The following is a 43,397-nucleotide window of genomic DNA, read 5'->3' on the forward strand; positions in this document are numbered from 1 at the left end:
TGGTTAGCCTGCTTTCGCCGCGTGGTCGTTGATTACGAATTCACTCCCGCTAGCCATGTTGCTTGGCTATTACTAGCTAACATCACTATGTCGCTCAATCGGGTCTGAATTCCCAAACACGCTCTTAGTTGAACGACCCAAACGGAGCGATAGAGATGCTCGACAAGCCCAGCATGACGCTCTTTTGACTTTCTAAGAAGCTTTATAATCACAAAGTCACGCCCGATGGTGTTAAGCTCTGCGCTCTTCCAGCCATGTAGCTGGAAAAGCGTTTTTGTGTAGCCGTTCATTGGAGTTCTGACTGTTGGATCAGGATGTGGAACAACTGGGCCATACCCAACCGACGTACCGAGTTATAGTTGCAGAGCATGGACGCATCGGACGGCAATAAATAAACTGCCCGGCCCTGGTTACGATGCCCTGTACGCCACAGCAGTACAACAGCAGCAGTACAACAACATCCGGATAGTGTGCGGCACCAGCTATCCGATCCTCAGGCAAATTCTCCCTATCTTAGTTTGAACGTTTCAATCTGCTCATCACCTCTTTATAGATCCCTGTTTTCAGTGCCTAGTGCCCCGGTTGATTAGCCCCGACCGGGGTTTTTTGCGTTTAAGCCGAGTTGCTGAAAAAAACTTATTCAGCTTGGTAGCTGAGAATGATGCCTGTAGGTAAAAAGTAGGCTGTAATGCGAATAAAAGGTTTCTTGCGGCATAATCCCTACATTTCAATTCCGCGTAGAAGCGCGCACGCAACGATACTTTCCACTCTCTCCCAACATGAAGATTCTTGACCTTCGCACGATGCGCGGCCCCAGCTATTGGTCCGTGAAACATTACAAACTAATTGTAATGAAAGTGGACATGCAGGACCTGGCAGATGTATGGTCGAATAGTACCCCGGCTTTGGCAGAGCGGCTCCCCGGGCTGCTGCCGGAACTACTGGAACCCCAGCCGCACCAGGAAGCAGGTAAACACGGCCCCAAAAACCCGCCTCTTACCGAGGAGCAACTACAGGATGGCGAGCCGCTGGGCCACGTTATTCAGCAGGTAGCACTGGCCCTGCAGCGCACGGCCGGTATGCCCGTGTACTGGGGTAAATCGTACCCAACCCATCAGGAAGGCGTGGAGTTTGTGGTATTCAGCTACCAGGAGGAGCGGGCGGGGCGCATGGCCGCCGAGGCCGCCGTGCAGCTGGTAGACGACCTGTGCCACGGCCGGGAAGTAACAGTAAAGCCGATTGTGGATGAGCTGCACGAAATTCGGGAAGAAGAATTCTTCGGGCCCAGCACGTACAGCATCGTAGCTGAAGCGGCTTCGCGCAACATTCCCTATATCCAACTCAAAAACAGCAGCATCATTCAGCTGGGCTACGGGGTAAACCAGAAGCGCATTTGGGCTACCACTACCAGCTACACCTCCCACGCCGGGGTGGAGGTGGCTGGCAATAAGAACCGCACCAAGGCCATGCTGAAGGATGCCGGCGTGCCGGTGCCCCACGGCACTACCGTATACTCAGAAGATGGCCTGCGCGACGCAGTAGAGGAGTTGGGCTTCCCCATTGTGACCAAGCCCCTGGATGGCAACCACGGCAAGGGAGCCACTATCCGCATCATGAACTGGGATGACGCTGTGGAGGGCCTCAAGGCCGCCCAGAAATATTCCCGCGCCGTAATAGTGGAGCAGTTTATTGAGGGCGACGACTACCGGATGCTGGTGGTAAACGGCAAGCTCATTGCCGCCGCCAAGCGTACCCCGGCCGCCGTTACCGGCAATGGGCAGCATACTATTCAGCAACTGATTGAGGAAGTAAATAAGGACCCCCGCCGGGGCGTAGGCCACGAAAAAGTCCTCACCAGCATCAAAGCCGACCAGCACACCCTGGACATCCTCGCCAAGCAGGACCTGACGCTGGAATCGGTGCTGCCCGCCGGGCAAACGCTGTACCTGAAAAGCACCGCCAACATCAGTACCGGCGGTACTGCCACCGATGTAACCGACCTAGTCCACCCTTATAACCTGCTGCTGGCGGAGCGCGTGGCAGGTATTGTAGGGCTGGATATCTGCGGCATTGATTTGCTGACCTCCGACATTGCTATTCCGCTGAACGAGACGCGCGGAGCCGTAATTGAGGTAAATGCTGCGCCGGGTTTCCGCATGCACATTTCGCCCACCGAAGGCCTGCCGCGCAACGTGGCCGCGCCGGTGGTTGATATGCTGTTTCCGCAGGGCAGCACGGCCCGCATTCCGATTTTTGCAGTGACGGGCACCAACGGTAAAACCACTACCTCCCAGCTGCTGGCCCATATTGTGGCTTCCAAGGGCTATAAAGTAGGATTCACGACCACCAATGGCATCTACATTCAGGGCGTGCAGCTGCAAAGCGGCGACTGCACCGGGGGGCAAAGCGCCGAGTTTGTGCTGAAAGACCCCACTGTAAACTTCGCCGTGCTGGAAACCGCCCGGGGTGGTATGCTCCGCTCGGGTCTGGGATTCCATACCTGCGATGTGGCCATTGTAACCAACGTAGCCGCCGACCACCTGGGTATGCGCGACATTTATACGGTGGAAGAAATGGCGGCTGTAAAGGGTGTACTGCCCCGTACGGTACGCAAAAACGGCTGGGCCGTGCTGAATGCCGACGACGACCTAGTGTACGCCATGCGCGAAAAGCTGGAGTGCCGGGTGGCCCTGTTCAGTATGGACGAGCACAACCCCCGCATCCGGGAGCACGCCGAGCAGGGCGGCCTGGCAGCCGTGTACGAGGAGGGCTACATCACCATCTATAAAAACAGCTACAAGCTGCGCATTGATAGAGCCGCCGAGTTTCCGATTACGTTTGGAGGACGGGCTACTTTCAACATCGAAAACTCGCTGGCGGCGGCCCTGGCTTGCTACTGCTATGGTTTCGACAAGGACGATATTAAGCAGGCACTACGTACGTTCGTGCCCTCGGCCGCCAAAACGCCGGGCCGCATGAACGTGTACAAGTTCCCGCAGTTTGAGGTGATTGTGGATTATGCCCACAATACCCACGGCATCGAGAAGTTTGCCCAGTTCCTGAACGCCACCGAAGCCACCCACAAGGTCGGGGTAGTGTCGGGCCTGGGCGACCGGCGCGACGAGGATACGCTGGGCTTTTCCCGCATTGCTGGCCGCATTTTCGACGAGGTAGTGTTGCGCCAGGACCGGGACCTGCGGGGCAAAACCGCCGAGCAGCTGAAGGAAATTATGGAGCGGGGCCTGCGCCTCGATAACCCCGACCTGCCCATCACTTACATCGAAAACGAAATGGACGCCATTGACCACGTGCTGGCTACGGCCAAGCCTGGCTCAGTAATCGTCCTTTTTACCGAGAACATCAAGGCTACTCTCAAGAAGCTGGACGACTTCGAATCACGGATTTAGACGGATTCATCGGATTGCACGGATTCGTTCTGTCACCATTACTGCACAAAAAAGGCCTTCCGATTGGAAGGCCTTTTTAGCGGAGGCTGGTTTATCCGCAAGCACAACGGAACAGAACGAATCCGTGCAATTCGACGAATCCGTCTAAATCCGTGATTTATTTGAGCGTGAAGGTGGTTTTGCCAATCATGACGCCGCCTTCGTACAGCTCCACGGTGTGCAGGCCGGTTTTGTAAGCCGCGCCCTTGGCATACAGGAACTGCACGGGCTGGCGGGTGTTGTCGAACACGATATCCTGCTTGGCCGTGTAGAAAGCCTCAGCGCCATCAATCATGAAGGTGCCGCCGCCAGTACTCAGGTTGTAGAGGGCAGCGCCATCGGGCTCAATCAGGCGCATCATGATTTGCTTGGTTTCCTTCGGCGACACGTCGTTACGGCCCAGGTTGAAGGTTACCTTAATCTTTTCCACCCGCTTGGCTTTGAACTCGTTGTCCTCATCGGCCTTTTCCTTCTCGCGGCTGTTCACCACGCCCACCCGAATGTTTTCGGCTTGCAGGCGGGAGGCTACGGCTACTTTTTCGCTTAGCTCCTGATTGGAGCGCACTACCGTCGAAATGGTATCCGTAAGCTTGTTCTGACGCTCCTTCAGGGTCGTGGTTTCGGTGTAGAGGGCCTCGTTGTCGGCCTTGAGCTGAGCAATTTCCTCATCCTTTTTGCGCAGCTGAGTTTCAAAATTGGCCGCGCGTTGCTTGAAGCGCTGCTGCTCAGCAATGCTGAAGCTGCCGGCCCGGAAGGAGCGGAGCTTCAACAGGTCGGCGTTGATTTGGGCCAGTTTGGCTTCCAGAGAGTCGTTGGCCAGGCCCATGCCCTGCACTTCCTGACTCTGACGCTCATAATCGGCCTTCAGCGCCTCATATTGCTTAATTTGCTCCTCCAGCTTGGCATCCTTGGTCACCACATCGGCCTGGAGCTGTTCATTTTGCTTGCTTTTCTGCTGATTCATGTAGAAAAGCACGCCATTGATGCCCAGCAGCACCAGAATCAGGGCCACAATCAGCAGGACGCGGTTGTTGTTCTTTGGCTCGGGGCTCTGGTCTTGTTCCATTGCAAAAGGGGTTAAGTGAATGCCCGGAGAGTCCGGGCGCAGGTAGTACCTTTAGGGCAAAAATAACGGAGTTCCGTACCCAGGCAAGTGCCCAATATACAACCCTGCCGCAATATGCTTCCGGATTTGCTACTCGATGCCGCTTACTGGCAACAGCGCTACGTAACCGGTCAAACCGGCTGGGATACGGGGCGGATAACGCCGCCTCTGCAGGAATATTTTGCGCAGCTGGGCCCGCCCGATGGCCGCCGCATTCTGATTCCGGGTGCCGGTCGGGCTTATGAGGCTGAGTATCTGCATGGTGCCGGCTGGCCTAACGTGTGGGTGGCCGATGTTGCTCCGGAGCCGCTACAGCAGCTGCAGCAGCGCGTACCCGACTTTCCGGTGGAGCATTTGCTACTAGCCGATTTTTTTCAGCTGGAACCCACGCCCCCCTTTGACCTGCTGGTAGAGCAAACATTTTTCTGTGCCCTGGACCCCGTTCTGCGGCCGGCCTATGCCCGGCAGTGCGCCCATTTGCTGCGGCCCGGTGGCACGCTCATGGGCCTGCTCTTCGATACCGAGTTTAGCCAGCCCGGCCCGCCATTTGGGGGTTCACGCGAGGAGTACCGGGCGTATTTCGCGCCGTATTTCAACTTCGTGCACTTTGATACCGCTACCAACTCTCTGGCTCCACGGCAGGGGCGGGAGTTGTTTATGTGTTTACGAAAGAAATAGCACACGCTGTAGCTTGTGTCGCACCGGGGCTTAGCCTCACCTAGTCATTCTCTTTTCCATCTGCCTGTGTGGTTTCCTCACAAGCTAAAGCATGTGCTACATGATCAATCAACTCGCCAACGTGCTGCCCCACTTCCGCCATACCAATTCCGGCCAGTTTTTCCTGATGGCGGGGCCTTGTGTAATTGAGGGCGAGGACATGGCCCTGCGCATTGCTGAGCAGGTGCGTACCATCACCGACCGGCTCCAGATTCCTTACATCTTCAAGGGCTCCTACCGCAAGGCCAACCGCAGCCGCCTCGATTCCTACACCGGTATCGGCGACGAGAAGGCGCTGCGGATACTGCAGAAAGTAAGCCGGGAAATTGGGGTGCCCACCGTCACGGATATTCACGAGTCGGAGGAAGCGGCTATGGCCGCCGAATACGTGGATGTACTGCAGATTCCGGCTTTCCTGTGCCGGCAAACCGATTTGCTGATTGCCGCTGCCAAAACCGGCAAGGTGGTAAACGTGAAGAAGGGCCAGTTTTTAAGCGGCGAGTCCATGCAGTTTGCCGTGGACAAAGTGCGGCAGTCTGGCAACCCCCACGTTATCCTCACTGACCGGGGTAACTCTTTCGGATACTCCGATTTGGTGGTAGATTACCGCAACCTGCCCATAATGCGCGGGTTTGATGTGCCCGTGGTGATGGACGTAACCCATTCTCTGCAGCAGCCTAACCAGAGCAGCGGTGTAACCGGTGGTAAGCCCCAACTCATCGAAACCATTGCCAAAGCCGCCATTGCCGTGGGGGCCGACGGCCTGTTTATCGAAACGCACCCCACGCCCGCCACGGCCAAATCCGACGGCGCCAACATGCTGGCGCTGGATGGACTGGAGGCACTGCTGCGCAAACTAACCCGGGTGCGTGCGGCTATTCAGGAAGGTGGTGCCGCGGGCATTGCGCCCATGCCGGCGTAAGGTGCCGGTAGCCACGGAGAGTTCCTGAACACAGAAAGGCCGCCCTGTTCCGATAAACTCAGCAGGGCGGCCTTTCTGTGTTCAGGCTGATAACACGTTGGTACGCTCCAGCAGCTTGTCCAAGGCATTATTGAACCGCAGGGTGAAATGCTGCCTGGGCTGGCCGCGTCGGAAGAACACCACCCCAATGTAAAACAGGTCCACCGTCAGCGTCACATCGGGGTGCTGTTTGATATCCTCCCAGGCCCGCTCCATTTCTTTCGACCAATGAATATCATCCAGCACAAACACGCTGTCCTCAGTGCGGTGCTGATTCAGCAGCTCGAAGTACCGTAGAGTAGGCTCGTAACGGTGGTTGCCATCAAAAAAGGCAAAATCAACCGGTGCGGTCAGGGTAATGAGGGTAGGGGCCAGGGTATCATCGAGGTTGCCTTCCACGATTTGCGCATTGTGCGCTCCTACAGCCTCAAAGGTCTGGCGGGCTACTGCGGCCGTAGCCGGACAGCCCTCAAAGGTGAGCACCCGGGCCCGGGTGCTGGCCAGGGCCAAATAGGCGGTAGTCAGACCCAGGGAAGTGCCCAGCTCTACCACTGTACGCGGCTGTACATGGTTTACCAGCCGGAACAGCAGCTGCCCCAGCGCCGGCGGCTTAGCCGCCGTGCGGGCAATGTCGCGCAGGCGGCGGGTGCGGCCCGCACCCACGCGGGAGCCCGCCCCAAAATCCAGCACCTGAATGGTGGTAGCATCGTGGCGTAACTCCTCCCGCCGGTTTTCTACTGCATCGTAGGCCGCAAAATGCCCATCATGGTTGATAACGTGCGCATAGAGGTCAAACACGAAAGGAGAGTGTAAGCCGTGTGCATTGCCGGAACGCCAGAGAAAACGAAAGTAGCTGAAGACCTGAAACAGCACAGTGCGCAGAAACTAAAGTGAAGCTGCCTCCGGAGCCTGGAGGCCAGAATGCGGCCCGAAGATACAAGCAATACAAAAGCCGCCCCGAACGAATCGGGGCGGCTTTTGTATTCTACTTACGCAGCCTGCGCTTAGTTGAGGCGGTAGGGTACTACCAGGGTAAATTCCGGAATTTCAACGGCAAACTCACTGCCGTCCATCTGCCGCTCCATTTGGTAGGAGCCACGCATCTTGCCTAACCCCGACTTGAGGTTGCAGCCCGATACGTACTGGTGCGATTCGCCGGGCTCCAGCACGGGCTGCTGGCCTACCACGCCTTCGCCTTCCACTTCGCGCACCACGCCGTTGGCATCGTAAATGTACCAGTGCCGGCGCAGCAGCTTTACGGTAAACTCGCTGTTGTTGCGGATATCAATTTTATAGGCAAAGACGTAATGCTCCTGTCCCGGGCTGGAATAGTCCGGCAGGTAGTTCGTCGTAACGCTCACGGTCACGCCTTGGGTGGTGGTCGTATTCATAACGTCTGGAGTTCCGAAAGAGAAAAAAGCTAACAGCCGTATGCGGAATTTGGTTTATCTACGCAGCCGAGCTACCCGATGGCCTACTCAACCGAAAAAATAATCCTCTCTCCGTATGTCTGTAAAGATAGAAGAAAGCTGGCGCAAGGTGCTGGCTCCGGAATTCGAAAAACCCTATTTCCAACACCTCATTGCCTTTGTAAAAGGGGAGTACGCCACTACCACGGTGTACCCGGCCGGCCCCCAGATTTTTCACGCCTTTGAGGCCTGCCCCTTCGATAAAGTGAAAGTAGTCATTTTAGGTCAAGACCCCTACCACGGCAAGGGTCAGGCTCACGGGCTAAGTTTTTCCGTGGCCGAGGGCGTCCGTACACCACCTTCCCTGCAAAATATCTTCAAGGAGTTGCAGTCCGATTTGCCGGATACTGCTCCGGCCCCCAACGGCAACCTCGACCGGTGGGCCCAGCAAGGGGTGCTCCTCCTGAATGCCACACTTACCGTACGGGCCAGCGACCCAGGCAGCCACCAGAAAAAAGGCTGGGAGCAGTTCACCGACGCCGTTATTCAGCAGATTTCCGACCGCAAAGAACATGTAGTGTTCATTCTCTGGGGTGCTTACGCCCAGAAGAAAGGCGAAATCATCGACCAGAAAAAGCACCTCGTGCTGAAAGCGGCCCACCCCTCGCCCTACGCCGCCGACCGGGGGTTTTTCGGGTCCCGCCCCTTCAGCCAGACCAACGCCTACCTGATGCAGCACGGTGAAACGCCGATTCACTGGTAGCCCACGCATTACGCGGATTGCGGTGGACGATTGTAGCACACGCTGTAGCTTGTGCCGTGCCCGAACTGTTTGGTCGATACTGATTCTAAGAAAAAGAGGCTTGCCAATCGGCAAGCCTCTTTTGTAGTTAATACGACTGGTTATGCGGGCGGGATGAGAGGTAAGCTACAGCGTGTGCTACAATCGTCCACCGCAATCCGCGCAATGCGTGGTCCTTAGTTGACCAAGTCGAACAGGCGGTTCCAGCGAATTTTCTGGGAGAAGGAAGCATTTGGGTCCACCGACAGCCAGATGAGCACTGCCTTGCCCACGATGTGGTCGGCGGGAACAAAGCCCCAGAACCGGGAATCCAGAGAATTATGCCGGTTGTCGCCCATCATGAAGTAGTAATTCTGCTTGAAGGTGTAGCTCTTGAGCGGTTGCCCATTCTGCAGAATCTGTCCGCTGGCATCTACGCTTATTCCTTCGTTGTGCTCGTAGCGCAGAATAATTTTCTGGTAGATGGCTGAGTTTTGGGGCGTAAGCTGCACCGTCTGACCTTCCTTCGGAATTTGCAGAGGGCCGTAGTTGTCCTTATTCCAGGTTGGGAAGGGCAACGGGTTCAGCGGATTGTTGGGCTGAGAGGGAAGGTAATCGGGGTTGTTGGGGAATACTTGCTGGCCCCGCTCCGGCTGGCCGGGAGGAGTTTTTAGGTCGATGATGCCCTTCACGTACGGCTGCTGCTTGAAATAATCGTACGCAGCCTGGGTCATGTGCACCTCGTAGCCCCGGCCGTAGTCAGTATCCGCTTGGTAAGGCAGCCCCTCCGGAGTGTCATAATTTACCACCCCATACTGCTTGAATGCAGCCAGCAGGTCGTCGTTGGCCTGCGGAATCTGCAGAAAATAGCTGCTCTGCATTTCCGGAAAGTTCACGGCCGGCTTCCCGTTAATAAACACCTTCCCCTGCTTGATTTCCAGCGCGTCGCCGGCAATACCAATGCACCGCTTAATGTAGTTAGTGCGCAGGTCGGCGGGGTGCTGGTCCTCAAAGGGCACGTTGAACACCACCACGTCGTTGTTCTTCACTTCCGAAAAGCCCGGCAGCCGGTAGCTGGGTAGCTGAATCAGGTCGGAATAGCTTTTCAGGTTAGTGCCCCAGATAGTTTGATGCGTGAGCGGGACCTGCAGAGGTGTTTGGGGAGTGCGCGGCCCGTAGTGCAGCTTGCTCACAAACAGGTAGTCGCCTACCAGCAAGGAATGCTCCATGGAGGGCGTGGGGATGGTATAGGCCTCGAACGTAGCCCAGCGGATGAGCGTAGCCGCAACTACGGCAAACAGGATGGCATCACCCCACTCACGCGCGGCGCTTTTACGTTTTTTCGGTTCCTTGCCAGGAGTGGCGGGAGTTGGAGGATTTTTCTCGAGGTATTTCTCCCAGGATTGTACTGCCATAATGAGTCAGAAGCCAGAAAAGTGAGGGTTGCCGGCTCTGGCCGGCTCCGTTCCGGATGAACGCCGGAAGATGCGAAATAATGCTGGTTGATTGTTGGTTGCTGGTTGTTGATTGTTTCGCAATTCAAGTCCAGTCAGCAACCAACAACTAACAATCATAAGCCCAACAGGTCCTGCATACCAAACACGCCCCGGCGGCCCGGCAGCCACTCGGCGGCCAGCAGGGCGCCCTGCACGAATCCGTCGCGGGTGTGGGCTTCGTGTTTCAGCTCGATGGAGTCGGCGGCCGAGGAGTAGGTAACGATGTGGGTGCCCACCACCGTGCCTTCGCGCTCCGAGAGGATAGCCAGCTCCTGCGGGGCGCTGGCCGCCTCGTTGCGCCAGGTAGTTTTGCCCGGGAAGTTGCGCAGAATGCCTTCGGCAGCCGTAAGCGCTGTGCCGCTGGGCTGGTCGACTTTCTGGGTATGGTGAATTTCCCGTACCTGCACGTCGTAGCCGCCAAACTGGTGCATTTTGGCAGCTATGTACTCATTGAAGTGAAAGAACAGATTCACGCCCACGCTGTAGTTGGAGGCATAGAACAGGGGCGTGCCGGTCTGCTGGCTCAGGGCCTGGGCCTCGGCAAAGTGGTGCAGCCAGCCCGTGGAGCCGCATACCACCGGAATTCCCTGCTTCAGGCAGGCTGTTACATTTTGAAAGGCCGCATCGGGGTGGGTAAATTCGATGGCCGCATCGGCCTCGGCCGCCGTAAAGTCGGAAATCCGTACATCGGGCCGGGAGGGGTCCACGATACCGGCAATCTGGTGGCCGCGGGCTAGGGCCTGGGCTTCAATGGCCCGGCCCATTTTACCGTAGCCAATCAACAGGAGCTTCATGTAAGAGTAATTTCAGGTAAGCAAGTTCAGCAGGCCGCCGCCGGGCCACTCCGCCGAAACACGTTATTTCAGGCGAAGGGTCAGGGCCAGGCCAGCTCCTGGCGCGGTGGTCTGCGTAGGCAGCACCGCCGGGTCGAGGCGCAGGCTCAGGTCGTCGCCAATGTCAAAGTCGCGCAGGTGAGCGGCCACCAGCGCATCCAGAATTGTCACGCCGTACACCAGCGCGTTGTAGGCAATGAAGGAGTCCCGGTAGCGGCGGTAAAAGATTACGCCCCGCTGGATATTCTCAATGCTGGTTTCTTTGCTTACGCGCGCCCCGGACAGGTTGGGAATGGGCGTACCATTCAGGTAAGCTTTCTTGCCGTTCGAGTATTCCTTGTACCGGCTCTGATAGAGAAACAGCCCGTAGCCAGTAGCACCCAGTCCTCCGTACACCAGTGGCAGCTTCCAGTATTGGCGGTTGTAAATCTGGCCGGAACCCGGCAGCACCAGAGCCAGCAAGGTGGCTTTCTGGGGCCGCGTTACGCGCCTGCCAAACAGCTTCTCCGTACGCCGCAACGAATCCGAGACCGAATTGCTGGATACCCGGGAAGAGTCGGGGCCGGCAGTAACGGTTTGGGCGTACGCTGACTGGCCAAACAGCACAGCGAATACAGAAAGTAGTACAGCGGCGGTAATACGAACAGAAGCCATAGCAGTAGAAAGAAAGAGGCGGAACGAGGTTCCGCCCTTTAATAGTATCTAGGCTGGCTGCAGAATGTGCAGGATGCGCTGCATGTCCTCCACCGAGTCGAAGACAATTTTGATTTCGCCTCGGCCCTGGGGGCCAGGTTTCACGAGTACCCGGCTGCCAAAACGCTCCGAAAGGTGCCGTTCGGCCCGTTTCAGTTCGGCCGGCGGCACAGCGGGCGTGGCAGGTTGCGTGGGCTTCTTTTCAGTGTCGGCCGCGCCGCCGGTACGCACCAGCTGCTCCACGCGGCGCACCGACAGCTCCTCCGCCACGATGCGGCGGAACAGGGCCAGCTGCTGGTCCATGCTGTCGATGTTGATGAGGGCACGGGCGTGACCCATGCTAATCACACTGTCGCGCAGGCCAATCTGAATATCGGGCGGAAGCTTGAGCAGGCGCAGGTAGTTGGTTACCGTGGAGCGGTTCTTGCCCACCCGGTCGCCTAGCTCTTCCTGCTTCAGGTTACACTCGCTTACCAAACGCTGGTAGCTGAGGGCTATTTCGATGGCATTGAGGTTTTCGCGCTGAATGTTCTCAATCAGGGCCATTTCCAGCATCTGCTGGTCGTCGGCCTTGCGGATGTAGGCTGGAATGGCATCCAGCCCGGCCAGCTTGGAGGCCTGCAGGCGCCGCTCCCCGCTGATGAGCTGGTAGGAGTTGGTGCCGGTCTGGCGTACCGTAACGGGCTGAATAATACCCTGAATCTTAATGCTCTCGGCCAGTTCCTGCAGGGCGTCCTGGTCGAAGTGGGTACGGGGCTGGTAGGGGTTGGCCTGAATCTGGCCCACCGGAATCAGGCCCACGGAGTTGACGGGGTGGGGCACCAGGCCGAGCCGCTCGCTCTTTTTCTCGTAGCTGCCTTCAATCAGGGCATTCAGACCCCGCCCCAGGCCCCCAATCTTACGCTTAGGCGCTGCCGCAGCGGCGGCCGGAATATTCTTCTCTTCGTTTTTCTCAGACATACCTGCAAGCAACGCCCACCCAATAGCACGGAGTGGAAGCGGGAGTCAAAAATACACAAACGCCCGGGATGCTGGAGAATTTTGTTCCACGCCAAAGAAAAATCGTGGAACATGCTGGTAAAAAGCAGGCCGGCCAGCAACTTAAGTTACTGGCCGGCCTTATTAATCATATTCTCCCAACAACCACTTGGTGCCAAGGCGTGTCAAAACCAGTTAGCCTTCCACTGATTTCACTTCCCAAAGGGGGGTAGTCGTCCGGGAAAATCATGCCGCCCTCTGCTTTCCCAAAATCAGGAACATTCATGCGGACCGCAAAGCCAATATGGGCATCGAAAAAGATGCCGAAATGAGTGCGGGCAAAAATCTTTCCGGTCAGGACAGACGCAATAGGCAGCTTTTCCTGTAACATCTGCCAAGCAACCAGCTTTTCGCTAGAGGGAAGCAAATAGCTGAGTTGAAAGGGCGGATTCTCACCGAATTCCCATGTCATACCGGAACTACGCAGCCGTATCCTCGGTAGCTTGCTCCGGCTCACCAGCGGCCTCAATGTTCTTTTCCACGATTTCGCGGGCCAGGTTCAGGTAGCTGATGCTGCCTTTACTTTCGGCGTCGTGCAGGATAACGGGAATGCCGAAGCTCGGCGACTCCGACAGCTTCACGTTGCGCGGAATGATGGTATCGAACACCAACTGCTGGAAATGCAGCTTTACTTCCTCTACTACCTGGTTGCTCAGGCGCAGGCGCACATCGTACATCGTGAGCAGGATGCCCTCAATTTCCAGCTCCTCATTGAGGCGGCTCTGGATGATTTTGATGGTATTGAGCAGCTTGCCCAAGCCTTCAAGGGCAAAATACTCGCACTGCACCGGAATAATGACGGAATGCGCGGCGGTAAGGGCATTCACGGTAATCAAACCCAGGGAAGGGGAGCAGTCGATAATAATGAAATCGTACTGGTCGGCCAGGGGGCGCAGGGCCTCCTTCATCTTTTCCTCCCGGTTGGGCAGGTTTATCATTTCTACTTCCGCCCCTACCAGGTCAATGTGGGAGGGCATCAGGTCGAGGTGGGGGAGCAGGGTGGTTTGCAGGATGATATCCTGGGCGTTGATGCCGTCCACCATGCACTCGTAGATGCTGTTCTGAATATCCTTCGGGTCGAAGCCCACGCCGGAGGTGGCATTAGCCTGCGGATCGGCATCCACGAGCAGGGTCCGATATTCCAGCGCCGCCAGGGAGGCCGCGAGGTTAATCGAGGAGGTGGTTTTGCCGACCCCACCCTTTTGGTTGGCTACCGCAATGATTTTGCCCATTTCGCTTTAGTTGTCAGTTGTTAGTCGTCAGTTGTCAGGAAGGTTGCGGGCTGTCGATTGTCAGGGAATTGACAACCAACAACTGACAACTCACAACGAAATCGTTTCGCCAATGGCCAGCAGCCGCAACTCTTTGCCGGCCCGGGTTGCCTTGGCCTGCGCCTCGGCGTGGTTGATGGTAATAACCGGAAACGAATCGTAGTGCATGCCAATGATTGTGGGGGTGCCAACCCAGTCGGCTGCCACCAGCGCATCGTCGATACCCATGGTGTAATGGTCGCCGATGGGGAGGATGCTGAAATCCAGCGCGTACCGCTCCCCCAGTATTTTCATGTCGTAGGTGAGGGCCGTGTCGCCGGCGAAATAAAAGGTTTTGCCTTCTGCCTTCACCACAAACCCTGCCGCCAGACCGGCATAGGAGCCATCGGGGAAGGAGCTGGAGTGAGCGGCCGCCACCATGGTTACACTACCAAAAGGCAGCTGCAGCGTGCCGCCCAGGTTCATCCCCGTTGTGTTCAGGCCCCTCTGACCAAACCAGCCGGCTATTTCAGCAATGGCAACCAACTGAGCGCCGGTTCGCTTGCCAATCTCCTCCGCATCGGCAATATGGTCGCCGTGACCATGCGTGATAAGGATGTAGTCGGCGGCAATGGCATCAACATCAACCTCTTTAGCCAGCGGATTAGGCCGAATAAACGGATCGAAAAGCACTTTGGTGCCACCTGTCTCCAGCAGAAAGCAGGCGTGGCCGTAGTAGGTCAGATTCATAGAAAACAGAGCAGGACAAGCAGCCAGTGGGCTGCAAACCCCGGATGGGATACCTTTGCAAATATACATTGTTTCGCCGTTCCCATGTTTCCGTTTTCGCGCCGTGCTGTTGGTTTTGCTCTGTTACTGCCCGGGCTGCTGGCCGCCTGCTCCGAACCGACGGCTACCACCGATGCCCGGCGGGTTTTTCGCTACAACCAACCCGAAAGCCTCACGTCGCTGGATCCGGCCTTTGCCCGCAACCAGGCCAATACCTGGGCCGTGACCCAGCTCTACAACGGCCTGGTAGAGCTGGATGACAGCCTGAAGCCCGGCCCTGCTGTGGCCCGCCGCTACGAAATCAGCCCCAATGGCCGCCGCTATACCTTTACGTTGCGCCCCAACGTGCGCTTTCACGATAACGCCGTATTTCCCGGGGGCAAGGGGCGGCGCGTGACGGCCCAGGACTTTGTGTACTCGTTCCGGCGGCTGCTGGATGGGGCTACGGCCAGCCCCGGCGGCTGGATTTTCCGGGGCAAGGTGCTGGAGAAGGCCGATGGGGAGCCGTCGGATACCTGCTTTGTGGCCGTGAACGACTCCACGCTGCGCATTTACCTCAAGGAGCCTTTTATTCCGTTCCTCGGAATTCTGACCATGCCCTATGCCTACGTGGTGCCGCGGGAGGCGGTGCAGCGCTGGGGTAAAGACTTCCGGGAGCACCCGGTGGGCACGGGACCGTTTCGGTTTAAGGAGTGGGACGAGGGCAACGCCATCATTTACCACCGCAACCCTGCCTACTGGAAAAAGGATGCCGATGGAAAGCCGCTGCCCTACCTCGATGCCGTGCAAATCAGCTTTATCCAGGACCGCAAGACGGAGTTCCTGACCTTTATGCAGGGTAAGCTCGACTTTCTGAGCGGCATCCGCAGCGGCTCGCGGGACCTGATCATGTACCCCGACGGCACCGTACGAGAGGATTTCAAGGGCAAGTTCCGGCTACAGAAGGTACCTTACCTGAACACCGAGTACCTGGGCATGCAGCAGGACCTCACCAATCTGCGCGGCGACAATCTGACCACCGGCAAGGCGCTGCAGGACAAGCGCGTGCGCCAGGCCCTGAACTACGCCCTCAACAAGCCCGAGTTTCTGGCCTATTTCCTCAATAACGTGGGCAAGCCCGGCAACTCGGGCTTCGTACCGGCCTCACTGCCCTCGTTCAGCGCCGAAAAGGTGCCTGGCTACACCTACCAGCCCGAAAAGGCGCGGCAACTGCTGCGCGCCGCCGGCTACAGCCCCGGCAAGCCCCTGCGCCTGCGCCTGAACACGGTGGCCGAGAGCAAGGAGTTTTGCGAGTACTACCAGAAAAAGTGGGCCGACGTGGGCGTGCAGGTGGAAATTGACGTGAACCAGGGCGCAGCCCACGGCGAAATGATTGACAACGGCCGCGCCGCCTTCTTTACCCGCAGCTGGCTGGGCGACTACCCCGACGCCGAAAACTACCTGGCCCTGTTCTACAGCCCCAACTTCGCCCCGGCCGGCCCCAACAAAACCCACTTCAAGCGCCCCGCCTACGACCAGCTTTACCAGCAGGCCAAGCTGGAGCAGGACGCCGCCCGCCGCTATGCCCTCTATCAGCAAATGGACCGCCTGGTAACCGAGGAGTGCCCCGTCATTGCCGTGTACTACGACGAAGTGGTGCGCCTCACCCAGAACAACGTGCAAGGCCTCACCCCCAACCCCATGAACCAGCTGGTGCTGGAACGGGTGAAAAAGAATTAAAAATTGGGCTGGTCATCCTGAGCTTGCGAAGGACCTTGCTGCGTATGAACAAGTCGTTGTTACGATGGTCGTTCAATCGTTAAAAAGTCCTTCGCAAGCTCAGGATGACCAGCCCAATTTTTAATTCTTCATTCTTAATTTTTAATTGAATCAAGGGTTGGTGCTCCACATGCCGGCTTCTTTGATAAAGATGCGGCGGTTGAGCTTGAGCTGGCTGATGATGATTTCGGCAATGTCTTCGGGCTGCATCACCTTGTCGGGGTTGCCGTCGGTGAGGTTGTTGCTCACGGCCAGCTCGGTGGCCACGGTGCTGGGCGTGAGGGCCGAGACGCGGATGTTCTGCTTACGCACCTCCTGCATCAGGGACTCGGTGAAGCCCAGCAGGCCGAACTTGGAGGCGCTGTAGGCGCTGGTGGTGGCGGCGCCGCGCTGGCCGGCGGTGCTGGCCACGTTGATGATGTCGCCGGTCTGACGCTCCAGCATCTGGGGCAGCACGGCGCGCGTCACGTAGTACGCGCCCAGCAGGTTCACCCGGATGATGTTTTCCCACTCCTCGGGGTCCATATCCACCACCTTGGCGAAGGTGCCGATGCCGGCGTTGTTGATGAGGATATCGATGGTGCCGAGTTGGGCCAGGGCTTGGGCTACGGCCGCATCCACGGCGGCGCGGTCGGCCACGCTGGCGGCTACTACCACGGCTTGGCCGCCCAGGGCCTCAATTTCGCGAGCTACTTCCTGCAGCTGCGTTTCGGTGCGGGCCAGCAGGGCTACGCGCACACCTTCCTTGGCCAGAGCCACGGCCACGGCTCGGCCAATGCCTTTGCCGGCGCCCGTCACCAGGGCCGTTTTGCCAGTCAGATTTTCCATGCGTTGGGGTAAGTTGAATAGGAGAGAGGGTATAACCGGATTTCCCGGGAAAGGTTAGGGCTGGTGGATGGGGAAGCTGTTTTGCAAACAGCACGTCATGCAGAGCCGGAGGCGAAGCACCTCACGTGCTGACGTTGTAATGCTGTTCAGATGTTAGCACGCGAGATGCTTCACCTCCGGCTCTGCATGACGTTCGACCGGATTTGATGCCATCAGAACAGCCTCTGCGTCCTCTGCGCATGCCTCTGCGAACCTCTGCGGGAAATATCGTCCTCACGTAACCAAGTCCTTCGCAAGCTCAGGATGACAACGGGTTTTACCGCTGCGCCCAAAACCTGCTTATCTTTCTCCCCTTGGATATACTTCTCCTTCTCCCATGAAAAAACTTGCCCTCACCGGTCTGCTGGCCGGGGCACTGCTGGCCGGCTGCAACCAGCCGAAAAACACCGCCGAAACCGGCGCTGCCACCGAAACCAACCTGGCCGACGTGAAAGACCTGCCTACCCTGTTCGACGCCTACTGGGAAGAAAACGCCCGGCTGTTCCCGCTGGATGCCACCACCCAGGGCGACAACCGCTACAACGACCAGCTGCCCAACGACGGCACCAAGGAGTTCCGCAACAAGCTCCAGCGCTTCTACCAGCGCTACCTTGATGGCCTGCACAAGTTCAACCGGGAGGAGCTGACGGCCAACGATAAAATCAGCTACGACATCTTCGAGTACGACCTGCAAAGCAAGCTGGAAGGCCTGAAGCTGAACACCTGGATGATTCCGTTTCAGCAGTTCTGGGGCCTGCCCATCAGCATGGGCCAGTATGGCTCGGGCGAGGGAGTGCAGCCCTTCAAAACGGCCAAGGACTACGACAACTGGCTGGGCCGCGTAAAAGGCTTTTCAGTATGGGCCGATACAGCCATCAGCAACTTCCGCCAGGGCATGAAGGCCGGCGTGGTGCTGCCTAAGGCACTGGTGGTGAAAATGATTCCGCAGATGCGGGCCATGGAAACCCAGGATGCCACCAAGAGCCTATTCTACGGCCCCATCAATAAATTGCCCAAAGATCTGAGCGACGCCGAGAAGCAGCGCATCACGGCCGCCTACCAAAAGGCCATTCTGGAGGAGCTGGTGCCCACCTACAAAAAGCTCGGCGACTTCCTGGAGCAGGAATACCTGCCCAAAGCCCGCCCCAGCACCGGTATTGCCGCCATTCCCGGCGGGGCCGACATCTACAAGTACTACGTGAAAACGTGGACGACTACCGACAAAACGCCGGAGGAAATCTACCAGACCGGCCTGAAGGAAGTAGCCCGCATCCGGCAGGAAATGGAGAAGGTGAAAGCGCAGGTGGGTTTCAAGGGCGACCTGAAGGCCTTCTTCGCCTCGCTGAAAACCGACCCCAAGCTGATGCCCTACAAAACGCCCGAAGAAGTGCTGGGCGCGTTCCGGGCCATTCAGACCAAGATGCAGCCTAACCTGAAAAAGATGTTTGGCCGCACGCCTAAAACCCCGTTCGAGATTCGCCAGACGGAAGCCTTCCGGGCCGCTTCGGCCTCGGCCGAGTACAACCAGGGCAGCCCCGACGGCTCCCGCCCCGGTATCTTCTACATCCCGATTCTGGACGCCACCACGTTCAACGTCACGTCCGGTATGGAGTCGTTGTTTCTGCACGAGGCCATTCCGGGCCACCACTACCAGATTTCCTTGCAGCAGGAAAACACCGAGCTGCCCAAGTTCCGGCGCTTTGCCTGGTATGGGGCCATGGGCGAAGGCTGGGCCCTCTACACCGAGAGCCTGGGTAAGGAGCTGGGCCTCTACACCGACCCCTACCAGTACATGGGCGCGCTGGGCGACGAGATGCACCGCGCCGTGCGCCTGGTGGTGGACGTGGCCATGCACTCCAAAGACATGACCCGCGAGCAGGCCATTCAGTACATGCTGGCCAACGAGGCCATCAGCGAAGAAGGCGCCACCGCCGAAATTGAGCGCTATATGGCTATTCCGGGTCAGGCCCTGAGCTACAAAATCGGGGCCCTGAAAATCCGGGAGCTGCGCCAGAAATACGAGCAGCAGCTAGGGGCCCACTCCGATAAGCTACGCGAGAAGTATGCCGGCCAGAACCGCAGCCATTTCCGCATCAGTGCCTTTCATGATGAGCTGCTGAAAGATGGCGTAATGCCGCTAGCCGTGCTGGAGCGTAAAATGGATAACTGGGCCCGGAATCCGCAGTAGCAGGCTGCAGGCCACTGACTTTGAGCAGTGAGTGGCCTTTATAGTAGCGCAACCAGCAATTACAGACCAGTAAAAAGTCCCACAGCAACTTGCTGCGGGACTTTTTACTGGTCTGTAATTGCTGGTTGCGCCCGGGGCGCTAAACCACTAGTCGAGGATGTAGCGCAGGCCAATCTGGGCACGCCAGCGGCTGTTCAGGTCGGTGTTGTTCACGAAGGTCTGGCTCCCGCCCCGGAACTGGTAGGTGGGCACGTTGGTCGTGCCCTGGTAGCCCACAAACTCAATGGGCCGGTTGTTGGCCACCAGCTTGCGTACACCCCAGTCGGAGCTGATCAGGTTGCCCAGGTTCTGCAGGTCCAGGCTGAGCTGGAAGGTATGCTTCTTCTGGTTTTTGCCCAGAGCCACTGAGAAATCCTGCAGCAGCTTGGCATCGAGCTGGGTATACCAGGGGCTCAGGTTGCCGTTACGCTCGGCGTACTGGCCGCGGCGCTCATTCAGGTAGTCATCCTGCCGGATGTAGGCGTCCAACTGCTGCCACTGCTGCGCGGCCGATACCAGTACTGCGCCCTGGCCGTTGGTGATGTCCACCAGCCGGATCTGGTCCTGGGAAGCGGGTACAAAAATCAGGTCGTTGCCGGGAATCCCGTCCCGGTTCATGTCGCCGGCGTAGGTGTAGGTAAAGCGGTTGCCCTGCGCCGCCTCGAAGAAGAAGCTCAGCGTAGTAGCCAGCCGGTCGTTGGCGTAGGCGAACCGCTTGCCGGCCGCCCCGATGATGCGGTGCTGCAGGCCAAAGTCGCTGTAAGCCAGCTGGGGGTTGTTGGCGTTGCCCACCACCGGGTTGCGCTGGAAAGCATCGGCGGCAATTTCCCCGGGGTTCGAGGTGACGTCCTTAGCCCGCGAGTAGGTGTAAGCCGTGGTCAGGTACAGGCCGTTGGCGAAGTCTTTCTTCAGCTGGCCGGTAAGCGAGTACTGGTAGCCTTTCTTGGTGTTTTCGAGCACAATTACGCCCGCATCCAGGAAGCTGAACTGGCCGTCGGGGCCGGTAAAGCCGGGGTTGATGCGCGGACCGGAGGCAGGGTACAATTCGCGGCCATCGGCCCCGGCGGCACGCTCCGTGGGCGTTACCAGGTTGTAGTTGCGGTGAATGGCGGCATTGATATCCTTGGAGTAGATAGCCTCCAGGGTAGCCGTTACGCCGCCGGGCAGCTGCTGGTCCACGGCCAGGTTGGAGCGCCACACCTGCGGAAACTTGAAGTTGCGGGCCGTGGCGTTGATCTGGAAGGTATAGCCGGGGTCGAACTGTGAGTTGGAGGCTTGGTTACTAACCCACACAAACGGGATACGGCCGGTGAAAATGCCGGTACCGCCGCGCAGCTGCGTGGTGTACTCGCTACCATCTACCGAGTAGTTGAAGCCCAGGCGCGGCGACCACAGCGGCTTGCTGCTGGGAAACTTCGTCACGTCGACCTTCACCGGCTGGCCGCTGGCATCCCGGAATGAGGCGTTGGCAATCTGCTCGTTCTGAGCCACCTCGGTATTGTAGATGGGCATATCGGCGCGCACGCCCAGCGTCAGCTTGAAGGCCGGCGTCAGCGTCCACTCATCCTGGGCGTACAGCCCCAGCTGGGCCACGTTCACGTCCACCGACTTGATGCGCTTGGCTGCGCCTGCCGTGGCAATGGCGTTCAGGTCCACAAAGTTCGGGTTTGAGCGGTCCGTAACCTGGAAAAAACGGTCTACATCCAGCCCCCCGAAGAAGGGGTAGCCGTAGCGCTGCAGGTTAAAGGCATTCACGAAGGCAAACCGCTCGTAGGTGAGGCCACCCGTGAGCACGTGGGCCCCGGCAAAGTAGCTTAGGTTGTCCGTAAACTGGGTGATGTTCTGGTCGAGGCGGTTTTCGGCCGAAAATTGTTCCGTGCCCACGCTCACGTAGGTAGTGCCGTTTTTGGTGATGTCAATCTGCGGAAACAGCTTGGCGTCGGGCAGCTCGCGGAAGTCGCGGAAGGCCGAGAAGCTCAGCTGCGCCTTATTGCTGAATTTCTCCCCGAAGCGCGAGTTCAGCTCGCCCACCACCGAGTTCAGGTTGTTGTTGATGGTGTAGCCCGAGTTGGAGTACTGCAGCGTGTTCACGCCCTGTACCCGCGACGACGGCGCAATGGCAATGGGGTGGGGGCCCTGCTCGCGGAAGCTGCTCAGGTAGTTGTAGCGCAGCGAGAAAGTGTTCTTGGGGTTGATGTTCCAGTCCAGCTTCACCAGAAACTTGTCGCTGCTGGTGCGGTAGGTATAGTCACGGTAAGTGCCGGGGTCGTAGCCGTACACGTCCTGCAGGCGCTGGCGGATGGCCAGCAGGTCGCTTTCCAGTACCCGGCTCACGCCCGGGGCCTGGCCGTTGAGGGCCGCCTGGGCCTCGGCGGCGCTGGCAGCGGGCCGGAACGTGAGGGCCGGATCGTCGCGGCGGGTAATTTCGGCGTTGGTGAAGAAGAACAGCTTGTTCTGGATGATGGGGCCGCCCAGCGCAAAACCGGTCTGGTTGAACTTCAGGTCAGGATTCCTGATGGTAGCATCCCCCACCTTCTCGCCAATGAGCTTCTCATTGCGCAGGTACGTGTATACCGAGCCTTTGAAGGAGTTCGTGCCACTCTTGGTTACGGCATTAATGCCAGCCCCGGTAAAACCTCCCTGGCGCACATCGTAGGGAGCCAGGCTTACTTCCAGCTGCTCAATGGCATCCAGCGAAACCGGCTGGGAGTTGGTCTGGCCCCCCGGGGTGGGGGAGTCCAGCCCAAACGAGTTGTTGAAGATGGAGCCATCGAGGGAGAAGTTGTTGTAGAGCGTGTTGCGCCCCCCAAAGCTCAAGCCATTGCTTTGGGGCGTGAGGCGGGTGAAGTCCTCCTGGGAGCGGCTAATGGTAGGCAGCGTGCGGATGGCCGTGTTGTTCACGTTGGTGGAAGCCCCGGTGCGGTCCTTGTTTATCTGCCCGTCACGGTTGCCTTTTACTACCACTTCCCCCAGGGCCTGGGAGCCATCGGAAAGCTGGATGCGGCTCTCAAACGTTTTGCCCAATGCCAGCTGAATACCGGTAGCCGAGTACGTTTGGGCCCCCACAAACGACACTTTTAACTCATATGGGCCACCTACCCGCATGTTCAGCAGGTCATACTGGCCATTGTCGCGGGTGGCAGTGCCATACTGGGTTCCTGAGGGCAAGTGGGTGGCTACTACGGTAGCCCCCGGCAGGGGCTCGCCTTTACTGTCAAGCACCAGGCCCTTCATGGCGGAAGTGGTGACGCCTTGCGCCAGCACCGGATTTCTACTCGTGAAAAGCACAAAGCCGAGTAGCAAAAACAGTATAAATCTGTTCTTCATAGGAGAGCTTTTTTATTTATCCAGGACGTGTTCCTGGAATTTCGGTGCAAAAGTAGATGAAGTAATTGTGAATTATGCTTGCATAACAATTTGGTAACTATTTAGAAATATAAGGTGTTATTGTGCTGATAAAAAGATACTTAACAAGTATATGAAATTTATTTAATATTAAGTTTCGCGTGCCATGTTTCATACACAGTTGAGCATGTGTATATTCCGCGCCCCCGGCTTTCCGCAGGCAAAGCATACGAGCTGTTATTGGTTGATAAATAGGATTATACCGGGGCTGTATCAGTGTGTTGCGCGGCTTGGTAGGGGGCTGAGGTGTCCGGGAAAGGCTGAATTGCGTTAGATGCGCAGGAGCAATCCGCTTTTCCTTTCTTCTTTCTATCTATCATGACCAGACATCAATGGCAAACCCTGGGCCTGGGCGCCCTGGCTGGCTTCCGGAGCATGACGGCCCCGGCCCTGCTGAGTAGTAACCTGCTAACGTACCGTCCGCACGTGCTGCGCAATTCGCCCCTGCGCTACCTGCAGACGCCGGTGGTTGCCCACGGTCTGAAGCTGCTGGCGGCCGGCGAAATGACGGCCGATAAGCTCCCGCAAATGCCCGACCGGATTTCGCCCACCGCCTTGGCCGGCCGGGCCGCCGCCGGCGCGCTGGTAGGTGCCACGCTCTACAAAATCAACCACGACAACCAGTGGCAGGGCGCTCTGCTGGGTGGGGTAGCGGCCATTGCGGGCACGTACCTGAGCTTCTTTCTGCGCAAAAAAGCTACCCAGGAGTCGGGGCTGCCGGGCGGTCTGGTGGGCGGTTTCGAAGACATTCTCACGTTGACTTCCGGGCTGCTGCTCACAAAAGGTTCCCACGCCGGAGAGCCGGAATCCAGACGCTGGGCCTTATAAGCTTACGCTGCGGCCCCCAGCAAACAGGCCCCGCTACTACAGTAGCGGGGCCTGTTTGCTGGGGGCCGCAGCGTAGCCTGGAATTACTGCTCCCGGGCCGAGGCATTACCCTCCGAAGAGTTGGAAGGCATGGTGCTGGTTGGCGAGCTGGGGCTATTGGGAGCACCTTCCAAGGCCGCATCCGTCGAGGTTTTCTGGTCGGCGGCCGAGCCGGTGCCAACGGGCGTGTTCACTTCCTGCTGACTGCTGATGCTGTCCAGATCGGTTTCGGTGGCGCGGGCTTTGGGAGCTTCGGAGAAATCCTGGCTGGCTTGTGGGTCCTTACCGGGGGTGTTGTTGTAGTCGCAGGCAGTAAGGGCAGTGGCCAGGCCAGCTGCTAGGGTGAGGCTAAGGAGGCGTTTCATGGTGAGAGTGGGCGTGAAATATGAGGTGAATAGGTTGCTATCAGTGACCTGGCCCCGGACCGGGACCGGGCGCGGGGCCGGCTGGCACGGCATTCTGTACGCTCTGCTGCTGCACGGCTCCGGTAGTGCCCGTTGTGTCAGCGGTAGGGCCGGCGGCGTTCCGGGCTTCGGCAGGCCGGGCCTTCTCGCCACATCCGGCCAGCAGTGCTGCCAGGCCAATGGTACAAGCTAGGGTGGAAAAGAGGGACATGCTACGTAAGAGGGGCGTCAGGGGGCAAACGTGTGGCGCGGGTTTGCGGTTGCGTCCGGGCTTGCGGGGCGCGTTTCAGCCTCTACCTTTGGCCCATGTCTATTCCTGCTGTTATGAACTGGAGCGGCGGCAAAGATTCGGCCCTGGCCCTCTACCACGCCCTGCGTAACCCTACCCTGCACGTTACCGAGTTGCTTACCAGCGTGAATGCACACTACGGCCGGGTTTCCATGCACGGCGTGCGGGTAGCGTTGCTGCAGGAGCAGGCCCGTCGCATTGGGCTGCCATTAACCCGCCTGGAGCTGCCCGAAATGCCCGATATGGCTGAGTACGAGGCCCGGATGCGCGCCACCCTGGCCCCCTTGCTGGCAAAAGGTATCCGCCGGGCCGTATTTGGGGATATTTACCTGGAAGATTTGCGCCGCTACCGGGAGCAGCAGCTGGCCGGCATCGGGTTAACGGCGGAGTTTCCGCTCTGGCAGCGGCCGAATGCCGAGCTGCTGCACGAGTACCTGGAGCTGGGCTTCCGGGCCGTGGTGGTGTGCGTAAACGAAAAATACCTCGACCGAAGCTTCTGCGGACGGGAGCTGGATGCTGATTTCCTGCGCGACTTGCCGCCCGGCGTCGACAGCTGCGGCGAAAACGGCGAGTACCATAGCTTCGTGTTCGATGCGCCGTACTTCAGCAGCCCCATCCCGTTTGAGCGGGGCGACATTGTGCGCCGCACCTATGCCGCCCCCACCGCCAGCAGCGTGTGCGCCCCCATTGATGATAAAGCCGAAACCCAGTCCCCGCCCTTCGATACCGGCTTCTGGTACTGCGACCTGCTGCCCGTGCCCCAGGCTGCCGACTGAGCCCTCGAAACATTTGGTGCGGTCTGGCAGTCCCTATACCGTCGTCAACCTGCCCGCCTATGCCCGATATGTCGGCTATTATCCTCTTCGACGGCGTGTGTAACCTGTGCAATGGGTTTGTACAGTTTGTTATCCGCCACGATGCCGCTGGTCGGTTTCGGTTTGCGGCGCTGCAGTCGGTTGCCGGGCAGGCGCTACTGCAACGGCACCGGTTGCCCACGCCCCCCGAGCCCGACTCGGTAGTGCTGCTGATGGCGGGGCAGGCATACACCCACTCGGCGGCGGCCCTGGGTATTCTGCAGCACCTGCCTGGGTGGCGGTGGCTGGCACGGTTGGGCCAGATGTTTCCCCGGCCGCTGCGTGATGCCGTATACCGGCTCATTGCCCGGCACCGGTACCGTTGGTTTGGCCGGCAGGATGCCTGCTGGCTGCCCACGCCCGAGCTGCGTGCCCGGTTTCTGTAATCTGTATTTCCTTTTTTACTCTCCCCACCCATTATGCACGCTCTGGTTTTAGCTGGTATTAATCAGCCCGCTGTTGTTCAGGAAGTTCCTACACCCCAGCCCGGCCCCGGCCAGGTACAGGTGCAGCTGTACGCCGCTGCCCTCAACCACCGCGACGTCTGGATTCAGAAAGGCCAGTACGCTGGGTTGAAGTTTCCCATCATTCTGGGCTCCGATGGGGCTGGTGTGGTAACGGCCCTGGGGGCCGGGGTGGATGCCGGTTGGCTTGAGCAGGCCGTTATCATCAACCCTGGCAGCAACTGGGGCCCTAACCCCGCTGCCCAGAGTCGGGAATTCCAGATCCTGGGTCTGCCCCAGGATGGTACTTTCGCCGAGTATGTATGTGTGCCCGCGGAATGCGTACGCGCCAAACCATCTCACCTGAGCTTTGAGCAGACGGCGGCCTTGCCACTGGGTGGGCTTACGGCTTACCGGGCTGTATTCACCCGGGCCCGCCTGCAGCCCGGTGAGCGGGTTCTTATTAGTGGGGTAGGGGGCGGTGTGGCGCTGCTAGCCCTGCAAATGGCTGTGGCCGCCGGCGCAGAAGTGTGGGTTACCTCTGGGTCAGAAGAGAAAATTGCTCGGGCTATAGCCCTGGGAGCCAAGGGGGGCATTAGCTACACAGCCAATAACTGGGCGGCCACGCTTACCAAGCAGGCCGGGGGCGGGTTTGATGTGCTGGTGGACAGCGCCGCCGGACCAGGTTTTGGCGACCTGCTCGATGCCGCAGCGCCTGGTGGCCGCATTGTATTTTACGGCGCTACGCACGGAGATATTCCGGAGCTGGCCGCCCGAAAAGTATTCTGGAAGCAACTATCCTTGCTAGGCTCCTCTATGGGTACTGCCCAGGATTTTGCCGCCATGGTCGAGTTGGTTGAGCAACACCAGCTCCGGCCGGTTATCGACGAAACCTTTCCCCTGGCCCAGGGTCAGCAGGCGTTGCAGCGTATGGCGGACGGCTTGCAGTTTGGGAAGCTGGTGCTAAAAATACAGGAATAGGTTTTCGGTGTTTTCGGGGTATTCAGCAAAGAAAAAACTTAAAAAATATGGAATCTAACTCGTGCTAATATCGTTAGCTATTTAACTGATAAACGAGTAATTTTCTGCCCGTATGAAGACGCCCGCTGAATATCTTGCCTGCCCGGTTTTTGAGTTGACGTATCCCACCGGCGAAGCTGCCGAATCGGTACCTGTAGTGGCATACACCGATGCGCTACAGGCGGTAGAAGCAGCCCTGGCCGACGCTGAGAAATACAAGTATCTGCTGATGCGGGCCCTGCGCCGCGCCGCGCCGGTTCAGGCCTATCCGCCAGTGCCTACGGTAACTTTGCCTGTTCCCGAAACGCCGGTCTTGCCTCTCTATGTTCCCACTGAAATAGCCGCCTAGCACACTGATACTCTATTTCGTGTACAAGCAACGGGACGGGAAGCTGCTTAACAATGTTAGGCAGCTTCCCGTCCCGCTTTTTTTGCCAGCTACTAGCTAAGCTCCTACTGCCGGTGCCCGCAGGCGTTTGCCCAACTCTGTGGCCAGCGCTACGGCTTGCTCCCGCAATTCCGGTACGGCCGTCGATTCAAAAAAGTCCGGCCGTCGGCTGGGGCCCAGAGTGAACAGCACCGCCGAGGCCTGTCCCCGCGCATCCAGTAATGCCCCGTGAGCATCTGTCCGGATACCCAGGTGCAGTGTGTCGGGCTGCAGGTGGCCACTCTCCCGCAGGCTACCTACCACTGGCTCCTGAATGCGGCTGTAGTCGAGCAGGGGGCCAGTGCAGGTAATAACGTGCCGGGCCATTAGTTGCCGAGGTGGCTCCTGGCCTTTCTGAATGGTTACGCGCAGGTTATTGGTCATGGGTACTATATCCTTTACGCGGCCAATTTCCTGCTGTAGCTGGCCCGTTCGCATCATTTCCTGAACAGTCGCCGCATTCTGGGGCGGGCTCCGGTGCCGAAGCACCGACCAGATGCCGGCCAGGTGTCGCAGAAAACGAGCTTGCTCCAGCTGGGGCCAAGCCGCCCAAATGCTCCCTAGGTGCGGCCGGATTGCATCGAGTACCGTGCGCCAGTTAATTCCCTGAGCCTCGGCCGCCCGTATGTGCCGCCGGATGATGTGTAGCACCGCCAGCACAGTATCAGCCCCACGAAGCTCGTCGGCATAAAAATCCGGATATGCTGCCTCCTGAAACTTGTGCGCTGCCGGCCAGCGTCCGTGCCCCGATACGGCAGTTACTACACCCTGGTGCCCATCGGTGCGAAGGCCCAGCAGCACATCAATAGCTGTGAGACCCGTACCAATCAACAGCACAGTATCATGTGTGCCAATGTTGCGGAGGGCCCCTTGGGCCCAGGGGTTGCCGTGGTAGTTGGCGTGGTGCAGGTAGTCAGTGTTGCGGGAAGCGGGTGGGGAAGGCGGAAAGTTGCCTAAGGCCAGCACTACGTACTCGCTGGGTACCCTGGTGCCATCCTGGAGTTGCACGGTGGCCACTTGGCTGGTTGGATGTACCTGCACGCTCTGCGCCGCCTGGTTGTGCCAGGTAAATCGAAAGCCGTTCAGGGAAGGCCATTCGAGCACTTGGCTCACCAGCTGCTGCAGGTAGCGGCCGTAGCTCTGGCGGGAGCAAAACTCCTGCTGGCAAATTTCGGGGCTGGTAAGCCGCAGCCAGTTCTGAAAGTGGTCGGGCTGGTCGGGGAATGCGCTCAGAAACTGGCTGCGTACATTCAGCAGGTATTCGGGCCGGCGGGCAGTATAGGCCAGGCCGGGCCCTGGCACCGGGCGCGGCTCTACCAAGTGTACGTCGCAGTCATACGGCAAGTCGCCGGAGAGCCGGGCCAACTGTACTACCAGCATTGAGCCCGAAAATCCGCCGCCTATAATGGTTATGCTTCTGCGTTGCACCAGCCGAGTAGATGAAAAGGAACCTGCGAGTAAATTACTCTGGAAAAAATGATATAAAAATTAATTTTTGCAATATAAACGAAAAGTAATAGTTCGTATTCGCCCAGTTTGGTTGGCGCATATGCAGGCTAAGAAGTTGACTGCCAACCTATAGAAAATGCCAGGGAGCTAACTAGCCCCCTGGCATTTTCTACAGATCCATCTGAAATAAATCCTGATACGAATCAGCGGATTCGGAGGCCGCTAATAGTATTGACCGGGTACCAGGTAGTTGCGCACGTAGTCCGTAACACCGTCTTCCAGCTTTGTAAAAGGCCGGCCGTAGCCAATACTGCGCAGTTTGCTCATGTCGGCCTCCGTGAAGTACTGGTACGTATCCCGGATGTCCTCCGGCGTGTCGCGGAAACGGATGTCGGCGGTACGGTCCAGAGCAGCGAAGGTGCTCAGGGTAAGGTCGAGGAAGGTGCGGGCCTCCCCGGTCCCCAGGTTATAAATGCCCGAGTGTTGGCGCGTCTGCATCAGAAACAGGCACACTTCCACCACGTCCTTCACGTACACAAAGTCGCGTTGCTGCTCCCCGTCGGCAAAGTTGGGGTTATGGGAGCGGAACAGGGTCATGGAGCCGGTTTCCTGAATCTGCCGGAATGCGTGCAGAATTACGGAAGCCATACGGCCTTTGTGGTACTCGTTGGGGCCGTACACGTTAAAGAACTTAAGGCCCGCCCAGAAAAACGGCTTTTCCGGCTGCTGCACGGCCCAGTTATCGAAGTCGTTCTTGGAGTCGCCGTAGGGGTTAAGGGGCCGGAGCAGGGGCAGCAGCGCATCATTATCGGAGTAGCCCAGGGAGCCGGAGCCATAGGTGGCCGCGGAGGAGGCATACACCACTGGCAGCTGGTAGCGGCAGCAGGCCTGCCACATTTTCTGCGAATACTCCAGGTTCAGCACGTTCAATACGTCCCGGTTCTGCTCGGTAGTATCAGTACGCGCCCCCAGATGGAAAATGAACTCCACCTGCTCATGATGCTGATCCAGCCAGGCAAAAAACTCCTCCCGGTCTACATACTCCCGCAGGCGCTTGCCTTTGAGGTTGGCCAGCTTGCGCTCAGCAGTGAAGTTGTCCACCACCACAATATCATTGAAGTTGGCGGCATTAAGGCGAGTGACAAGACAGCTGGCAATAAAGCCGGCGGCTCCGGTTACAACAATCATAGGGCAGAAATTTAGGTCAAAAGTAACCCACGGATTCAGACGGATTTGTCGGGTTACACGGATTTCTTTTTTTCACTCACCCGCAGCCTAACGTTAAGCTCAACCACTGTAGCTCCTTTGGGTTGGGCCGGCAGGCGGCCGCTGTGGTTGAACTGTGGCTTTTCCGATGGGCTAGCGGGTTGGGCAGAATCCGCCGTTACCTTTGCGGCATGTTCTGCCTGCCTTCGTTCCGCCACGTACAGTTTTTGCTACCGGTGCTGGCCCTGCTGGCCGCCTGCCAGTCCGATACTCCGGCCACCACGGAAACCGCCGCTACCCAACAGGTGCGCGACGACCTGGGCCGTCAGCTGACCTTGCCCGCCCATCCGCGCCGCGTTATGGCCCTGGCGGCTTCCATGACGGAAATGCTGTATGCCGTAGCCGATACCGCCACCATTGTAGCTCGTACGCAGGTGTGTGATCATCCGGCCGCAGCCCTGCGCAAACCAGTGGTTAACAGCTACCCCCTGGACTTCGAGCGGCTGGTAGCCCTGAAGCCCGACGTGGTATTCACGACTGATGGCATCACCTCCCTGGCTGATGCCCAGCGCCTGCAAGAGCTGGGTATTCCGGTGTATTATCAGCGGTATCAGAAGGTAGAAGATATTTTTCGGGGCCTGACGGATCTGGGGCGGGTACTGGGGCGGCCAGAGCCAGCCCGGCAGGTGGTCGATTCTCTGCGGGCCGAGCTGGTACAGCTCACGGAACAGGTGCCCCCGCCCCCGCTACCCCGGGTGCTGGCCATTACCTGGACCGACCCGATTTACGTGTATGGACAGAATACGCTGTTTACGAATAAAGTATTGCTGGCCGGTGGGCAAAATGCCGTAGTAGAAAAGTTTAAGCAGCCGTATCCCGCCCTCACCCGGGAATACATCCTCAAGCTCAACCCCGATGTAATTTTGGGGGGCAGCTTTGGCAAAATGGATAGCACGTTTTTTCGGCTCTACCCGGAATTGAAGCGCACCCGCGCCTACCAAACCCGTCGCATCTACGACCCTACCGACGACCTGATGTCGCGTCCCAGCCCCCGCGTAGTGGAGTCGATCCGGGAGTTGAAACAGCTGCTGACCAGCCAGTAACTTGATACGCTGCTGCTCATGTCTCGTTCCGCTCTGCCCTGGGTTTTGGCCTGTTTGCTGCTCCTGCTGGGGCTACTGGTGGTAGGCCTGCGGGTAGGCAGCTACGAAACAGATTTTGCCCTGCTGGGCCGCACATTGCTGCACTATAACCCCCAGGAGCCGGCGCAGCTGGTGCTGGTAGAGTTACGGTTGCCCCGCCTGCTGCTGGCCCTGCTGGCCGGCGCAGCCCTGGCCCTGAGCGGCTACCTCATGCAGCTCATGGTGAACAACCCCCTGGCCGACCCTTACCTGCTGGGTACGGCCTCGGGTGGGGCGCTGGGGGCCAGTATCACGTTTGCTTTCGTGCCGGTGCTTATGATGGGCGGCCTGTATCTACCGCCGTTGGCTGCCCTTGGCGGTGCATTGGGTGTTACGTTGCTGGTGGTGGTTATTGGAAGCCGCCGGGGCCGCATTGTGCCGGCTCAGCTGCTGCTGGCCGGGGTGGCTCTCAGTTCCCTCACCACTGCTTTGGGTGGTCTGCTCACGTTTCTGGCCGCTACCGAGGAAAAGCTGCGCACCATTACCTTTTGGGCCCTGGGCGGCTTCGAACGGGCCAGCTGGGCCATTTTGCCGTATCCGGCCGTCACATTGGTAGTTGGCTTGGTTGCGCTCTGGCTGTTGCAGAAGGACCTTAACCTGCTGCTACTGGGCGAGGAGCGGGCCGCCGCTCTGGGGTTGCCGGTAGCCCGTACGCGCTGGCTGCTGTTACTTATTGCCTCCGGCCTCACGGGCTGCGCCGTGGCTTTATGCGGGCCCATCGGGTTTGTGGGTCTGGTTATTCCGCATATTACCCGTTGGCTGCTGGGCACCGTGCGCCGGGGCAATCTGCTGTTCTGTGCGCTGCTGGGCGGTACCTTTATGGTCTTCTGCGACTTATTGGCCCGGCTGCTGTACCCACCGGCGGGTTTGCCCGTTGGGCTGGTTACTGCCCTGTTCGGCGTACCGTTCTTCGTATATTTGCTGCGAAAACAGGGGACTTAGGGACTTAGGGACTCGGGGACTTGGTTACTGCCCAACGGCTTTTGCTATGCAGTTGGGGCCCGACCACGCGCTGCCAGCTAAGCCCCTAAGTCCCCAAGTCCCTAAGTCCCTTACCAAATGGTTTACATCAGCCGACAGGAACACTTCAACGCGGCCCACAAGCTCCACAACCCCAAGTGGAGCGAGGAGCGCAACCGGGAAGTCTTCGGCCCCTGCGCCAATGCCAACTGGCACGGCCACAATTACGACCTCATCGTCACCGTCAAAGGTCGCCCCGATCCGGAAACTGGCTTTGTTATCGACCTCAAGCAGCTCAGCACGCTTATCCGCACCCACATCGTGGACGAGGTAGACCACAAAAACCTGAACATCGATGTACCCTTCATGCAGGGGCAGCTAGCTAGCACCGAAAACCTGGTTATTGCCTTCTGGAAAATTCTTCAGCCCGAAATCGAACGTATTTCTTCCGCCAAGCTGCACAGCATCAAACTCTACGAAACCCCTCGCAACTTTGTAGAATATTACGGGGAAGAAGTCAATTAAAAATTAAAAATTGAGAATTAAAAATTTGCGCCGCTTTGCTATAAGTAGTGCAATGATTTTTAATCAGCTCATCAATTTTTAATTTTTAATTCTCAATTTTTAATTGACAACATGAAGTACTACCTGATAGCGGGCGAACGGTCCGGGGATTTTCACGCCGCCAACCTCATGCGCAGTCTGCGCGAGCAGGACCCCGAGGCTGAGTTTCGCTGCTGGGGCGGGGATATGATGCAGGCCGCCGGTGGTACCCTGGTGCACCACTACCAGGAAATGGCCATCATGGGTTTCTGGGAGGCAGCTACCAGCATCCTCAAATTTCGGGGTTACCTCAAAGAATGCCAGAAAGATCTGCTGGCCTACCAACCCGACGTAGTGATTCTGGTAGATTATGCTGGCTTCAATATGCGGGTGGCCAAGTTCGCCAAAGCCGCCGGCCTAAAGATATTCTACTACATTTCGCCCAAAATCTGGGCCTGGAATCAGGGCCGTGTGCACCAGGTAAAAGCCTTGGTGGATAAGATGTTCGTAATTCTGCCTTTCGAGGAAGAATTCTACCAGCGCTTCGATTACAAGGTGGACTACATCGGTAACCCCACCGCCGACGCCGTGGCCGAGTTCCAGAAAACCGAAGATTTCTACGAGCGGAACGACCTGGACCCGTTGCGGCCCATTATTGCCGTGCTGCCCGGCTCCCGCAAGCAGGAAATCGAGGAAATGCTCTACGAGATGGTGGCCATCCTGCCCCCGTTTCTTGATTACCAGTTCATCGTGGCCGGCGTCGATAACCTTGACCGGAACTACTACGCCAATTTCGAGCGCAACAACGTCCGTATCCTCTTCGACCAGACCTACGACCTGCTGGCCCACGCCACCGCCGCCCTCGTCACCAGCGGCACCGCCACCCTCGAAACCGCCCTGTTCGATGTGCCCCAGGTTGTATGCTACCGTACCAGCGCCGTGTCCTACGCCATCAGCAAGGCCGTTATCAAAGTACCGCACATTTCCCTAGTCAACCTTATTGCCGGCCGCGAGGTAGTAAAAGAGCTCATCCAGGGAGAATTCAATGCCCGCAACCTCGTCACCGAACTCAAAAAAATCACCGCTGACGAGCAGTTCATTGCCCAGCAGAAAGCCGGCTACGCCCAAATCCGCGAGAAGCTAGGCCAGCAGCGCGCGGCTAATAAAGCGGCAAAGTTGATGGTAGGGTATTTGAAGGGATAAATGTTCATGAATAATATTAAAATCACAGGTGATTAGTTATATGCAGGGAGAGAGAAACTACAGAAAAGCACTTGAAAATTTGGATATATTATATAGTGGAAGCTTAAAAAATGACACTGAAAAAATTGAAATATATAATATATATCTTGGCCTGATAAGATCAGCTGCTTATTCAGGTAACTACAAAGCTCAATTCGATTTGGCTCTGCATTACGTAATTTCTTTGGATTAAATATGAATTACAACAAGAGGAGAGCCATGTATTGGTATAAGAAGGCCTGCGAAGGAAATATGGCTGATGCATGTAATAATCTTGCAACATGTTATTATTCAGAAGGGAAAAAAGAGGAAGCAATATCTCTTTATAAAAAAGCTGTAAATTTAGGAAGTGTTTTAGCGAAGAAGAATTTGCGGGGGCTACTTTGAATGAGCAAATTCACTTTGCTAGAAAGTAAATTGCCTCGGTAGATACGTAATATATCTGCCGAGGCAATTTACTTTCTAGCAAAGTGAATTTTACGCCGCCCGCAACTGCTTCATAGCCGTTTGCTCAAACTTGCTCCGGGCGTAATCCTCATCAATTATCAACTCGGTAGTGCCTTCCTCTGAGGGCATATCGAACATGGCGTCGGTCATAATGCCTTCGCAAATGCTGCGCAGGCCCCGGGCTCCGAGGCGGTACTCGTCGGCGCGCTGCACAATGTACTCCAGGGCACCTTCTGAAAAGCTCAGTTGAATGCCTTCCATATCGAAGAGACGCTGGTACTGCTTCACGATGGAGTTCTTGGGCTCCGTCAGGATTTTGCGCAGGGTAGCGTGGTCCAGCGGGTTGAGGTGGGTAAGTACCGGCAGGCGACCAATCAGCTCCGGAATCAGGCCGAAGGCTTTCAAATCCTGAGCCGTTACGTAGCGCAGGAAGTTGTTGGTATCCACCTTCTCATCCAGCTGCGTTTTGGCAAAGCCGATGGGCTTGGTGTTGAGGCGGTTTTTGATGATCCGGTCGATGCCCACGAAAGCGCCGCCACAGATGAACAGAATGTTCTCGGTATTCACCGTAATCATCTTCTGCTCGGGGTGCTTGCGGCCGCCGTGCGGGGGCACGTTTACGGTGGTGCCTTCCAGTAGCTTCAGCATGGCCTGCTGCACCCCCTCGCCGCTCACGTCCCTGGTGATGCTGGGGTTGTCGCTCTTGCGGGCAATCTTGTCAATTTCGTCAATGTACACGATGCCGCGCTCCGCCGCTTCCACGTTGTAGTCGGCGGCCTGCAGCAGGCGCGTCAGGATGCTTTCCACGTCCTCACCTACGTAGCCGGCTTCCGTCAGCACGGTGGCATCGGCAATGCAGAAGGGCACTTGCAGAATGTTGGCCAGCATCCGGGTCAGGAAGGTTTTGCCTGTGCCGGTTTCGCCCACCATAATAATGTTCGACTTCTCAATCACCACATCATCCTTCTGCGGTTTCTGCATCAGGCGCTTGTAGTGGTTGTACACGGCCACCGACATTACCTTCTTGGCTTCGTCCTGGCCCACCACGTACTGGTCGAGGTAGTCTTTCATCTCGCGGGGCTTCACGAGGTTGAACTTCGGGGCCTTGGAGTTGGCCCGAATCTTATTCTCCTCGTTCAGAATTTGCTGAGCCTGGCCCACACACCGCTCGCAGATGTGGGCGTTGATGCCCGAAATCATCACCGAAACGTCTTTCTTGCTCTTGCCGCAGAAGGAGCACGTAATATCTGCCATTGCCAAAATAACTCGCTGAAAAAGGGGAGGGGGTAGGTAGCTCGCGCTGGCCTATCGCAAAGGTACGAAAAGGCCAACGCCCTGCATGAGCGAAAAAGTGCCGCCACAGTTGTCTTCTAACTTAACAAAAAAGCCCGCCAAAGCGGGCTTTTTTGTAGTAACAGGCTCAAAAGAACGTCATTCCGAGCAAAGCCGATGAATCTCGCGTGCTGAGGTTGCCAAGCTAATTTGATTACTAACAAGCGAGACTCCTCGGCTTCGCTCGGAATGACCTTCTGTTAAAAAAAGCAGACTTAGGCCGATTTTTTCTCCAGCACCTCATCAATCAGGCCGTATTCTTTGGCCTCGTCGGCGCGCATCCAGTAGTCGCGCTCCGAGTTGTCGTAGATTTCCTGGTAGGTTTTGCCAGTGTGCTTCGCCAGAATGTCATACAGCTCTTTCTTGAGCTTCAGAATCTCGCGGGCCGTAATTTCGATATCCGTCGACTGGCCTTGGGCACCGCCCGAGGGCTGGTGAATCATTACACGGGCGTGGGGCAGAGCCGAACGTTTGTCTTTGGCACCGCCAGCCAGCAGAACCGCACCCATCGAGGCGGCCAGACCCGTGCAGATGGTGGCCACGTCGGGGTTCACGTACTGCATGGTGTCGTAAATGCCCAAGCCGGCGTACACTGAGCCCCCGGGCGAGTTGATGTAGAGCAGAATGTCTTTCTTGGCATCAACCGATTCCAGAAACAGCATCTGCGCCGTCAGGATGTTGGCAATGTAATCGTCCACGGCCGTGCCCAGGAACACAATCCGGTCCATGATCAGGCGCGAAAACACGTCGATTTCGGCGAAGCGGGTAGGGCGTTCCTCAATTACCGAGCGGGTCATGCCGGTAGGCAGAATCAGACCGTTGCGGGTCTGGCCCTCTACGTGCTGGATGTATTGGTCAACGCCCAGACCGCTCAGGCCCTGGCCTTTTACGGCAAATTTGCGGAACTCTTGTTTATTCAGCATGATGAGAAAAAAGGAGTTAGGAGTTAGAAGCTAAAAGGGAAGCCCGTCATGCTGAGCTTGTCGAAGCATCTCTCCCGCTTCGGTGTAGTGGCAATTCATTACCCCCGGTAAAGATATTTCGGTAGGTTCAGCCCGACGGTCGTATAGCAAAGAACAACGGCAACAAAAAAGCCCTTACGGCAAGTAAGGGCTTTTTTGTTGGTCTGAAAACCGAAATGTCAGCAACTAGCCGGCATTCTGATTGCGGAAGTCCTCGGCCGTAATCGGGTTGTCGTTAACAACAACTTTGCCGCGTAGGTTTTCCAATACTTTTTCTGCCAGAATGGCCTCGTACTCCTCTACGTAGTTCTTGCCGTTTTCCTGACGCAGGTAGTTGTCGGCAAAGCCGCGTACCGACTCTTCCAGCTCCGGCGTCAGCTCCATGTTGAACTGGCCCAGAATTTTCTGGATGGTACGATCCACAATTTCTTCGTTCGATACTTTCAACTCGTTGGCCTCCACTACTTTGCTGCGGATCATCGACCACTTCAACTCCTTCTCGTAGTCCTCGTAGTGCTCCTCAATCTGCTCGGCGGTCAGCTTGCCCTGGTTGGCCCGCTCCAGCCACTTCTTGAAGAATGCCTTGGGCACTTCAATGGTGGTGCTTTCGAGCATTTTGTCGATGATCTGGCGGTTTACCAGATTGTCAGCCTCCCGGTCGTAGTTTTCCTGTACCGTGGAGCGTACTTTCTCCTCGAAATCTTCTTTTGACGTCACGATGTCCTTACCGAACACCTTATCAAACAGCTCCTGGTTGAACTCAGCCGGGGCGGAGCGCTGGATTTTTTCTACGGCCAGCATGTAGTCGCCCTCAATCTTCTCGGCTTCCTCTTTGCTCAGGCCCGTAAAGTTGCGGATAGCCTGCAAGTCGTCGCCGAAAGCGTTTTTGAGGTCGAATGACACCTCGTCGCCGGCTTTCACGCCTACAAACTTGTCGGCATCAGCCTTCAGCTTGTTGGTGGGCAGCAGCACCACGCGGCCTTCACCTTCCTCGCCGGCTTTTTTCAGCTTGCCGTAGATGAAGTCGTTGGCTTCCGACGCCTCGGGCTCGGTGGTTTCGCCGAACTGGCGGCCCAGTTGCTCGTACGTCTCGCTCAGGGTATTTTCGTCGAGGTCTACCTTGTGGCGGTTTACACTCACGGCCTGGTCGGCGGGCAGCTCAAACTCGGGCAGCAGGCCCAGTTCAAACTGGAATGAGTAGTCCTTCTGGTTATCGAAGTCGATGTCCGTAGGTACGGGCAGGGGCTCCCCCAGGATTTTCAGGTTGTTTTCCTTGATGTAGCCATCCACCGACTTGCTCAGCAGCTGGTTGATTTCTTCTACCAAAATGCCCTTGCCGTACATTTTGCGCACCAGCGTAACCGGCACCTTGCCCGGGCGGAAACCCTTGATCTGCGCCTGTTTGCTGTATTCTTTCAGCTTGCTCTCCACGGCGGGAGCATAATCAGCCTCCGTGAGATTCACTGTCAGGATGGCATGGAGCTGGTCGTCTTTCTTGTCGAGGGTAATGTCCAAAACTAAGGGTCGGTTAAGGGTACTACGTTGGGGTGAATAGCGGGCCAAAACCCGGGTAAAAAGAAACCCCCAACGGGTGGGTTGAGGGTTTGAATGCGGTTTTTACTGCAAAAACCTAAAGTGCGGATGGAGGGACTCGAACCCACACGCCTTGCGGCACCAGATCCTAAGTCTGGCACGTCTACCAATTTCGCCACATCCGCGTCGCAAGGCCAATTGCCTCGGGGGCGCAAAACTACGGAAGCACATCGGAAAAACAAACCGTTGTACCGGATCCGGTAGTTTAATTCCCATTGGCAAGTCGGGTGCAACGCGGCTTGTAGTAGCCAAATACAGGTCTTGGTCGAATTATTCGGGTTTTTCGGCGGCTGCAAAGTATTCTGCACCAACCCAGCTTCGGCGTTGTTGTCCTTTCTATACTCCGCTGTGGGTTTCTCTGTTCCGGTCGTTGCACAAGCTTCCACCGTATGCCGTACCTTAGCCATCTGTATTCCGGTGCCACTCGGCGCCGCCCGCGTACCATGTCCACTGTCATCGACCCCGAAGTAGAGCGCCAGGAAATTCTGCGCCACTACCGTCGCCTGCTGCGCACCGCCAAGCCGTATCTGAAGGGTGGTGATGCCAAGCTGATTAAGAAAGCCTTCAATACGTCCTTGGAAGCGCACAAGGAAATGCGCCGCAAATCCGGGGAGCCCTACATTCTGCACCCGCTGGCCGTAGCCCAGATTGTGGTGGAGGAAATCGGCCTGGGTACCACCAGCATTATTGCCGCTCTGCTCCACGATGTAGTGGAAGATACGCCCTGGGAAGTGGCCGATGTGGAGCGGGAGTTCGGTCCCAAGGTGGCGCGTATTGTGGATGGCCTCACCAAAATATCGGGCGTGTTCGACTACGGCACCTCCGAGCAGGCCGAAAATTTCCGCAAAATGCTGCTCACGCTGTCGGATGATGTGCGCGTGATTCTCATTAAGCTCGCCGACCGCCTGCACAACATGCGGACCCTGGACTCCATGCCCCGGCACAAGCAGCTGAAAATTGCCTCCGAAACCATCTACCTATATGCGCCGCTGGCTCACCGTCTGGGCCTGTATAGCATCAAAACCGAGCTGGAGGATCTGTATCTAAAGTATACCGACACGGAAATCTATACCGAGTTGGTGAACCGGGTGCGCCAGAGCCGGGCTGCCCGCAACCGCTTTATCAAGGAGTTTGTACAGCCCGTTGATGAGGAGTTGAAGGCCCAAGGGTTCCAGTACGAAGTGAAAGGCCGGCCCAAAAGCATCTATTCCATCCTGCGAAAAATGCGCAAGCAGAATATCACCTTCGACGAGGTGTACGATCTGTTTGCCATCCGTATTATTCTCGACGTGCCCCCGGAGCAGGAAAAAGCGGCCTGCTGGCAGGTATACAGCATCGTCACGGATTTCTACCAGCCCAACCCTGACCGCCTGCGCGACTGGGTGAGCACGCCCAAAGCCAACGGCTACGAAAGCCTGCACACCACCGTTATGTCGCGCACTGGTCAGTGGGTGGAGGTCCAGATCCGCAGCCGTCGTATGGATGATATTGCCGAGAAAGGCTACGCGGCCCACTGGAAGTACAAGGATGCGGCCACGGCCCAATCGGAGTCCACGCTGGAATCCTGGATTAATAAGGTGCGCGAAATGCTCGAATCCAATAACTCCAGCGCCCTGGAGTTCATGGATGAGTTCCGCCAGAACCTGTTTGTCAAGGAGGTGTATGCCTTTACACCGAAAGGCAAGCTGGTAATTCTACCCGACAAGGCCACCGCCCTCGATTTTGCCTTTGAAATTCACTCCCATATTGGCTTGCAGTGCCTGGGAGCTAAAGTCAACCAGAAGCTGCAGCCCCTGAGCTACCAGCTCCGCAACGGCGACCAGGTGGAAATTCTGACTTCCCAAAAGCAGAAGCCTACCGAGGAATGGTTGCAGTACGTGACCACCTCCAAGGCCCGCACCCGCATCAAGGATTGGCTGCGCGACGATAAGCGCAACAAGTCCGAGGATGGCCGTTACCTCGTAGAAAAACGGCTGGAACTGCTGGGTATCGAGTATAGCCAGGACAACCTCAACCGCCTGCTGGCCCATTTTAACACCAGCAACGCGCCTGACTTTTTCTACCGTATTGCCATCGGGCAGATTGACGGCCGCGAAATTCAGAAGGATCTGTTCGATCCTAGTGTGGAGGCTCCGCGGCTGCCCTCCATGCTGGAGCCGAAAGCATTCGACCACGAAGTACAGAAGGTGCGCGGCGTAAATGCCAACATGCTGGTAATAGGGGAGCGAACCGACAAGTTTGACTACACCATTGCGCCCTGTTGCAACCCCATCCCCGGCGACGATGTGTTCGGCTTTGAAACCGACCAAGGCATCGTCATTCACCGTACTTCCTGCCCCAAGGCCGTGCAGATGATGTCAAACTTCGGCAACCGCATCGTACGGGCCAAGTGGACCGATCAGTCCGAGCTGGCGTTTCTGGCCGGTATCCGCATTAAAGGCTCCGATAGGGTAGGGCTGGTGAACGACGTAACGCGCATCATCAGCAACAGTCTTAAAGTCAATATGCGCTCCATCACCATCGACTCCGATGATGGTATGTTCGAAGGCCAGATTATGGTGTTCGTCAACGATACGGCTCATCTCGATAAGCTCATCCAGCGCCTTTCCAAAGTGAACGGCGTGCTGCAGGTAGAGCGGTTTGACTCTTGATTCAGTTCTAAAAAGTTATCCTCAAAACCGAGGGTATAAAAAAGTATAAGTAGTTCCAACGAGCTTTCTTCGTTTGAGCGGGCCTACTGCCACGCTCCCGTTGTCGACTCCTTATAAGTAGCCTAATACACAGTACTATGCATCAGTCAGAAAAGCATCTGGACAAAGAGAAGTACGAAGAGGTAAAAAAGATTTTCACGGCCTACCTCGAAAACAAGGGCTTGCGTAAAACGTCTGAGCGGTATGCTATTCTGGAGGAAATTTACTCCCGAACGGGCCATTTTGATGTGGAGGAGCTATATGCTGGCATGAAGGAGCAAGGCCTGCAGGTTAGCCGTGCCACCGTGTATAATACGCTTGATTTGCTGGTTGAGCACGGCTTGGTCAGTAAGCATCAGTTCGGCCGTAACCTGGCCCAGTACGAGAAAAGCTACGGCTACCGTCAGCACGACCACGTCATCTGTACCGAGTGTCATAAGGTTGTAGAGTTCTGCGACCCGCGCATTCATGGCATCCAAACCATGGTCGGGGAGTTACTCAACTTCCATATCTTGCACCACTCTTTGAACCTTTATGGCGTGTGCGGCGACTGTCGTGCCAAAGCCGCCCGCTCTCAAGCCGAATGAAAACTGACTCCGCCATCCAGGATGGCATCCTCTTCGTGCGCCTCTCCGGCGACTTAATTGGCAGCCCTGATACTCAGCAGCTGCTCCAGAGCGTAGATCAACACCTCGGCGACGAACTGCGCAACTGTGCTGTCGACTTATCGGGCATCCGTTATATCAATAGCACTGGCATTGGCGTGTTAGTATCCTTACTAACCAAATTCCGCAGCCGTGGTGGCGAACTGATGTTGATTAACCCCGCCGACCACCCCCGCAAAATGTTAGCGCTTACTAAGCTGAACGCCATTTTTTCCATTGCAGACGATGAACAGTCGGCTGCCCAACAACTGAAAGCTGTAAACTAATGCCCGTTGATGTACTAGTAGGATTGCAGTGGGGGGATGAAGGCAAAGGCAAAATTGTCGATGTGCTGGCCCCCACCTACGATGTAGTAGCCCGCTTTCAGGGCGGCCCCAATGCTGGCCACACGCTCACTTTCGATGGTACCAAGCACGTATTGCATCAGGTGCCTTCCGGCATTTTCCACCCCCACATTATTAACGTAGTCGGCAACGGGGTGGTTCTTGACCCCGTAGTCTTCCGCCAGGAACTCCAGAAGCTCACCGACCGGGGCATTGAGTGGGGCCAGAACCTCTACATCTCCCGCAAGGCTCAGCTGATCCTGCCCTCGCACCGCGCCCTCGACCGGATTAACGAAGAAGCGCGTGGGGGTAGCAAAATTGGCTCTACTCTGAAAGGTATCGGTCCCACGTACCAGGATAAAATTGGCCGCACCGGCCTCCGCGTCGGCGATATTCTACTTCCCGATTTTCAGGAACGGTACCAGGAAGCTGTATCCCGTCACACCACCCTCGCTGAATTCCACGGCCGCGGCCTCGAAATTGAAGAATTCGAGGCCGATTTCTTTTCCGCCGTTGAATTCCTGCGCACCCTTAAACTCACCGATACCGAGTACTTGCTGAACGACCTGCTGCGGCAAGGTAAAAACGTGTTGGCCGAGGGTGCCCAGGGCTCCATGCTGGATATCGACTTCGGTACCTATCCATATGTAACATCCTCCAGCACTATTGTTGCCGGAGCCTGCACCGGCCTCGGTATTGCACCCCGTCATATAGATAAGGTGTACGGTATCAGCAAAGCCTACTGCACCCGCGTCGGTAGCGGCCCGTTCCCCACCGAGTTGCACGACGCAGTAGGGGAGCAGATCCGTCAGGCCGGCCGGGAGTTCGGCTCTACCACCGGCCGCCCCCGCCGCTGCGGCTGGATCGACTTACCCGCGCTTCGCTACAGCATCATGCTCAACGGCGTCACCGAAATTCACCTCATGAAAGCCGACGTGCTGGATGAGTTCGACGAAATTCAGGTCTGCACCCATTACCAGCTACCCAACGGCGAGCAAACCGACCACTTGCCCGACCACGGCGACCTGGAAAAGCTTACTCCCATATATAAGAGTCTGCCCGGCTGGCGCACTGATCTGCAGTCCATCACTGATCCGCAGGCCCTGCCTCTGCAGTTGAAAGACTACGTACAGTTTCTGGAGCATCATCTGGAAGTCCCTGTGAGTATAGTAAGCGTCGGTCCCGATCGGGTAAGTACACTCCACATGAACTAGCCATATTTTTAAACAGCCAGCTAGAATAAGAAACCCCGCCTACAGCTTCGTTGGCGGGGTTTCTTATTCTATTCAAATGACCAGCCCAGATTTTTTAACGAGCCCATGAACTTTTTATCCACTCTAAGAAGTTGTATCACAGCAAACAGTGGAATGCCTCGCCGGCCTTAAACGGATTTTTTGGGCCTGGGGTTTGGAATTCCGGGGGCAACCGGCCACCTTTGCCCTCCCAATCCGAAACGCGGAGCGGGCCGCTGCCACCCTTGGGGCCACCAGCGCGCAGTTCCTGCCGGCCTCCCGGCGCCGTTTCGCCGTCCGCGTCTTTCCTGGGGAAAGATAACGGTGAAAAAAGTTAGCCCCTGGGGTTGCAAATGGCAATGAGAGGGTGCTACCTTTGCACCCCGCTTCAGCAGGAGGCGCTTGGCAGGAGTCGAGACCGAAAAACTTTTTTCGGTCTGGTTCTTGGAAAAAGGCAGAAAAACAGGTTACCTTTGCAGCCCGGTTTCGAACG

General features: G+C 57.1%; 39 protein-coding genes and 1 tRNA gene. 20 read left to right on the forward strand and 20 right to left on the reverse strand.

Annotated elements, in window-relative coordinates:
* Positions 1-779: 779 nt before the first annotated feature.
* Positions 780-3,407 carry a cyanophycin synthetase gene (cphA, locus tag EI290_RS21580; protein WP_125433723.1) on the forward strand — a complete coding sequence of 876 codons (2,628 nt, stop codon included), beginning with the start codon at positions 780-782 and terminating at the stop codon, positions 3,405-3,407.
* Positions 3,408-3,564: 157 nt separating this feature from the next.
* Here cphA and EI290_RS21585 read toward each other — a convergent pair whose 3' ends face one another.
* Complete coding sequence (locus EI290_RS21585) at positions 3,565-4,512, reverse strand: hypothetical protein (RefSeq protein WP_125433724.1); 948 nt, start codon at positions 4,510-4,512, stop codon at positions 3,565-3,567.
* Between the two features lie 114 nt (positions 4,513-4,626).
* On the opposite strand from EI290_RS21585, the gene EI290_RS21590 reads away from it, so the two are divergent.
* Both EI290_RS21590 and kdsA read left to right on the forward strand, forming a co-directional pair.
* Positions 4,627-5,229, forward strand: a complete 603-nt coding sequence (locus EI290_RS21590) for a methyltransferase domain-containing protein (RefSeq protein ID WP_125433725.1) — start codon at positions 4,627-4,629, stop codon at positions 5,227-5,229.
* 100 nt (positions 5,230-5,329) lie between these two features.
* Positions 5,330-6,190 carry a 3-deoxy-8-phosphooctulonate synthase gene (gene kdsA, locus EI290_RS21595; protein ID WP_125433726.1) on the forward strand — a complete coding sequence of 287 codons (861 nt, stop codon included), beginning with the start codon at positions 5,330-5,332 and terminating at the stop codon, positions 6,188-6,190.
* Positions 6,191-6,271: 81 nt separating this feature from the next.
* On the opposite strand, the gene EI290_RS21600 is transcribed toward kdsA, so the two are convergent.
* Both EI290_RS21600 and apaG read right to left on the reverse strand, forming a co-directional pair.
* A complete protein-coding gene (locus EI290_RS21600) occupies positions 6,272-7,027 on the reverse strand; it encodes an O-methyltransferase (RefSeq protein WP_317127488.1) in 756 nt (251 codons plus the stop codon).
* 206 nt (positions 7,028-7,233) lie between these two features.
* Positions 7,234-7,620 (reverse strand): Co2+/Mg2+ efflux protein ApaG, encoded by a 387-nt coding sequence (gene apaG / locus EI290_RS21605; protein ID WP_125433728.1) that lies wholly within the window; start codon positions 7,618-7,620, stop codon positions 7,234-7,236.
* Between the two features lie 115 nt (positions 7,621-7,735).
* On the opposite strand from apaG, the gene EI290_RS21610 reads away from it, so the two are divergent.
* Positions 7,736-8,401 (forward strand): uracil-DNA glycosylase, encoded by a 666-nt coding sequence (locus tag EI290_RS21610; protein ID WP_125433729.1) that lies wholly within the window; start codon positions 7,736-7,738, stop codon positions 8,399-8,401.
* Between the two features lie 215 nt (positions 8,402-8,616).
* Here EI290_RS21610 and lepB read toward each other — a convergent pair whose 3' ends face one another.
* The 7 genes from lepB to EI290_RS21645 form a co-directional block, all read right to left on the reverse strand.
* Positions 8,617-9,834: a signal peptidase I gene (gene lepB / locus EI290_RS21615; RefSeq protein ID WP_125433730.1), complete on the reverse strand. Its 1,218-nt coding sequence runs from the start codon at positions 9,832-9,834 to the stop codon at positions 8,617-8,619.
* A 155-nt stretch (positions 9,835-9,989) separates the two neighbouring features.
* Positions 9,990-10,709, reverse strand: coding sequence for a 4-hydroxy-tetrahydrodipicolinate reductase (gene dapB, locus EI290_RS21620; protein WP_125433731.1), 720 nt, complete (start codon positions 10,707-10,709; stop codon positions 9,990-9,992).
* 63 nt (positions 10,710-10,772) lie between these two features.
* Positions 10,773-11,402: a DUF5683 domain-containing protein gene (locus EI290_RS21625; protein ID WP_125433732.1), complete on the reverse strand. Its 630-nt coding sequence runs from the start codon at positions 11,400-11,402 to the stop codon at positions 10,773-10,775.
* Positions 11,403-11,450: 48 nt separating this feature from the next.
* Positions 11,451-12,401: a ParB/RepB/Spo0J family partition protein gene (locus EI290_RS21630; protein ID WP_125433733.1), complete on the reverse strand. Its 951-nt coding sequence runs from the start codon at positions 12,399-12,401 to the stop codon at positions 11,451-11,453.
* A gap of 166 nt (positions 12,402-12,567) precedes the next feature.
* Positions 12,568-12,891, reverse strand: coding sequence for a hypothetical protein (locus EI290_RS21635; protein WP_125433734.1), 324 nt, complete (start codon positions 12,889-12,891; stop codon positions 12,568-12,570).
* A 7-nt stretch (positions 12,892-12,898) separates the two neighbouring features.
* A complete protein-coding gene (locus EI290_RS21640) occupies positions 12,899-13,711 on the reverse strand; it encodes a ParA family protein (protein WP_125433735.1) in 813 nt (270 codons plus the stop codon).
* Between the two features lie 90 nt (positions 13,712-13,801).
* Entirely contained in the window at positions 13,802-14,479 is a 678-nt protein-coding gene (locus EI290_RS21645; RefSeq protein WP_125433736.1) for a metal-dependent hydrolase, read from the reverse strand.
* Between the two features lie 84 nt (positions 14,480-14,563).
* On the opposite strand from EI290_RS21645, the gene EI290_RS21650 reads away from it, so the two are divergent.
* The gene (locus EI290_RS21650) at positions 14,564-16,237 is read left to right on the forward strand and encodes an ABC transporter substrate-binding protein (RefSeq protein WP_125433737.1); all 1,674 of its coding nucleotides are present in this window, start codon (positions 14,564-14,566) and stop codon (positions 16,235-16,237) included.
* A gap of 150 nt (positions 16,238-16,387) precedes the next feature.
* On the opposite strand, the gene EI290_RS21655 is transcribed toward EI290_RS21650, so the two are convergent.
* A complete protein-coding gene (locus EI290_RS21655) occupies positions 16,388-17,104 on the reverse strand; it encodes a 3-ketoacyl-ACP reductase (protein WP_125433738.1) in 717 nt (238 codons plus the stop codon).
* A gap of 376 nt (positions 17,105-17,480) precedes the next feature.
* Between EI290_RS21655 and EI290_RS21660 the strand changes: the two genes are divergently transcribed.
* A complete protein-coding gene (locus EI290_RS21660) occupies positions 17,481-19,331 on the forward strand; it encodes a DUF885 domain-containing protein (RefSeq protein WP_125433739.1) in 1,851 nt (616 codons plus the stop codon).
* Between the two features lie 147 nt (positions 19,332-19,478).
* Here EI290_RS21660 and EI290_RS21665 read toward each other — a convergent pair whose 3' ends face one another.
* Positions 19,479-22,658 (reverse strand): TonB-dependent receptor, encoded by a 3,180-nt coding sequence (locus tag EI290_RS21665; protein WP_221766299.1) that lies wholly within the window; start codon positions 22,656-22,658, stop codon positions 19,479-19,481.
* Positions 22,659-23,093: 435 nt separating this feature from the next.
* Between EI290_RS21665 and EI290_RS21670 the strand changes: the two genes are divergently transcribed.
* Entirely contained in the window at positions 23,094-23,603 is a 510-nt protein-coding gene (locus EI290_RS21670; protein ID WP_125433741.1) for a DUF4126 family protein, read from the forward strand.
* An 83-nt stretch (positions 23,604-23,686) separates the two neighbouring features.
* On the opposite strand, the gene EI290_RS21675 is transcribed toward EI290_RS21670, so the two are convergent.
* Together EI290_RS21675 and EI290_RS21680 are read right to left on the reverse strand one after the other, a co-directional pair.
* Positions 23,687-24,007 carry a hypothetical protein gene (locus tag EI290_RS21675; RefSeq protein WP_125433742.1) on the reverse strand — a complete coding sequence of 107 codons (321 nt, stop codon included), beginning with the start codon at positions 24,005-24,007 and terminating at the stop codon, positions 23,687-23,689.
* 40 nt (positions 24,008-24,047) lie between these two features.
* On the reverse strand, positions 24,048-24,257 hold the full coding sequence (locus EI290_RS21680; protein ID WP_125433743.1) for a hypothetical protein: 210 nt from the start codon (positions 24,255-24,257) through the stop codon (positions 24,048-24,050).
* A gap of 95 nt (positions 24,258-24,352) precedes the next feature.
* Here EI290_RS21680 and EI290_RS21685 point away from each other — a divergent pair, with 95 nt between their 5' ends.
* The 4 genes from EI290_RS21685 to EI290_RS21700 all read left to right on the forward strand — a co-directional run bounded on the left by EI290_RS21685 (position 24,353) and on the right by EI290_RS21700 (position 27,001).
* A complete protein-coding gene (locus EI290_RS21685; RefSeq protein WP_246009027.1) occupies positions 24,353-25,111 on the forward strand; it encodes an adenine nucleotide alpha hydrolase in 759 nt (252 codons plus the stop codon).
* A 59-nt stretch (positions 25,112-25,170) separates the two neighbouring features.
* Positions 25,171-25,575 (forward strand): thiol-disulfide oxidoreductase DCC family protein, encoded by a 405-nt coding sequence (locus EI290_RS21690; protein ID WP_125433744.1) that lies wholly within the window; start codon positions 25,171-25,173, stop codon positions 25,573-25,575.
* 33 nt (positions 25,576-25,608) lie between these two features.
* Positions 25,609-26,613 (forward strand): zinc-binding dehydrogenase, encoded by a 1,005-nt coding sequence (locus tag EI290_RS21695; protein WP_125433745.1) that lies wholly within the window; start codon positions 25,609-25,611, stop codon positions 26,611-26,613.
* A 112-nt stretch (positions 26,614-26,725) separates the two neighbouring features.
* The gene (locus tag EI290_RS21700) at positions 26,726-27,001 is read left to right on the forward strand and encodes a hypothetical protein (RefSeq protein WP_125433746.1); all 276 of its coding nucleotides are present in this window, start codon (positions 26,726-26,728) and stop codon (positions 26,999-27,001) included.
* 96 nt (positions 27,002-27,097) lie between these two features.
* On the opposite strand, the gene EI290_RS21705 is transcribed toward EI290_RS21700, so the two are convergent.
* On the reverse strand, positions 27,098-28,507 hold the full coding sequence (locus EI290_RS21705) for an FAD/NAD(P)-binding protein (protein WP_262706480.1): 1,410 nt from the start codon (positions 28,505-28,507) through the stop codon (positions 27,098-27,100).
* 243 nt (positions 28,508-28,750) lie between these two features.
* Positions 28,751-29,716, reverse strand: a complete 966-nt coding sequence (gene rfaD, locus EI290_RS21710) for an ADP-glyceromanno-heptose 6-epimerase (protein ID WP_125433748.1) — start codon at positions 29,714-29,716, stop codon at positions 28,751-28,753.
* A 209-nt stretch (positions 29,717-29,925) separates the two neighbouring features.
* Between rfaD and EI290_RS21715 the strand changes: the two genes are divergently transcribed.
* From EI290_RS21715 to EI290_RS21735, 5 genes are all read left to right on the forward strand, one after another.
* Positions 29,926-30,837: an ABC transporter substrate-binding protein gene (locus EI290_RS21715; RefSeq protein WP_125433749.1), complete on the forward strand. Its 912-nt coding sequence runs from the start codon at positions 29,926-29,928 to the stop codon at positions 30,835-30,837.
* 18 nt (positions 30,838-30,855) lie between these two features.
* A complete protein-coding gene (locus EI290_RS21720; protein ID WP_125433750.1) occupies positions 30,856-31,857 on the forward strand; it encodes a FecCD family ABC transporter permease in 1,002 nt (333 codons plus the stop codon).
* A gap of 117 nt (positions 31,858-31,974) precedes the next feature.
* Entirely contained in the window at positions 31,975-32,400 is a 426-nt protein-coding gene (locus EI290_RS21725) for a 6-pyruvoyl trahydropterin synthase family protein (RefSeq protein ID WP_125433751.1), read from the forward strand.
* A 111-nt stretch (positions 32,401-32,511) separates the two neighbouring features.
* Complete coding sequence (lpxB, locus tag EI290_RS21730; protein WP_125433752.1) at positions 32,512-33,621, forward strand: lipid-A-disaccharide synthase; 1,110 nt, start codon at positions 32,512-32,514, stop codon at positions 33,619-33,621.
* A 192-nt stretch (positions 33,622-33,813) separates the two neighbouring features.
* Positions 33,814-34,047, forward strand: coding sequence for a tetratricopeptide repeat protein (locus EI290_RS21735; protein WP_262706482.1), 234 nt, complete (start codon positions 33,814-33,816; stop codon positions 34,045-34,047).
* Between the two features lie 90 nt (positions 34,048-34,137).
* On the opposite strand, the gene clpX is transcribed toward EI290_RS21735, so the two are convergent.
* The 4 genes from clpX to EI290_RS21755 form a co-directional block, all read right to left on the reverse strand.
* Positions 34,138-35,361 carry an ATP-dependent Clp protease ATP-binding subunit ClpX gene (clpX, locus tag EI290_RS21740; protein ID WP_125433753.1) on the reverse strand — a complete coding sequence of 408 codons (1,224 nt, stop codon included), beginning with the start codon at positions 35,359-35,361 and terminating at the stop codon, positions 34,138-34,140.
* Positions 35,362-35,654: 293 nt separating this feature from the next.
* Positions 35,655-36,362 carry a ClpP family protease gene (locus EI290_RS21745; protein WP_262706481.1) on the reverse strand — a complete coding sequence of 236 codons (708 nt, stop codon included), beginning with the start codon at positions 36,360-36,362 and terminating at the stop codon, positions 35,655-35,657.
* Positions 36,363-36,587: 225 nt separating this feature from the next.
* Positions 36,588-37,916, reverse strand: a complete 1,329-nt coding sequence (tig, locus tag EI290_RS21750; RefSeq protein ID WP_125433755.1) for a trigger factor — start codon at positions 37,914-37,916, stop codon at positions 36,588-36,590.
* A 121-nt stretch (positions 37,917-38,037) separates the two neighbouring features.
* Positions 38,038-38,119 (reverse strand) — tRNA-Leu (locus tag EI290_RS21755).
* A gap of 318 nt (positions 38,120-38,437) precedes the next feature.
* On the opposite strand from EI290_RS21755, the gene EI290_RS21760 reads away from it, so the two are divergent.
* From EI290_RS21760 to EI290_RS21775, 4 genes are all read left to right on the forward strand, one after another.
* Complete coding sequence (locus EI290_RS21760; protein WP_125433756.1) at positions 38,438-40,645, forward strand: RelA/SpoT family protein; 2,208 nt, start codon at positions 38,438-38,440, stop codon at positions 40,643-40,645.
* Between the two features lie 137 nt (positions 40,646-40,782).
* Positions 40,783-41,271 carry a Fur family transcriptional regulator gene (locus tag EI290_RS21765; protein ID WP_125433757.1) on the forward strand — a complete coding sequence of 163 codons (489 nt, stop codon included), beginning with the start codon at positions 40,783-40,785 and terminating at the stop codon, positions 41,269-41,271.
* A complete protein-coding gene (locus EI290_RS21770) occupies positions 41,268-41,615 on the forward strand; it encodes an STAS domain-containing protein (RefSeq protein ID WP_125433758.1) in 348 nt (115 codons plus the stop codon). Before EI290_RS21765 ends, EI290_RS21770 begins: the two co-directional genes overlap by 4 nt.
* Positions 41,615-42,886: an adenylosuccinate synthase gene (locus EI290_RS21775; RefSeq protein WP_125433759.1), complete on the forward strand. Its 1,272-nt coding sequence runs from the start codon at positions 41,615-41,617 to the stop codon at positions 42,884-42,886. Before EI290_RS21770 ends, EI290_RS21775 begins: the two co-directional genes overlap by 1 nt.
* Positions 42,887-43,397 lie beyond the last annotated feature (511 nt).

Origin of the sequence: Hymenobacter metallilatus, assembly GCF_003944705.1 — a bacterium.
GTDB lineage: Bacteria > Bacteroidota > Bacteroidia > Cytophagales > Hymenobacteraceae > Hymenobacter > Hymenobacter metallilatus.

Excerpts from the sequence above, each read along its gene's own strand:
- EI290_RS21660 (WP_125433739.1), top strand. The coding sequence starts at position 17,481 with ATGAAAAAACTTGCCCTCACCGGTCTGCTGGCCGGGGCACTGCTGGCC.
- clpX (WP_125433753.1), bottom strand. The coding sequence starts at position 35,361 with ATGGCAGATATTACGTGCTCCTTCTGCGGCAAGAGCAAGAAAGACGTT.
- EI290_RS21720 (WP_125433750.1), top strand. The coding sequence starts at position 30,856 with ATGTCTCGTTCCGCTCTGCCCTGGGTTTTGGCCTGTTTGCTGCTCCTG.
- EI290_RS21715 (WP_125433749.1), top strand. The coding sequence starts at position 29,926 with ATGTTCTGCCTGCCTTCGTTCCGCCACGTACAGTTTTTGCTACCGGTG.
- EI290_RS21650 (WP_125433737.1), top strand. The coding sequence starts at position 14,564 with ATGTTTCCGTTTTCGCGCCGTGCTGTTGGTTTTGCTCTGTTACTGCCC.
- EI290_RS21745 (WP_262706481.1), bottom strand. The coding sequence starts at position 36,362 with ATGCTGAATAAACAAGAGTTCCGCAAATTTGCCGTAAAAGGCCAGGGC.
- EI290_RS21765 (WP_125433757.1), top strand. The coding sequence starts at position 40,783 with ATGCATCAGTCAGAAAAGCATCTGGACAAAGAGAAGTACGAAGAGGTA.
- EI290_RS21680 (WP_125433743.1), bottom strand. The coding sequence starts at position 24,257 with ATGTCCCTCTTTTCCACCCTAGCTTGTACCATTGGCCTGGCAGCACTG.
- EI290_RS21670 (WP_125433741.1), top strand. The coding sequence starts at position 23,094 with ATGACCAGACATCAATGGCAAACCCTGGGCCTGGGCGCCCTGGCTGGC.
- EI290_RS21630 (WP_125433733.1), bottom strand. The coding sequence starts at position 12,401 with ATGTCTGAGAAAAACGAAGAGAAGAATATTCCGGCCGCCGCTGCGGCA.
- EI290_RS21695 (WP_125433745.1), top strand. The coding sequence starts at position 25,609 with ATGCACGCTCTGGTTTTAGCTGGTATTAATCAGCCCGCTGTTGTTCAG.
- EI290_RS21700 (WP_125433746.1), top strand. The coding sequence starts at position 26,726 with ATGAAGACGCCCGCTGAATATCTTGCCTGCCCGGTTTTTGAGTTGACG.
- EI290_RS21635 (WP_125433734.1), bottom strand. The coding sequence starts at position 12,891 with ATGACATGGGAATTCGGTGAGAATCCGCCCTTTCAACTCAGCTATTTG.
- EI290_RS21685 (WP_246009027.1), top strand. The coding sequence starts at position 24,353 with ATGTCTATTCCTGCTGTTATGAACTGGAGCGGCGGCAAAGATTCGGCC.
- EI290_RS21625 (WP_125433732.1), bottom strand. The coding sequence starts at position 11,402 with ATGGCTTCTGTTCGTATTACCGCCGCTGTACTACTTTCTGTATTCGCT.
- cphA (WP_125433723.1), top strand. The coding sequence starts at position 780 with ATGAAGATTCTTGACCTTCGCACGATGCGCGGCCCCAGCTATTGGTCC.
- EI290_RS21725 (WP_125433751.1), top strand. The coding sequence starts at position 31,975 with ATGGTTTACATCAGCCGACAGGAACACTTCAACGCGGCCCACAAGCTC.
- EI290_RS21690 (WP_125433744.1), top strand. The coding sequence starts at position 25,171 with ATGCCCGATATGTCGGCTATTATCCTCTTCGACGGCGTGTGTAACCTG.
- EI290_RS21760 (WP_125433756.1), top strand. The coding sequence starts at position 38,438 with ATGTCCACTGTCATCGACCCCGAAGTAGAGCGCCAGGAAATTCTGCGC.
- EI290_RS21645 (WP_125433736.1), bottom strand. The coding sequence starts at position 14,479 with ATGAATCTGACCTACTACGGCCACGCCTGCTTTCTGCTGGAGACAGGT.
- EI290_RS21590 (WP_125433725.1), top strand. The coding sequence starts at position 4,627 with ATGCTTCCGGATTTGCTACTCGATGCCGCTTACTGGCAACAGCGCTAC.
- apaG (WP_125433728.1), bottom strand. The coding sequence starts at position 7,620 with ATGAATACGACCACCACCCAAGGCGTGACCGTGAGCGTTACGACGAAC.
- kdsA (WP_125433726.1), top strand. The coding sequence starts at position 5,330 with ATGATCAATCAACTCGCCAACGTGCTGCCCCACTTCCGCCATACCAAT.
- EI290_RS21675 (WP_125433742.1), bottom strand. The coding sequence starts at position 24,007 with ATGAAACGCCTCCTTAGCCTCACCCTAGCAGCTGGCCTGGCCACTGCC.
- EI290_RS21610 (WP_125433729.1), top strand. The coding sequence starts at position 7,736 with ATGTCTGTAAAGATAGAAGAAAGCTGGCGCAAGGTGCTGGCTCCGGAA.
- EI290_RS21640 (WP_125433735.1), bottom strand. The coding sequence starts at position 13,711 with ATGGGCAAAATCATTGCGGTAGCCAACCAAAAGGGTGGGGTCGGCAAA.
- EI290_RS21655 (WP_125433738.1), bottom strand. The coding sequence starts at position 17,104 with ATGGAAAATCTGACTGGCAAAACGGCCCTGGTGACGGGCGCCGGCAAA.
- lepB (WP_125433730.1), bottom strand. The coding sequence starts at position 9,834 with ATGGCAGTACAATCCTGGGAGAAATACCTCGAGAAAAATCCTCCAACT.
- EI290_RS21770 (WP_125433758.1), top strand. The coding sequence starts at position 41,268 with ATGAAAACTGACTCCGCCATCCAGGATGGCATCCTCTTCGTGCGCCTC.
- EI290_RS21585 (WP_125433724.1), bottom strand. The coding sequence starts at position 4,512 with ATGGAACAAGACCAGAGCCCCGAGCCAAAGAACAACAACCGCGTCCTG.
- rfaD (WP_125433748.1), bottom strand. The coding sequence starts at position 29,716 with ATGATTGTTGTAACCGGAGCCGCCGGCTTTATTGCCAGCTGTCTTGTC.
- EI290_RS21775 (WP_125433759.1), top strand. The coding sequence starts at position 41,615 with ATGCCCGTTGATGTACTAGTAGGATTGCAGTGGGGGGATGAAGGCAAA.
- dapB (WP_125433731.1), bottom strand. The coding sequence starts at position 10,709 with ATGAAGCTCCTGTTGATTGGCTACGGTAAAATGGGCCGGGCCATTGAA.
- lpxB (WP_125433752.1), top strand. The coding sequence starts at position 32,512 with ATGAAGTACTACCTGATAGCGGGCGAACGGTCCGGGGATTTTCACGCC.